58 protein-coding genes and 3 pseudogenes (2 of these 61 only partly in view) are annotated in these 56,952 nt (G+C 38.9%); 33 read left to right on the top strand and 28 right to left on the bottom strand.

The features are described 5' to 3' along the window. From CFPU101_RS00840 to aroB, 3 genes are all read right to left on the bottom strand, one after another. Positions 1 to 368, bottom strand: partial view of a ribonuclease HII gene (locus tag CFPU101_RS00840; protein ID WP_206813446.1) — the 5' portion only. Its footprint begins 292 nt before the window's first position; only the first 368 of its 660 coding nucleotides appear in the window; it begins with the start codon at positions 366 to 368; its stop codon lies beyond the left edge, outside the window. Between the two features lie 86 nt (positions 369 to 454). Further along, entirely contained in the window at positions 455 to 691 is a 237-nt protein-coding gene (locus tag CFPU101_RS00845; RefSeq protein WP_206813447.1) for a hypothetical protein, read from the bottom strand. A gap of 39 nt (positions 692 to 730) precedes the next feature. Next, positions 731 to 1,831 (bottom strand): 3-dehydroquinate synthase, encoded by a 1,101-nt coding sequence (gene aroB, locus CFPU101_RS00850; protein WP_206813448.1) that lies wholly within the window; start codon positions 1,829 to 1,831, stop codon positions 731 to 733. Between the two features lie 82 nt (positions 1,832 to 1,913). Between aroB and petL the strand changes: the two genes are divergently transcribed. From petL to arsC, 4 genes and pseudogenes are all read left to right on the top strand, one after another. Further along, on the top strand, positions 1,914 to 2,015 hold the full coding sequence (petL, locus tag CFPU101_RS00855; protein ID WP_206813449.1) for a cytochrome b6-f complex subunit PetL: 102 nt from the start codon (positions 1,914 to 1,916) through the stop codon (positions 2,013 to 2,015). A 129-nt stretch (positions 2,016 to 2,144) separates the two neighbouring features. Then, a pseudogene (locus tag CFPU101_RS00860) lies at positions 2,145 to 2,453 on the top strand (ArsR/SmtB family transcription factor). A 68-nt stretch (positions 2,454 to 2,521) separates the two neighbouring features. Then, the gene (locus CFPU101_RS00865) at positions 2,522 to 3,220 is read left to right on the top strand and encodes an MIP/aquaporin family protein (protein ID WP_206813450.1); all 699 of its coding nucleotides are present in this window, start codon (positions 2,522 to 2,524) and stop codon (positions 3,218 to 3,220) included. A 2-nt stretch (positions 3,221 to 3,222) separates the two neighbouring features. Continuing rightward, entirely contained in the window at positions 3,223 to 3,624 is a 402-nt protein-coding gene (arsC, locus tag CFPU101_RS00870) for an arsenate reductase, glutathione/glutaredoxin type (protein WP_206813451.1), read from the top strand. Between the two features lie 51 nt (positions 3,625 to 3,675). Here arsC and CFPU101_RS00875 read toward each other — a convergent pair whose 3' ends face one another. Together CFPU101_RS00875 and queA are read right to left on the bottom strand one after the other, a co-directional pair. Next, positions 3,676 to 4,182, bottom strand: coding sequence for a DUF1499 domain-containing protein (locus CFPU101_RS00875; RefSeq protein ID WP_206813452.1), 507 nt, complete (start codon positions 4,180 to 4,182; stop codon positions 3,676 to 3,678). Between the two features lie 28 nt (positions 4,183 to 4,210). Beyond that, positions 4,211 to 5,308 carry a tRNA preQ1(34) S-adenosylmethionine ribosyltransferase-isomerase QueA gene (gene queA, locus CFPU101_RS00880; RefSeq protein WP_206813453.1) on the bottom strand — a complete coding sequence of 366 codons (1,098 nt, stop codon included), beginning with the start codon at positions 5,306 to 5,308 and terminating at the stop codon, positions 4,211 to 4,213. 155 nt (positions 5,309 to 5,463) lie between these two features. Between queA and CFPU101_RS00885 the strand changes: the two genes are divergently transcribed. Next, positions 5,464 to 5,853: a hypothetical protein gene (locus CFPU101_RS00885; RefSeq protein ID WP_206813454.1), complete on the top strand. Its 390-nt coding sequence runs from the start codon at positions 5,464 to 5,466 to the stop codon at positions 5,851 to 5,853. On the opposite strand, the gene CFPU101_RS00890 is transcribed toward CFPU101_RS00885, so the two are convergent. The 3 genes from CFPU101_RS00890 to CFPU101_RS00900 all read right to left on the bottom strand — a co-directional run bounded on the left by CFPU101_RS00890 (position 5,850) and on the right by CFPU101_RS00900 (position 9,461). Continuing rightward, positions 5,850 to 6,161, bottom strand: a complete 312-nt coding sequence (locus tag CFPU101_RS00890) for a TMEM14 family protein (RefSeq protein ID WP_206813455.1) — start codon at positions 6,159 to 6,161, stop codon at positions 5,850 to 5,852. The genes CFPU101_RS00885 and CFPU101_RS00890 overlap by 4 nt on opposite strands. Positions 6,162 to 6,291: 130 nt before the next feature. Continuing rightward, positions 6,292 to 7,458 carry an FAD-dependent urate hydroxylase HpxO gene (gene hpxO, locus CFPU101_RS00895; RefSeq protein ID WP_206813456.1) on the bottom strand — a complete coding sequence of 389 codons (1,167 nt, stop codon included), beginning with the start codon at positions 7,456 to 7,458 and terminating at the stop codon, positions 6,292 to 6,294. Positions 7,459 to 7,919: 461 nt separating this feature from the next. After that, the gene (locus CFPU101_RS00900) at positions 7,920 to 9,461 is read right to left on the bottom strand and encodes a hypothetical protein (RefSeq protein ID WP_206813457.1); all 1,542 of its coding nucleotides are present in this window, start codon (positions 9,459 to 9,461) and stop codon (positions 7,920 to 7,922) included. 150 nt (positions 9,462 to 9,611) lie between these two features. Between CFPU101_RS00900 and CFPU101_RS00905 the strand changes: the two genes are divergently transcribed. The 5 genes from CFPU101_RS00905 (at position 9,612) to CFPU101_RS00925 (ending at position 15,923) form a co-directional block, all read left to right on the top strand. Then, a complete protein-coding gene (locus CFPU101_RS00905) occupies positions 9,612 to 11,231 on the top strand; it encodes a hypothetical protein (RefSeq protein ID WP_206813458.1) in 1,620 nt (539 codons plus the stop codon). A 62-nt stretch (positions 11,232 to 11,293) separates the two neighbouring features. Further along, positions 11,294 to 12,574, top strand: coding sequence for an MFS transporter (locus CFPU101_RS00910; RefSeq protein ID WP_206813459.1), 1,281 nt, complete (start codon positions 11,294 to 11,296; stop codon positions 12,572 to 12,574). Between the two features lie 158 nt (positions 12,575 to 12,732). Beyond that, on the top strand, positions 12,733 to 13,506 hold the full coding sequence (locus CFPU101_RS00915; protein WP_206813460.1) for an ABC transporter ATP-binding protein: 774 nt from the start codon (positions 12,733 to 12,735) through the stop codon (positions 13,504 to 13,506). A gap of 42 nt (positions 13,507 to 13,548) precedes the next feature. After that, on the top strand, positions 13,549 to 14,913 hold the full coding sequence (locus CFPU101_RS00920) for an MlaD family protein (RefSeq protein ID WP_206813461.1): 1,365 nt from the start codon (positions 13,549 to 13,551) through the stop codon (positions 14,911 to 14,913). Further along, on the top strand, positions 14,910 to 15,923 hold the full coding sequence (locus CFPU101_RS00925; protein ID WP_206813462.1) for a WD40 repeat domain-containing protein: 1,014 nt from the start codon (positions 14,910 to 14,912) through the stop codon (positions 15,921 to 15,923). Before CFPU101_RS00920 ends, CFPU101_RS00925 begins: the two co-directional genes overlap by 4 nt. On the opposite strand, the gene CFPU101_RS00930 is transcribed toward CFPU101_RS00925, so the two are convergent. From CFPU101_RS00930 to CFPU101_RS00945, 4 genes are all read right to left on the bottom strand, one after another. Further along, a complete protein-coding gene (locus tag CFPU101_RS00930; protein ID WP_206813463.1) occupies positions 15,920 to 16,726 on the bottom strand; it encodes an MlaE family lipid ABC transporter permease subunit in 807 nt (268 codons plus the stop codon). The genes CFPU101_RS00925 and CFPU101_RS00930 overlap by 4 nt on opposite strands. An 822-nt stretch (positions 16,727 to 17,548) precedes the next feature. Then, on the bottom strand, positions 17,549 to 18,034 hold the full coding sequence (locus CFPU101_RS00935) for a hypothetical protein (RefSeq protein WP_206813464.1): 486 nt from the start codon (positions 18,032 to 18,034) through the stop codon (positions 17,549 to 17,551). A 105-nt stretch (positions 18,035 to 18,139) separates the two neighbouring features. Then, on the bottom strand, positions 18,140 to 18,937 hold the full coding sequence (locus CFPU101_RS00940; protein ID WP_206813465.1) for a YoaK family protein: 798 nt from the start codon (positions 18,935 to 18,937) through the stop codon (positions 18,140 to 18,142). Between the two features lie 142 nt (positions 18,938 to 19,079). Continuing rightward, positions 19,080 to 19,865 carry a hypothetical protein gene (locus tag CFPU101_RS00945; protein WP_206813466.1) on the bottom strand — a complete coding sequence of 262 codons (786 nt, stop codon included), beginning with the start codon at positions 19,863 to 19,865 and terminating at the stop codon, positions 19,080 to 19,082. A gap of 382 nt (positions 19,866 to 20,247) precedes the next feature. Here CFPU101_RS00945 and CFPU101_RS00950 point away from each other — a divergent pair, with 382 nt between their 5' ends. Continuing rightward, positions 20,248 to 21,651 (top strand): uracil-xanthine permease family protein, encoded by a 1,404-nt coding sequence (locus tag CFPU101_RS00950; RefSeq protein ID WP_206813467.1) that lies wholly within the window; start codon positions 20,248 to 20,250, stop codon positions 21,649 to 21,651. Positions 21,652 to 21,870: 219 nt separating this feature from the next. After that, entirely contained in the window at positions 21,871 to 23,511 is a 1,641-nt protein-coding gene (locus tag CFPU101_RS00955) for an iron uptake porin (protein ID WP_374191921.1), read from the top strand. Positions 23,512 to 23,563: 52 nt separating this feature from the next. Here CFPU101_RS00955 and ilvB read toward each other — a convergent pair whose 3' ends face one another. Further along, on the bottom strand, positions 23,564 to 25,423 hold the full coding sequence (gene ilvB, locus CFPU101_RS00960) for a biosynthetic-type acetolactate synthase large subunit (RefSeq protein ID WP_206813469.1): 1,860 nt from the start codon (positions 25,421 to 25,423) through the stop codon (positions 23,564 to 23,566). A 278-nt stretch (positions 25,424 to 25,701) separates the two neighbouring features. Further along, on the bottom strand, positions 25,702 to 26,181 hold the full coding sequence (locus tag CFPU101_RS00965) for a hypothetical protein (protein WP_206813470.1): 480 nt from the start codon (positions 26,179 to 26,181) through the stop codon (positions 25,702 to 25,704). A 161-nt stretch (positions 26,182 to 26,342) separates the two neighbouring features. On the opposite strand from CFPU101_RS00965, the gene CFPU101_RS00970 reads away from it, so the two are divergent. Then, complete coding sequence (locus CFPU101_RS00970; protein ID WP_206813471.1) at positions 26,343 to 26,939, top strand: DedA family protein; 597 nt, start codon at positions 26,343 to 26,345, stop codon at positions 26,937 to 26,939. 65 nt (positions 26,940 to 27,004) lie between these two features. Beyond that, complete coding sequence (locus CFPU101_RS00975; protein WP_206813472.1) at positions 27,005 to 28,273, top strand: MFS transporter; 1,269 nt, start codon at positions 27,005 to 27,007, stop codon at positions 28,271 to 28,273. A gap of 1 nt (position 28,274) precedes the next feature. Here the strand turns inward: CFPU101_RS00975 and cutA are convergent, their stop codons facing one another. The 3 genes from cutA to CFPU101_RS00990 all read right to left on the bottom strand — a co-directional run bounded on the left by cutA (position 28,275) and on the right by CFPU101_RS00990 (position 30,772). After that, positions 28,275 to 28,601 carry a divalent-cation tolerance protein CutA gene (gene cutA, locus CFPU101_RS00980; RefSeq protein WP_206813473.1) on the bottom strand — a complete coding sequence of 109 codons (327 nt, stop codon included), beginning with the start codon at positions 28,599 to 28,601 and terminating at the stop codon, positions 28,275 to 28,277. Position 28,602: 1 nt separating this feature from the next. Continuing rightward, positions 28,603 to 29,430, bottom strand: coding sequence for a pentapeptide repeat-containing protein (locus tag CFPU101_RS00985; protein ID WP_206813474.1), 828 nt, complete (start codon positions 29,428 to 29,430; stop codon positions 28,603 to 28,605). Between the two features lie 442 nt (positions 29,431 to 29,872). Beyond that, complete coding sequence (locus CFPU101_RS00990; protein ID WP_206813475.1) at positions 29,873 to 30,772, bottom strand: helix-turn-helix domain-containing protein; 900 nt, start codon at positions 30,770 to 30,772, stop codon at positions 29,873 to 29,875. Between the two features lie 226 nt (positions 30,773 to 30,998). Between CFPU101_RS00990 and carA the strand changes: the two are divergent. The 7 genes and pseudogenes from carA (at position 30,999) to CFPU101_RS01025 (ending at position 36,493) form a co-directional block, all read left to right on the top strand. After that, a pseudogene (gene carA, locus CFPU101_RS00995) lies at positions 30,999 to 32,140 on the top strand (glutamine-hydrolyzing carbamoyl-phosphate synthase small subunit). A 100-nt stretch (positions 32,141 to 32,240) separates the two neighbouring features. Continuing rightward, the gene (locus CFPU101_RS01000) at positions 32,241 to 32,591 is read left to right on the top strand and encodes an STAS domain-containing protein (protein ID WP_206813476.1); all 351 of its coding nucleotides are present in this window, start codon (positions 32,241 to 32,243) and stop codon (positions 32,589 to 32,591) included. A 132-nt stretch (positions 32,592 to 32,723) separates the two neighbouring features. Then, a complete protein-coding gene (locus CFPU101_RS01005; protein WP_242577704.1) occupies positions 32,724 to 33,149 on the top strand; it encodes a Mini-ribonuclease 3 in 426 nt (141 codons plus the stop codon). Between the two features lie 83 nt (positions 33,150 to 33,232). Then, positions 33,233 to 34,150 (top strand): 23S rRNA (guanosine(2251)-2'-O)-methyltransferase RlmB, encoded by a 918-nt coding sequence (gene rlmB / locus CFPU101_RS01010; protein WP_206813477.1) that lies wholly within the window; start codon positions 33,233 to 33,235, stop codon positions 34,148 to 34,150. A gap of 85 nt (positions 34,151 to 34,235) precedes the next feature. After that, a complete protein-coding gene (locus tag CFPU101_RS01015) occupies positions 34,236 to 34,520 on the top strand; it encodes a DUF1816 domain-containing protein (protein WP_206813478.1) in 285 nt (94 codons plus the stop codon). 125 nt (positions 34,521 to 34,645) lie between these two features. Then, positions 34,646 to 35,155: a hypothetical protein gene (locus tag CFPU101_RS01020; protein WP_206813479.1), complete on the top strand. Its 510-nt coding sequence runs from the start codon at positions 34,646 to 34,648 to the stop codon at positions 35,153 to 35,155. A 135-nt stretch (positions 35,156 to 35,290) separates the two neighbouring features. Beyond that, positions 35,291 to 36,493, top strand: a complete 1,203-nt coding sequence (locus CFPU101_RS01025) for a glycosyltransferase family 4 protein (RefSeq protein ID WP_206813480.1) — start codon at positions 35,291 to 35,293, stop codon at positions 36,491 to 36,493. 73 nt (positions 36,494 to 36,566) lie between these two features. Here the strand turns inward: CFPU101_RS01025 and CFPU101_RS01030 are convergent, their stop codons facing one another. After that, positions 36,567 to 37,439 (bottom strand): zinc metalloprotease HtpX, encoded by an 873-nt coding sequence (locus CFPU101_RS01030; RefSeq protein WP_206813481.1) that lies wholly within the window; start codon positions 37,437 to 37,439, stop codon positions 36,567 to 36,569. Positions 37,440 to 37,584: 145 nt separating this feature from the next. On the opposite strand from CFPU101_RS01030, the gene CFPU101_RS01035 reads away from it, so the two are divergent. Further along, positions 37,585 to 38,664 carry a CIA30 family protein gene (locus CFPU101_RS01035; protein ID WP_206813482.1) on the top strand — a complete coding sequence of 360 codons (1,080 nt, stop codon included), beginning with the start codon at positions 37,585 to 37,587 and terminating at the stop codon, positions 38,662 to 38,664. Between the two features lie 3 nt (positions 38,665 to 38,667). Here the strand turns inward: CFPU101_RS01035 and CFPU101_RS01040 are convergent, their stop codons facing one another. The 4 genes from CFPU101_RS01040 to CFPU101_RS01055 form a co-directional block, all read right to left on the bottom strand. Further along, positions 38,668 to 39,192: a cytochrome gene (locus CFPU101_RS01040; protein WP_206813483.1), complete on the bottom strand. Its 525-nt coding sequence runs from the start codon at positions 39,190 to 39,192 to the stop codon at positions 38,668 to 38,670. 63 nt (positions 39,193 to 39,255) lie between these two features. Next, complete coding sequence (locus CFPU101_RS01045; RefSeq protein ID WP_206813484.1) at positions 39,256 to 40,176, bottom strand: MoxR family ATPase; 921 nt, start codon at positions 40,174 to 40,176, stop codon at positions 39,256 to 39,258. A 39-nt stretch (positions 40,177 to 40,215) separates the two neighbouring features. Beyond that, positions 40,216 to 41,139: a bifunctional riboflavin kinase/FAD synthetase gene (locus tag CFPU101_RS01050; protein WP_206813485.1), complete on the bottom strand. Its 924-nt coding sequence runs from the start codon at positions 41,137 to 41,139 to the stop codon at positions 40,216 to 40,218. Between the two features lie 39 nt (positions 41,140 to 41,178). After that, positions 41,179 to 42,024 (bottom strand): MBL fold metallo-hydrolase, encoded by an 846-nt coding sequence (locus CFPU101_RS01055; RefSeq protein WP_206813486.1) that lies wholly within the window; start codon positions 42,022 to 42,024, stop codon positions 41,179 to 41,181. Positions 42,025 to 42,328: 304 nt separating this feature from the next. Here CFPU101_RS01055 and acsF point away from each other — a divergent pair, with 304 nt between their 5' ends. Then, positions 42,329 to 43,405, top strand: coding sequence for a magnesium-protoporphyrin IX monomethyl ester (oxidative) cyclase (acsF, locus tag CFPU101_RS01060; protein ID WP_206813487.1), 1,077 nt, complete (start codon positions 42,329 to 42,331; stop codon positions 43,403 to 43,405). A gap of 80 nt (positions 43,406 to 43,485) precedes the next feature. Further along, positions 43,486 to 43,677: a CPXCG motif-containing cysteine-rich protein gene (locus CFPU101_RS01065; RefSeq protein WP_206813488.1), complete on the top strand. Its 192-nt coding sequence runs from the start codon at positions 43,486 to 43,488 to the stop codon at positions 43,675 to 43,677. A gap of 206 nt (positions 43,678 to 43,883) precedes the next feature. On the opposite strand, the gene CFPU101_RS01070 is transcribed toward CFPU101_RS01065, so the two are convergent. The 3 genes from CFPU101_RS01070 to CFPU101_RS01080 form a co-directional block, all read right to left on the bottom strand. Continuing rightward, positions 43,884 to 44,066 carry a hypothetical protein gene (locus tag CFPU101_RS01070; protein ID WP_206813489.1) on the bottom strand — a complete coding sequence of 61 codons (183 nt, stop codon included), beginning with the start codon at positions 44,064 to 44,066 and terminating at the stop codon, positions 43,884 to 43,886. Positions 44,067 to 44,585: 519 nt separating this feature from the next. Next, on the bottom strand, positions 44,586 to 44,870 hold the full coding sequence (locus tag CFPU101_RS01075) for a hypothetical protein (protein ID WP_206813490.1): 285 nt from the start codon (positions 44,868 to 44,870) through the stop codon (positions 44,586 to 44,588). Beyond that, positions 44,860 to 45,087: a BrnT family toxin gene (locus tag CFPU101_RS01080; RefSeq protein WP_242577728.1), complete on the bottom strand. Its 228-nt coding sequence runs from the start codon at positions 45,085 to 45,087 to the stop codon at positions 44,860 to 44,862. Before CFPU101_RS01080 ends, CFPU101_RS01075 begins: the two co-directional genes overlap by 11 nt. A 209-nt stretch (positions 45,088 to 45,296) precedes the next feature. Between CFPU101_RS01080 and CFPU101_RS01085 the strand changes: the two genes are divergently transcribed. From CFPU101_RS01085 to CFPU101_RS01105, 5 genes are all read left to right on the top strand, one after another. Next, positions 45,297 to 47,138, top strand: coding sequence for a fatty acyl-AMP ligase (locus tag CFPU101_RS01085; RefSeq protein WP_206813491.1), 1,842 nt, complete (start codon positions 45,297 to 45,299; stop codon positions 47,136 to 47,138). Continuing rightward, complete coding sequence (locus tag CFPU101_RS01090; RefSeq protein ID WP_206813492.1) at positions 47,135 to 48,358, top strand: glycosyltransferase; 1,224 nt, start codon at positions 47,135 to 47,137, stop codon at positions 48,356 to 48,358. Before CFPU101_RS01085 ends, CFPU101_RS01090 begins: the two co-directional genes overlap by 4 nt. Before the next feature lie 459 nt (positions 48,359 to 48,817). Then, entirely contained in the window at positions 48,818 to 49,846 is a 1,029-nt protein-coding gene (locus CFPU101_RS01095) for a DUF389 domain-containing protein (protein WP_206813493.1), read from the top strand. A 133-nt stretch (positions 49,847 to 49,979) separates the two neighbouring features. Next, positions 49,980 to 50,687 carry a Crp/Fnr family transcriptional regulator gene (locus tag CFPU101_RS01100; protein ID WP_206813494.1) on the top strand — a complete coding sequence of 236 codons (708 nt, stop codon included), beginning with the start codon at positions 49,980 to 49,982 and terminating at the stop codon, positions 50,685 to 50,687. 139 nt (positions 50,688 to 50,826) lie between these two features. Then, the gene (locus tag CFPU101_RS01105; protein WP_374191922.1) at positions 50,827 to 51,492 is read left to right on the top strand and encodes a DUF2232 domain-containing protein; all 666 of its coding nucleotides are present in this window, start codon (positions 50,827 to 50,829) and stop codon (positions 51,490 to 51,492) included. 174 nt (positions 51,493 to 51,666) lie between these two features. Here CFPU101_RS01105 and CFPU101_RS01110 read toward each other — a convergent pair. Further along, positions 51,667 to 52,098 (bottom strand): annotated as a pseudogene (locus CFPU101_RS01110) (helix-turn-helix domain-containing protein); the annotation flags it as partial. Between the two features lie 179 nt (positions 52,099 to 52,277). Between CFPU101_RS01110 and cobT the strand changes: the two are divergent. The 4 genes from cobT to CFPU101_RS01130 all read left to right on the top strand — a co-directional run bounded on the left by cobT (position 52,278) and on the right by CFPU101_RS01130 (position 55,909). After that, a complete protein-coding gene (gene cobT, locus CFPU101_RS01115; RefSeq protein WP_206813496.1) occupies positions 52,278 to 53,363 on the top strand; it encodes a nicotinate mononucleotide-dependent phosphoribosyltransferase CobT in 1,086 nt (361 codons plus the stop codon). A gap of 84 nt (positions 53,364 to 53,447) precedes the next feature. Beyond that, positions 53,448 to 54,407, top strand: coding sequence for an orange carotenoid-binding protein (locus CFPU101_RS01120; RefSeq protein ID WP_206813497.1), 960 nt, complete (start codon positions 53,448 to 53,450; stop codon positions 54,405 to 54,407). A 160-nt stretch (positions 54,408 to 54,567) separates the two neighbouring features. Next, complete coding sequence (locus CFPU101_RS01125; protein WP_206813498.1) at positions 54,568 to 54,894, top strand: hypothetical protein; 327 nt, start codon at positions 54,568 to 54,570, stop codon at positions 54,892 to 54,894. Positions 54,895 to 55,015: 121 nt separating this feature from the next. Beyond that, positions 55,016 to 55,909: a sulfotransferase gene (locus tag CFPU101_RS01130; RefSeq protein WP_206813499.1), complete on the top strand. Its 894-nt coding sequence runs from the start codon at positions 55,016 to 55,018 to the stop codon at positions 55,907 to 55,909. Between the two features lie 32 nt (positions 55,910 to 55,941). On the opposite strand, the gene CFPU101_RS01135 is transcribed toward CFPU101_RS01130, so the two are convergent. Both CFPU101_RS01135 and CFPU101_RS01140 read right to left on the bottom strand, forming a co-directional pair. Further along, the gene (locus CFPU101_RS01135; protein ID WP_206813500.1) at positions 55,942 to 56,133 is read right to left on the bottom strand and encodes a DUF2949 domain-containing protein; all 192 of its coding nucleotides are present in this window, start codon (positions 56,131 to 56,133) and stop codon (positions 55,942 to 55,944) included. Positions 56,134 to 56,402: 269 nt separating this feature from the next. Further along, positions 56,403 to 56,952 carry the 3' portion of a M23 family metallopeptidase gene (locus CFPU101_RS01140; protein ID WP_242577705.1) on the bottom strand. The gene runs 341 nt beyond the window's last position, so the window shows 550 of its 891 coding nt (coding positions 342–891); the start codon falls outside the window, past its right edge; the stop codon is at positions 56,403 to 56,405.

The raw sequence follows: 56,952 nt of genomic DNA on the forward strand, positions 1-56,952 counted from the left end.
CAAATTGTTGGTTGATGTTTAAGTTTTTTAATTGAACGCAGCATTGCCAATAAAGATGCTTGTAGAATATTAAACTGATCAATCTCTTGAACTTTAGCGTAACCAATACGATATTGTAAAACTATTTTAGAAATTTTGTGAAAAAGTTCTGTTCTTTTTTTAATTGAAAGTAGCTTACTATCTTTAACTCCAATTTCAATTAGTCTTGGAATATCACAAACGGGTAAAACCACGACAGCAGCAACCACAGGGCCAAATAAACAACCTCTACCCACTTCATCAACTCCTGCAATTAATGTATTTTGCTCTGTGATTTCTGGTAGCAGGATTGATAAATCGATAAAGTCGAGTTTATTTAAGGTTTTCATGATTTGTTTAGACAATGAGTTGACTAAGTTTTTGAGGTCTTTTATTAGAGTTTTTGGGTAATATTTTTAATTTTTTTTTAGGGTGGTTAAACTTCTGGAAAAATATCTTTAAATAGTACAAGAATAACTTGCTCGAAATCTTCTAGGTCTTGTTTCGCATCATAAAGATTTCTATAATCATCCCAAAAACTTTTAAAAAAATAAACTAACTTAGCCACAACACTTTTACCTTGTGCTTGTGGCCCAATAGGGATATTTATTTTTCCTATCTCTAATTCTATGTGTTTAATATTCAAAAAATTAGTGACGATTAATTTTTCCATAAAACCTCTGTATGGATTTTGTTACTAAACCCAAATTAATTACAATGCTTTAAGTTCTTCCACTACTTCAAAAATCAATTCAGACGGAACCTCATCAGTAATAATAACTGTACCTATTTGAGTCGGTAAAATAAAACGAACTTTACCTGATTTTACTTTTTTATCAATCTTCAGCGCGTCTACAATTTCTGATGAATTGACACTTGCTGGAATAGTTGTCGGTAAACCTGCTTTTTTAATTAAATCGTTTTGTTTAATTTCTGCTTCAGATGACCAAAGATTTAAATGAGTGGCTATTTTTCCTGCAGCAACCATCCCAATAGCAACCGCTTCACCATGATTAATTACACTATAACCCGTTAAACTTTCAATGGCATGACCGATCGTATGTCCATAGTTTAAGATCGCTCTTAAATTCGATTCTTTTTCATCTTTGCTCACGACATCGGCTTTTGCTTGACAAGAACGAGTGATGATAGTTAGTAGTAAATCTTCACTAATATTGGAAAAATCGGCTAATTTTTCTGCTGCTTCTAACTGAGAAAATAGATCCGCATCCCATATAATGCCATATTTAATCACTTCAGCCATTCCGGCGCGAAATTCTCTGACTGGGAGAGTTTTTAAGACCAAAGGATCGATTAATACTAGACGAGGTTGATAAAATGCACCAATAAGGTTTTTACCTTGCGGATGGTTAACCCCAGTTTTTCCACCAATAGACGCATCTACCATCGCGAGTAGGGTTGTAGGAACTTGTACGAAGTTTACCCCTCTTAACCAAGTTGCTGCGGCAAAACCTGTCATATCCCCAATAACACCCCCACCTAACGCGATGAAGGTAGACGATCGTTCTAAGCGTTGAGTAACAGCCGTATCATAGATTTTGGCAATAGAATCGAGGTTTTTGTAGGTTTCTCCTGCGGGTATAAAATGAGTCGTTACTTCAAACCCCTTATCAGATAAAGATTTTAATGCTGTTTCTCCGTAAATCTCAAAAATTTCGGGACTGGAAACAAGAAGAACTTTTTTTCCGAGATCGAGTGAGCTAATTTGTGCGCCGAGTTGGGCTAAACTATTGGAGATAATCGCAATGTTATAGGGATTTTGGGGAAGCTTAACAGGAATAATTGAAGACATAGCCGACATTGATGAAGTGGTGTTCTCTAACAGTACAATAACAAAGAATGAATTACATTATTTCAGGAGTCGTTGCCAAAAAATGTCTATCTTTGCTATTGTCTCTTTTATCGCTTACATTCTAGTATTCACCGTTATTGCAGCAGGTCTCTATCTTGGTTTCCGCGCTGCTAAACTAATCTAGTTGGTGTTTATAAAAATTCTATATTTCGCTAAGAGTCGTCAGAAAAATGATCTTTCTGGCGATTTCTACATTAATCACAAAAGTTTCAAGTAAAATTGATCTAGTCTTACTGCATTTCAATTTTTTTTGATGAACGCTACAACCTCTGACGTATCTACTGGATTTCATGCCCTCTCAGATCCACTTCGTTTACGAGTATTAGATTTACTACGTGTGCAAGAATTATGTGTGTGCGAACTGTGAGAAAAACTAGAAATTAACCAATCTAAACTATCTTTTCACCTAAAAATACTCAAAGAAGCCAATTTAGTTCGTAGCCGACAACAGGGACGCTGGATCTACTACAGCCTTAATCTATCAGGATTTTTAGCCCTCGAAGAATATCTAGCAGAGTATCGGAGACTTACTCAACTGTTTCCAGTACGACAATGTGATTAGCTGCCTCTTGACAAATCAATTTTTTTTGAAATGATAAGAAAGGGTTTATTTATTTCATCGACTGCGTTATGCGTCTAGCTAAAACCGTTCCCAAAAAGTCCCTCAAAATACGACCAGAAGTTCTCGCCGAAGGAATTGGTACATTTATTCTCGTTTTTGCGGGTACTGGTGCAGTAATGGTGAATAGTATCAGTGATGGTGCATTGACTCATTTAGGGATTAGTTTTGTTTTTGGTGCGGTTGTAGCGGCTTTAATCTATACTCTAGGTCACATCAGTCAAGCACATTTTAATCCTGCGGTAACACTGGCTTTTTGGGTGAGTGGTTTTTTCCCAAAAAAATCGGTTTTGTCCTACATTATTGCTCAATGTGCGGGGGCGGTTGTCGCGTCTGGAGTGTTGTTAATAAGCTTGGGAAAAGTCGCTAATTTAGGTGCAACGCTGCCGTTAGAGGGAAATTGGCTACAATCCTTGGTTTTAGAGACGATTTTAACCTTTATCTTGATGTTTGTCATTTTAGGCTCAGGTTTAGATCGTCGTTCACCAGTAGGTTTTGCGGGTATAGCAATAGGATTAACTGTAGCATTAGAAGCAGCATTTATGGGGCCGATTACAGGTGCGAGTATGAACCCTGCGCGATCGTTTGGTCCTGCAATGGTAGGAATGCTGTGGCAACATCACTGGTTGTACTGGGTTGCCCCCATTTTTGGCGCACAACTAGCAGTTATTGTCTATCGACATTTATCCAATGGATTTCAGGATTTTTAGTCATGAAAAGTATTATGTATGTGTGTAAAAAAAATTCGCGCCGTTCTCAAATGGCTGAAGGATTTACAAAAGTATTAGGGAAAGATAAAGTTAAGGTGACAAGTTCGGGTCTAGCGTCTTCTGAAGTTGATCCGATTACAATTCAAGTCATGTTGGAAATTGGGATTGATATTCGTGAGCAAACGTCTAAATCTTTGAGTGATTTTAATCCAGATGATTATGATGCGGTCATTTCTTTGTGTGGCTGTGGCGTGAATTTATCGCAAGAATGGCTATTACAAGAAGTTTTTGAAGATTGGCAACTCGATGATCCTGAAGCAGAATCAATTGATACGTTTCGACGTGTTCGAGATCAGATTAAAGAAAGAGTGGTGAAATTAATCGCTCAATTAAGTGAAGAATGATAAAAAAGGGTTTGACGACCAAACCCTTGACAAAATCAAGTTAATATGCAGTTAGAACAATTTTCTAATCTGTTCAATGCGTTGACGATTTACCCCTAAGTCAGATTCGCCTAAACGAGAAGCAGAACGAACATCGATCACTTTTTCGTTGGAATTGACTAAAAATTCGACATCATCAACATAGCCCATCCAACGACTTGCAAATTCAGCATAAAGATAATTACTTTCTTCAGCAATGATTTTAGTCCGTTCTTGGGAATTTATCAGACTGGTTAAAGCAGCGATCGCGGTTTGCGATTCACCTTGATAAGCGATCGGTTCGATATAATGTTCTTTGTCTAGACTCTGACTACTGACACAGTTTGGACTACTGGGGCATGGTGCGAGTCTACCCGCAACGACACCTAAGTTATCGGGGCGCATTCCCGAAAAAGGTGTGGGGAGAGTCGGAAAAGCGACGCGGATACCCATCGTAATCAAAATAATCAACACTGGGGCAATGAGAAAGAAAACACCACGATTTTTTGATTTGAATGATGACGATTTAGCTTGAGACATAAAAAAACTGTTAATTAAAAGCTAATCTTTAAATTACAGCACTAGGGAGAATCAACATAGCATCCCCGAAAGAATAAAACCGATATTCTTTTTGAATTGCTTCTGCATACAAGGCTAACAACCGTTCTCGTCCAATTAAAGCACTAACTAACATCAGTAAACTCGATTTAGGTAAATGAAAGTTTGTGATTAACCCATCAACCACTTGCCACTGATAACTGGGATAAATAAACAAGTTCGTTTTCCCGCGAAAAGCCGCTAATTCATCTCCTCCCGCTTCTTTAATTTCTTTCATTGCCCCTTCTAAAGTGCGTGTAGCAGTGGTTCCGACAGCAATGACTCTCGATCCTTTAGCTTTGGTTTCTCGAATTAAATCAACCGTCTCTTGAGGTAATTCAATCCATTCTTGGTGCATGATATGTTGAGTAATATCTTCAACTTCAACAGGGCGAAAAGTTCCCACCCCGACATGAAGCGTTACATAAGCCAAATTAACCCCCATTGCTTTGAGTCGCCCTAAAAGTTCCTCCGTGAAATGAAGTCCCGCCGTTGGTGCTGCAACAGAACCTGGTTCATGAGCGTAAACCGTCTGATATTGCGAGGGGAGAGCTTCAGAATGATTAACATAAGGAGGGAAGGGAATTTGACCAAACTTTTCTAAAACTCCTAAAAAAGATTGATCATCAGGAACGTGAAATTGTAATAATCTGCCTCCAGTCGCCGCATCCCGATCAATTACTTTAGCTTTAAGAATATTGTGGGGGGAGTTTGGAGCAGCATCAAAAGGATAAAACCAGATTTCTGAGCCTAATTTAAAACGTTTGCCCGGTTTAACTAACGCTAACCAACAATTATGATCTTTTTCTTCTAAAAGCAAAATTTCAACGGGTGCGCCAGTTGCTTTTCGTCCATAGAGACGGGCAGGAATCACCTGAGTATTATTAAGAATAAGTAAATCGCCAGGTAATAACCAATTGGTTAAATCATAAAAAAAGCTATGTACATGAGTATTTAAAGAGTCAATAATCAAAAGCCGTGAATGATCTCTAGGGGTCACAGGATTTTGCGCGATTAACTCTGATGGGAGAGTATAGTCATAGCCAGACAATAACTGATCTGAAGTCATGTTGTTATTGTATTAACAAAAGAACATTGATTTTTGGGTGATCTTACCCAGAAGAACATCACTAAATCGCGGGTTTTTCCCCTAGAAGTAACAATACTATTTTTGCCAGAATAATCTTATAGCAATTCTTGGGATCATTTGCGCCTTACGCTACTATGGATTATTTATATTTTTTAGCTACTGCAAGTTTAACGCTACGAGTCACTCAATATCTTCATGGTATGACTCATCTACCGCCCGCTTGCATGACAGTGATTCATCAGATCAACGGTTGGATCGTTAAAGTAAAATTTAGCCAGTCGCTTACTCCTGAACAGCATGGCGACTTTCAAGCTTTTATGTTAGAGCTAGGCATTCCTTACCCGCCAGAAATTCGCTTACAGATGGTGTTTTGGAGTTTGGAAACAGGACAGTCTGCTACTGAGGTGATGCGTCGTTATCAAGTTGCGATCGTTTCTCATGGAATGCCCGATGCCAATGATATCGAAGCCTTTCGTCAACAGTTTACCAGAGGGTTAGGCTACTGTCCAGAAACCTTGGCTTAAACACGCGCTGTCAGCATCATTGCAAGTGTCACTAAACCTGCGAGTAACATTAAACCAGAAGGCATAAACTTTCGTGTTTTGGCGAGTCGTAAGCTAAAAACGACGATTAGAGTGATCGTGATGATTAAAGACAAATTAAAACCCCAAGTAATTCCTTGGAGTTGTAAAAAGGCCCCCAGTAACAAGATGAGTCCGCTAATCGTTCCAGAAATTAAAGATGCTTTACTTTTAACGGTTTGATAGGCTGCGATCCCACCGATGAGCGCGAGTAAACCGTAGGCTAGGGTTGCAATAATTGGCAGTTCCATTTTTATAATCATTCCTCAATGCAATTTTTCTATCTCATATAAGAAAAGCGCAGTTCAGGTACCTGTGGCCAGTCTTGAAAAAAAATGTTACTTATTGATCCATTAACACTAACTCCTAGCCTCACGTTAATTAACGCAATGGCCCAGCTATAATAACCTTTTTCAGCGCGTCGGTAACATCAGAAGGTTTTTCAGTGGCGAGTTGTTGATACCATTGTTGGGTAATTGCTGGATCTTTGCCGTGAATCTGTTCAGCCCGTTTACGTGCTTTTTGAACGATCGCATTAGCGCGGATCATTCGTTCTGTTTCGTAGCGTTTCAGGGCGCGTTCAACCCCCGCATGAGTATTAACCAAGTGATCGGCAATAACTAAGGCATCTTCTAGGGCTAAACAACCACCTTGACCCATATCTGGGCAAGTCGCATGAGCAGAATCACCTAATAACGCCACACGACCCCGTACATAGCGGTTAAAGGGGCCAGCATCATGAATTTCAATACGAGCAACGTCTGAAGGGTTAAAACGGTCGATGAGCATTTGTACTGGTTCAGCCCAACCTTTAAAGTGTTCTCTAAGTTCTGTTTTAAAATAATCGGGGTTACAAGGAGTACCTAAGCGAAGTGGTACATCAAAGAAGAAATAAAAGCGATCCCCACCGATGGGCATCATTGAAGCGCGTTGATGATCACCAACATAAATGACCCAAGTATTTGCGGGGGCTAGATCTGTACTTGCTGTTACTAAACCATTCCAATTGACATAACCTGCATACTTCGGTTCTAGATCAGCCTCATTACCTAAAACATACCTGCGAATAGTTGAACGAATACCATCTGCTGCAATAAGTACATCACCTTTAGCTTGATGCCCATTTTCAAAAAATACGGTAACACCTGTTTCGTCTTCTTCCACACCCACACATTTATGATCTAGTTTAATCTCATCGCTATAAGCCTTTAACAACATATTCTGTAAATCACGACGGGCTACGGGATAGGGACGCTGATGTACTGCATCGATCAAGGGTAATAAACTGATTTGATTAAGCGGTGTACCTGTTTTGTGGTGATAGGCCATTTGATTCATCGTACCGCCGATCGCACTAAGTTGCTCACCTAAGCCTAAATAGGTTAATACTTTTGCACCATTTGACCACAATGAGATCCCTGCACCAATTGGACGTAATTCTTTAACCCGATCATAGATTTCCACTTCACAACCAGCACGTCGCAGGGCAATTCCTGCCGTTAGTCCGCCAATTCCTGCACCCGTTATGATTACTTTCGGTTTTTCCATGATCTTGTCCTGCAATAGTTAATTGCTTATAAGCTTGCTTTTGCGTCCGCTCGGTTTGAGTTCACCGATTGGTCAAGAAATTTATATATTTAAGTTTTATTTACCAGATTGTATACAATCTTATTTTGCTAAAAGAGTATCTAAATATACCTAAAGCTAGAATTTTAGCTTCAAAAAACTTTTTAAATTGCAAAATTACTTTACAGGTTGCAACCCAAGTCATTAAATTTCGAACACCATTAAAGTATCTTTTTGTCAATATTTTGATTGAACAAAAAATTGTCTAATGAGACTTAATTTGTGTTGGTGAAAACATCCAGTTAACTTAGAGCAATTGTGTTCGCAGTAACTCTAGCCAATTTCATCGGGTTTAGTGGGTTCTCAACTTGGCTAGATGGGTCTTTATTGTTTGCGACTTATGCGGTATTGGCCTTGGCGTTTTACGAGCATCTGGCTTGATGTTAGGTGTTCATGCGTTCATAAATTGCCGATGCCGCAGGTGAAAAACGAGTCAGATAGTTAAAGATCCAGAATTTAATCCAAGAATCGATTAAAACGGGAACCGTCGCAATAAAACCATAGATTATAATTCTGCTTTCAGGAAGTCCGAAACGATGGCTTAATCCTTCTAAAATAATTTCCCATCCTTCGGCTGAATGGAAGCCAACAAACATATCTGTAATGAGAATAAACAGAAAGACTTTACTGGGATCATTAAGATTCAAGAAAGCTCTATTTGAGAAACTTCTGACAATGGCTAAACGTTGACGACCAAAATAAACAAGAGCGATAAAAGCAAGAAGGGCAACACAATCTGCTAACACATTTTTAATTCCTTCAAGCTGTTCTTGCCTAGCTTCTCGCCATAAATCAAGAACTTTTTCTTGGAGGGCTTTTTCTTCGAGTTCTTGTTCGACTTCCGTCCATCCTGTTGTTAGCAAAAGACTTTTAAATTGACCTGGTTGCTGATTGACTAAATCTTCAACCAGTTCGGGTGGGATTTCACCAAACAAAGCAGAGGCTAATTCTGCTTCTTCTTGAGGGGTGTTGATATAAGTTTTATGACCTTCTTTTTCTTCTTCGATGATCGCTTTAGCAATAAATCGTTTAATTTCTAGCGTTTCCCTAAATTTTCTAAATTCATTGATAAATTCTTCTTGAATTTCTTTACTCAATTCTACTTTAGTAGGATTTTCGTCAAAGTAGTTACCCAATAGTGGATTAAGAAGAAGATTTTTAGTTAGAATTTGCGTGACTATGGGAATAACTAACAATAAGATGAGCCAACGGACGGCGGTTCGATTCTGCGATCGGATCACGCGCAATTCTTGAATAACTTCTTGTTCATATTTGGGGCTAAACTCTTTGCCAATTTTCGCCGCCCCCCCAAACAAACGAAGTGCATAAGGAGATTGATTATTTTTAGTTGTTTTTCCTTTAGTTTGAACTATTCTAGGAGGTGTAGCAGGACGAATAATTCCCGCGTCTTCATCAGCTAAAGGGGGTTCTTCTTTAGGCGAATCGATGTCTTCTGTGCTTAGGACTTCTGGGGTAACGGTTGGCACTGGATCAGAGAAAATGTTGGAAAATAATTTATTAAAAGATTGCTTGGAGTTTCGGTATTTTCCGACAACCGATTCAATAAATGCCAGCTTTTCTAGAATAATCGCCTCGTTGGTTTGATCGCTGATGGTAATTTCAAAACGATTATCTTGCTGTTCGATGCGAGTTGGTGTAGTACTTGATGGACGAGGGGTTAAAAAGCTAGTTGCTCGGAAACGCAGTAGACTAGAACGAATTCTGAGAAGTTGACGATCTAATTGAGTCTGAAAGTAGTCAGATACCGTTTTTCCTTTATCGGGTTGGTTAATAATTGCCTTCCCCTCAAAATGTGTGTCTTCAATTTTCTTGATGGCGAGTGCGCCTTGATATGCGTCTTCTAAAGCCTTTAAAGATGATCGGTTGACCCACCTATTCAGTCCAGACAGATTCCAGGAGTTCATTATGATCTATTCGGCGACAAAGAATTATGTTTATCGTTTTTATTTATCAATGTAAACACAGGTTGTCCCTCAGGGAAGTATTTTTTTATTCATTTTTTGGAATGTTGCTTGTCTTTAAACGTTTTTTTGTTTGTCGATAGGAGCGAAAATATGTCTTTTTTGGTAGAGTTTAGATGTCCGTCAGCGACATCGCTCTTTCAGGTCAGTATGAATCGTTATCTAAAGCTTTTATCCATTCGAGCCCTTCCCCTCATCGTTTGTTTTCTGTTTTGTTTTTTAAGTTTGACTGATGCTGCTTTAGCGAACAACTTTTTTGATAGTAGCAACTCACTCAAGAAAGAATTTACAGAAAAGATAATCGCTGAAACACCCCAACAAACAGGGGGTTTTCGAGGTCTTCTCAAACAACTAACAGTAACCACGACGGCAGATGATGGTACTGGTTCGCTGCGTTGGGCAATCAATCAAGCTAATGAATCCCCTGAAGATGATTTAATCGATTTATCTCAAGTCAGTGGCACGATTAAACTTAAAAAAAGTTTGCCGAAGATTGACAGTAATATGACCATTGTTGGCAACGGTGATGATATGATTAGTGGCGACAATGCACATCAAGTGTTATATGTCAATAGTGGAGAAGTAACAATTAAAAATTTGACGATCGCGGATGGTCAGGCAATTGGAAATGATGGAGATAACGGCGCGGGCGGTGCGGCGGGTATGGGTGGCGGTTTGTTTATGAATGGCGGAACGGTTACTCTTAGTAGTGTTAGATTTATTAATAATCATGCCCTTGGTGGACAAGGAACCGCGAGAATTCCACGACAAGCAACCAAGCTACAGACCCAGATTTTAGCCGATAAAAATAAATTTAATGTCAATCGTGGTGGGATTGTCGGGGTTAATGGGATCAGTTTACCGAATCTAGATGGGATCGATCTAGATAAAGAAGGCATTCGCATCAGTGGCGGTAATGAAAAGTTTAAAGCGAATCGAGGGGCGATCGCAGGGATGAACGGCATCGGGATCGGTGGCATCGGTAGTATCGCTTTTGGTGGTGGCGGTGGTTTTGGCGGTTTTGGTAATGGTGGCAATGGTGGTAATGGAGGTAAAGGGGGTAAAGATGGCGGTAATGGGGGTAATGGAGGCGATGGTGGAAACGGTGGTACTGGTGTATTTGCAAGTTTTGATGTGTGGGGACAACAGGGGATCGGATCGGCGGCATTTAGTGGGGGTGCGGGTTTCGGCGGTTTAGGAAATGCAGGTAAAGGCGGTGAAGGGGGACAGGCTAAAGCACCTGTAGCAGATGGCGGAAAGGGTGGTAATGGTGGCAACGGTGGTAACGGCGGCTTTGGTGGCGGTGGCGGAAGTGCAGGTTTTGGCGGACAAGCGGGAAATATTGAGATAGAAGGGGCCAATGGTATTCCAGGTAGCGGCGGTTTTGGTGGTGGTAATGGGCAATTAGGATTTGGTGGCGGTGGCGGTGGTTTTGGTGGTGCGATTTTCGTCCGCGCTGGCAATCTAATTTTAAATAAAACAGCGTTTGAAAATAATACAGCGAGTGGGGGAATAGGAGAAAATTCGGGTCAGGGTAAAGGAGGAGCTATTTTTATTGTGACGGAGGATTTGAAACAACAAGCAGAGATTAATCAGGCTCCGAAAGTATCGTCATTTGGTCGCTTACCCGTTTTTATCAGTAATATGGCAACTCAAGCCGAAAGTACACCAACCGATAACCCTGATGTGTTCGGCACCATTCAAGTACGGTAGACGACAAATTCATCTAAAAAATTGTTATACCGTTTTGGGTAAAGTGTCTAGGTATTTTAGATATGAGCGAACTTTCATCAACTCTTTTATTATCAAATCGTCAGGTTTGGGTACAGGCGATGGGGCGAATGCTGTTTCAATTAGCCTTTGGTTTAATTAGCTTTTATCTGCCGATTTTATTTGTTAATGAAGTGGGTTTCTCGGCGACTTTGGTGGGTTTCAGTATTAGTTTAAGTTCAATTTCAGAAATCGCTGGACACTTATTTAGTGGTACTGTCTCCGATATGCCGAAGTTTGGGCGTAAATTTGCTCTCTCCTGTGCAGCCGTCCTTGGAATGATCGTCGCCCTCATTTTGACCTTTGCCCAACAACTTTGGTTACTGATGGTCGCTTGTATATTTCTGGGTTTGGCTTTGGGGAGTTATTGGACTCCTGCAAGTGCGGCGGTGATGGATTTTACGGAACCCGATGAACGTCCTCAAGCCTTTGCTATTTTGGGGGTGGCTGAATATTTAGGACTGGGAACAGGAATTTTAGGCGGTGGTATTCTCTTTAATTTACTCAGAGAAACGCCACAATTAATTTTTGTTAATTCTGCCGTAATTTTCCTCGCTTTTCTGCTACTGATTACACGTGCAATGGCACCTAGAAAACATCCCGCCTCGGATAATAATACAAAACAAGGAATTTTAGTAGCTCTCAAAGATAAAAAATTACTGGTTTTTATTTTAGCTAATATTCTCTTTTCAACGTATGTGACTTTTATTACCAGTGTTCTACCTTTGTATTTTACTAACTTTGTCGATGTCACTGGCGATACTGCTAAGAGTTCAATTACAAGTACGGCTAATCTTTTTACTTGGTCTTATATTTTAATAGGTGTTTTGTTACAAATTCCTCTAACTCGCTTCTTTAAATCGTTTCGACGTGTTCAAGTTTTAATGATTGCCTTTGTCATTTGGGCTAGTGGATTTTTCTTAGTTTGGTTGGCTGGAACTTTTGCCGAAACAAGCGGAACTTTTGCTTATCCTGTGAGTCTTGCGGGTCTTGCTGTTCTTTTGATTGCGAATGTTTCTTATAAACCTTATTCAGTTTCGATTATCTCTGATTTAGCACCTCCTAGTTTGCGAGGTGCTTATCTGGCGGTGGGTTCTCAGAGTTGGGCGATCGCATATTTGATCGGGCCACTTTTAGGTGGTTGGGCGTTAGATCAAAAAGAAACGATCGCTGATACTTTCTGGTTATTTGTTGCCGCGACGACTATTTTAGGTTTAATCATTCTAGCGGTTTTTGAGTCCATGACTTCGACTGTCATTGACCAAGTTCAACCTTTAAAGTCATAATAATTTAGTCTTTATTGTTTAGGTAAAATTTTATGTCAATCTAGTTCAATTTAGAAAATAAACTGATCTCACTTCGGTGAGCAAAAACCTAAACGATAAAATAATTTAAAATTTTATAGTTATCAATATATGGCGAACATTAATCAGGTTGGTCAACGATGGAAGAGCCGTTAATAGAATGGAGAAAAGTGAGCAAAGCTTTTGGCTCAAAAGTCATTTTAGATCAGGTCGATTTAAAAGTTTTCCCTGGTGAGGCAGTAGGGGTGATCGGCCCATCAGGTACGGGGAAATCAACAATTTTACGCCTCCTTGCGGGCTTAATGACACCCGATACAGGGGAAATTTATGTACATGGTCGAAAACGAGAGCTAACGATCGAGCAAGGGCAAGAACCCGAAGGAATTGGTTTAGTGTTTCAACAGTCCGCTTTATTTGACTCCCTAACGGTTGGTGAAAATGTCGGATTTAGCCTAATTCGTCATAGTAAGCTCTCTAAAGAGAAAATACGAGAATTAACGGCTGAAAAATTGGCTTTAGTCGGGATGCCAGATACTCAAGATCTCTATCCAGCAGAAATATCTGGGGGGATGCGTAAACGGGTGAGTTTGGCGCGGGCTATTATTAGCGATCCTGAAGTGGCTAAGGATCAATTGAATATTTTACTGTATGATGAACCGACAGCAGGGCTAGATCCTGTAGGTTCGACCCGCATTGAAACCGTGATCCGAGAACTTCTGACCGTACAGAAGGCTTGTAGTGCTTATCTCATGGTTACTCATGTCCATACGACGATCAAAAATACAACTGATCGTATTGTCTTCCTCTATCAAGGGAAATTTCAATGGGAAGGTACAACCGATGATGCTTATCGTTCTGAAATTCCTTTACTTAAACAGTTTTTTACTGGGAGTATAGAAGGGCCGATTAAATAACGTGTCAATATTCTATGTGGTTAATCAATAGGAGTGTAAAAGATGCAAGTTTCGCCCACAATACGACAGAGTGCAGTCGGTTTAATGCTTTTAGTGTCTGGGGCTGCCTTAATTAGTTTAATTGCTTGGCTGGCTGATTTTACTTTAGGGGGTCGTAGTTATCGGGCGACGGTTCTTTTTCCCAATGTAGGTAGCATGACTGTCGGAACCGCAGTCGGCTATCGGGGTGTGACAGTCGGACGAGTTACGGAAATTACCCCACAACCTGAAGGAGTCGCCGTAGAAGTGAGAATTTCTCCCGCGAGTCAAATTATTCCCAGTAATTCAGTTGTTGAGGCAGTACAGTCGGGTTTAGTGGGAGAAACACGCATCGATATTACTCCGCTTCAAGCTTTACCACAGGGCAATATTACGGGAAAACCCCTAAGTTCTGATTGTGATCCCACCGTCATTATCTGTAATGGTTCTAGACTTCAAGGACAAGCGGCTCTTGATGTTAATAGTTTAATCCGTTCTTTACTTAGAATTTCTAATCTGCTAACTGATCCAGAATTAGTCGCGTCTTTTCGTTCTCTTTCTCAGAGAACATCCACCACACTCGGTAGACTCAATCAAGTCAGTGGAGAAGCAACAGCAGTTTTGCAAGATGTCCAACGTAAAGGAACCCTTCAGGAACTTAATACAGGTTTAAGATCTCTTAGAAGTATCGATCAATTGTCAGGGAATCTTGATTCAGTGTCTGGAAATATCAATACACTGACAGGTGAACTCGAAGGAGTGGGGCCATTAAGTCGAGAAGCTAAGGTATTAATTAGAGATCTTCAAAGCAATGGCAGACTCAGAAATTTAGATTCTACTTTGGTCGAAGCTCGAAAAACCCTCATTTCTGTCGGAGAAACAGCCGATCAAATTCGACTTTTTCTGAATTCCAATCAAACTCGAATTGTTGGAACACTCGATAGTATTCAAAAAACCAGCGATAGTCTACAAACGACGATTAATCGGTTAGATCCAGTATTAAGTCAGGTTGAACAATCACAATTAATCGCTAATTTAGATGAAGTTGCGGCTAATGCAGCGATTTTAAGCAAAAATTTAAAACAATTTTCGACTTATTTATCCGATCCTGAAGCTGTCGTCACCCTACAAAAGCTTCTTGATTCAGCAAGAGTCACTTTTGAAAATCTGCAAAAAATTACGTCAGATGTTGATGAAATAACGGGAAATCCTCAACTACGACAAGAATTGATCCGTTTGATTCAAGGGTTATCAAATTTGGTTTCATCAACCCAACAATTACAACAAGATGCTCTTTATGCTCAAACTTTAACCCAAGTGGCTGCCGAAATTGCGACCTTTGCACCTCCTCAACAACCGACTCAGCCCTTACCTGCTAAAAAACCATGATTAACTCGTTTTTTGCTCGATTCATTCCAGTGGCGATCGCCGTAGTTGGGTTGGTTAGTTGTTCTTTTCAAGCGAATACTTCTAAGGACGTTAATACGGTGTCGTCTCCATCTCCTGCTTTTGTCCCCTGGCAAGGATTGAAAAGGCTGTATTTGTTAGGGGGTAATGCAAATCCGATCTTCTCGATAGCGATTAGCCCTGATAATAAAACTGTACTGACGGGTAGTTTCGATGGCATCTTGAAAAAATGGAGTATAGAAGAACGAAAAACAATTCAGCAACCCGACTTAGAAGAAACTGTAACAGCTATTGAATATAGTCCCAATGGTCAAACTTTTGTGACAGGAGATGTAGACGGTCGGGTCAGTTTGTGGAATGCTCAAACAGGGGAAATCATCTGGAGTTATATCCGTCATCGTTTTGTTGTGACTTCGGTAGCAATTTCTCCTGATGGAAAACTACTGGCTACAGGGAGTTGGGATCGTACTGTTAAACTCTGGGATCTCGCAACAGGTAGTTATATTAAGACGATCGCCCTTCATCCTAGTCAAGTTCAGTCGATCGCTTTTAGTCCCGATGGCAAAGCAATTGTTAGTGCGGACTATGATGGCGCGGTTAAAATGTGGCAAATTAGCAACGGTAAGTTAATTAGACCTTTTGCGGGTAATACCTTTCCCGTTTCTCAAATTATTTTTAGTGCTGATGGAAAAACCTTAGCTAGTGGCAGCCATGACGGTAGTATTCGATTTTGGGATGTTGAAACAGGATTACTCAAAAATACCTTGCAAGCTCATTCTCTGGCTGTAACCGATATTGCTTTTAGTCCCGATGGTACGATCTTAGCGAGTACTTCTCAAGACGGAACGATTAAAATTTGGGAGCTTAAAAATTTTAGACGATTAAATACACTGTCTGGAAACATCATTCTAAGAATAGCTATTAGCAATAACAACCGTTGGTTAGTTACAGGTGATGAAAAAGGCTATGTTACCATTTGGGAAGTAATCTAAGAGCCGATGACGCTTGCACCTTGTCCCGTACCTTGAAACATGAGCCAAGTTAAAAGAAAGTTAGCGACAAAAATCGCAAGCAGCATCGTCACAACGGCGGCTGTGGTCGATTGGCCAACCCCTTTTGCCCCGCCACTGGTGGTTAACCCCCAATTACAGCCAATAATCGCAATTAACGCCCCAAAAACAATCCCTTTAATTGGGCCAGCGATTAGATCCCAAATAGCGAGAAAGTTTTTAATTGAATCAAGAAAAACTGATACAGCAATTCCATAAGCGGCTTGACCAAGAATTAATCCACCCAATAAGCCCGTTACTAAAGCTAAGATAGTGAGGGCGGGTACCATAATACAACAGGCGATCAAACGCGGCATCACTAAGTATTCTACTGGATCTGTTTTGAGCATATACAAAGCGTCAATTTGTTCCGTGACCTTCATTGTGCCAAGTTCAGCCGCAAACGCAGAACCGACGCGACCCGCAACAACGATCGCCATCATAATTGGACACAGTTCTCGACTGAGGGTAAGGGCTAAAATTCCCCCAACCAGACTACTTGCACCCAGTGCTTGAAACTCACGTGCTACTTGAACGGTAAAAATCATGCCAATGACAAAGGCCGTAAATAACGCAAGGATCAAAGAAGCTGGCCCAGTTTCCATTAATTGATCGAGTGTCAGACGAGGATCAGGTTTGCGTGTAAATAAAAAATAAAACACCCGTCCAGTCAGAAGAACGGCCGCCCAAGTTCGCTGTAACCATGAGCCTAATGATGTACTCAGAAACTTAATAATAGAATTCATATTTTTAAAAGAATAATGTTATAAAATTATACCGTTAGGGATTAAAATTCTTGTCTCATAGCTTAAGTCAGTTTTAACTGACTAATTTATGAGGTTTTAGTCCATTTTAATGGACTAGCGCTTTGAGCCGTGAAATAAATTTCACGGTGGATTTAAGAACTAGCATTATAATCAGATTAATTTTTTATCTTTATTTCACAGTACTTTATGGTAATCAAATAATAATCCAATTAATTATTTAACTTAACATTAAAGAAACTTCTTTAAGGGTCAAACGCTTTTTGCGTAATTGAGGGTAGTTGATTTTTGCTCATTCCTGATTTAACTCAGTTCGTATAAATTTCTGTTTTTATTGCTAGTAATTTTTCTCAATATTGTTGGAGAGTCAGTAATTATAGTTGCGGATAAGACTTCCTTTGGGCTAACCAATTAGTTAAAGCACTAAAACCATAGACCGAAATAGCGCGAGAAATCATGACAGTAAAAAAGACGACTAAGGTGGTGTTTAGGTTTTCAAAAAACTTAGAAATCAATATTTAATTACTAAAAAATAAAAATAAAATAGAATTGACAAAAAAGACAATAAAATCCTAAAAATCAAGCATTTTTGAGTGTTCGTGTCTATCGATTTGGATATGTTAAGTACTTAACTTAACAGGCTTATAGTCTGAGAAGAGAATAAATTAATTTATTTTTAAATTATTAAATAGAGAGTGTTTAACTACACAATATTGTCAATTTCAATACGCAATTAAAGAATTAACCCAAAACCAATATTTTTAAAAATACTGTTTTTGAGTTAATGAATTTTTAATTATTCTCTTATTTTGTGGCTGTTTCACTACCTAAGAATTTTTCGGAGATTTTTTCGGTAATTTCTTCAAGTGTGGGTCTGAATAATTCTTTCTTTTTCTGGAAAAGATGTTTTCTTTGAGCAGGCGTTAAAGTTGCTAGAAATTCTTCTTTGGGCATTGCCTTAATGGTCTGACTTAATTGCATTTTTTGTTCAGGAGTCAAAGGGACTGTCTTAAAAGCTTTACGAATATTGCCTTTTTCTTCCAATGCTTGTCTAAAGAGCCTGCGTTGTTCGGGGGTAAGAATTTTTTCAACTGCTGGAAAAAAATTGTTTTTTAGTTTTTCATAAAGTGCTTCTTCGTCTTCGGGTGTAATCATATTTTCGCCAATCCCAAAGATAGCGATGATCGGTTGTTTGCTAATTTGAAGGGGCTGTGCTTGAGCAAAACTACTCGGAATTAAACTCCAAAAAAGCGTCAGACAAAGAAAAATAGAGATTAAAAAACGTTTCATGATTAATTGCCTCAATACTAGAATGATAAATTATGATTTTTATCGAGCTTCAATAACAATGACTCGGTTCTATATCAATAAAACCGAGCCTTTAACAGTTTAGCTTTAAGCTTTTTCAACTGATGCGGATTTGTGAGCGTAATCTGCATAGGAAGCCAAAGTTAGAATAGCCATTGCGATGAGGGGAAAAATTAAGCAATTAAATTCCATTGTACCAACTGTATAAGCGGCAGCCCCTGCTCCTAAAAAGAATCCTGCAATAATCGGTGCAACACGACCAATACGGGCTAATGCTTCTTGAGTTTCAACACTTGGTATTTTATTAGAAAGGGGCAACACTGGAGCAATGATTAATAGAACTAAATCTAGGGTCAACTGTGTGGTATTCCCTGTCATGACGGTTGTCGGAAAATAACCTGTAAATGAGGTGATAGCTTCTTTCATCAAAGCATTTTGAATCGCCATTGCTACAACACCTGCCGCACCAATGGGGAAAATAATGTCTTCTTGAACATCTAACATTAAAGAAGGTGAAAGCGTAGAAGCAACGAACAGAAAAACACCAATTCCAATCGTTTCGGCAGTTAGAAGGACGGGTAAAACAGGCCAATTTTTATACCGACAAAAGCGGGCAACAACTGAAGTTACCGCTACAGCCACCATAAAAATTGGAATCATCATTAAATGAGTTAAAGTATCTTTTTCATCTGAGGCAGCAGAAGCTCCAGCTAAGGCAATGTTTCCAGTAACGTGTGCCGTAAATAGGGCAAATAAGACAATAAAAGAAGCAGTATCAACAAATCCTGCAACCCAGCTAAGAATAAAGCGTGCTGGGCCATCGCTCATCAAAAAACCACTGATACTGAATGGCTCTTTTTCGCTGTTTGGTAGGGTAATGGTCATTGTTTTTTAAGAATCAAAGATGCAGTAGAGTTAGAAAAAAGGTAACAAATTTTACGGATTGGGTTTGTAGCAAATGTGACTAGCTTTATGCTTGCTCTGAAGCTTCACTTTAAAAGTCGCAAAGCTATTTTAGCTTGCTGTTTCAAAGTTCAGGTGGTGGCGGGGGAATAATTTTTAAAACTTCGTAAAGATGTTGCTCATTATCGGCGGCGGCGACTAAATCTTGTGGTAGTTCGGCAAAGCTAGGGGGTGTCTCTAATCCATCAAAGTCTGCGCTACAACTCCAACTCGCTAGTAAGGCTACTTCTTTATTATCACTACTTTTTAGTAAAATAACGGTACGTGGTGCAGGAACCATATCACTCGCGGTTGGGATGAGTTTTTCAACAAAATCAAGCACTTCTGATTCTGTCTCATTATCTTTGATGGTATACTGACTCAACTGGACAACTGATTCTTTACGAAGTGCCGCTACGAGACTATTAGGCTGGGTTTCTTCTAGTTCAAAGATAATAGTTTTTGATGGCTCTATCGGTGCTGCTTCTTTGGATTTTTGAGCGGCATATTTGCTTTTGTAGTCTTCTGCTGATTCGCTATATTTGCTTTTGTAATCAGCATATTTTGTCTTATAGTCTTCTACAGGCTGTTCGGTATAAGCTTGATAGCTTTTCTTATCTTTCCACTGGGATAAGACAATGATTTTGTTGCCGTCTTTGCTACCTAAAACCGCAAAACCATCAAAGCCTGGATTTTTTTTGTATAAAGTTTTGCTGGTTTTGGCTATGCTGGACATCGCCCCTTTTTGAGATTCCGCAGTTGTCTCGTAAATGGTCGCTACGTCAATTTCTGATGGATTGAATAAAATCGGCTGTACTGGCTTTTTATCGGCCTTTGCTGTACTGGGATAGCTGACTAAAACAGCTAGCATTATTACCCATGAAAGGATTAAAAGGCGATTACGGTTAAAATACTTGACCATGAATCATTAATCTCCAAGTTTTTGTGAGAATACCGTGACTACATTGTTAATCATCAATAGTTCAAATTGGTTCAATATGTTTTTTCATCTAGTGTTGCTACTGGTGGCTTAATGGCGATTTGACTAAAGGCTTTCTTACCCCACAATCTTAAGGGTGAAAGCATAACAGCCAATAAAGATGATTTTTTAACATCAATCTATTTACCACAAAGTATTATCTCAAATCAGTTTTGCTAATGTGCCTTTGTATACAATGTCTTGTATGCAGAAAAGGTATTTATTGAATAATTTCTGAAATTATCTTGTTCAGCATCAATGAGGTTTATGTGACATGGGCCATATTGAATCTACTGCTCCCTCGAAACTGCTATATGGCTTAAATGACAAGCCACCTTTAGTAGATGGCTTATTCGTAGCCATGCAGCACGTGTGTGCTATTTTCATTCCGATTGTCACACCTGGGTTGCTGATTACCAGTGCTTTAGGATTAGATGTCAAACAATCTAGCTACATTCTAGGAATGTCCCTTTTTGTTTCTGGTATTGCCACTTTTATTCAAGCCAGAAGAGTTGGCCCAATTGGTTCAGGCTTACTAAGTATTCAGGGAACAAGTTTTGCCTTTGTTGCCCCGATTCTAGCAGTTATTGGAACTTCGCTAGAATCTGGAAAAACGCCAGAACAGACACTAGCCCTAGTTTTGGGGCTTTGTTTTTTTGGTTCATTTATCCCGATTATTTTGAGTCGTTTTCTGCATTTGACCCAAAAGATTTTTACACCTTTAGTTACTGGAACAGCCGTTACTTTAATTGGTTTGTGTCTGATTAAAGTCGGTATGTTTTATATGGCGGGTGGTGGTGCGGCTAAAGCCAATGGAACCTTTGGACATCTGGAAAATTGGGCTTTATCGGGTACAGTATTTGCTATTGTTGCCTTCTGTAGTGCCAGTTCTAACAAGTACCTCAAGATGGGTTCAATCATTATTGGTTTACTGGTTGGTTTTATGATGTCAATGGTGATGGGAATTATTGATTTTAGTAAGATTGGTAGCCTTCCCTTACTGAATATTCCTCATCCCTTTCGCTTTGGCTTAGATTTTGACCTTGGAACCTTCATCCCTTTTGCGATTATTTATATTGCTTTAACCTTAGAAGTTATTGGTGATATCACTGCAACTTCGATGGTGAGTGGTGAACCCATTGTTGGGACAACATTTTTTAAAAGAATGAAAGGCGGTATCTTAGGCGATGGTTTTAACTCTTTATTGGCTGCGATTTGTGCCACGTTTCCCGTAGTAACCCTAGCACAAAATAACGGTATTATTCAGCTAACGGGTGTCGGTAGTCGCTATGTTGGTTTCTATGTTGCAGCAATTCTCTCTTTTTTAGGGCTATTTCCCTTAGTAGGTGGTGTTTTACTCTCGATTCCGACTCCTGTCTTTGGTGGTGCCGTCATGCTGATGTTTGGCACTGTGGCAGTAGCGGGATTTAATATTCTTAAAACCGCACCGATGGATAATCGCTCTTTCGTTATTCTGGCAGTTTCTCTATCGGCAGGTTTAGGAGTGACTTTTATTCCCGAAGCTTTAGAAGAATTTCCCAAGCTGGCTCACAGTATCTTAGAATCTGGGATTGCAACTGGTTCTCTAAGTGCCTTGATGTTAAATCTCATCATGCCGCGAGATCAAAGAATTCCTGTTGAGGAGTTGGAAGAAATGGCAACAGCAAAAGTTGACTAAGCCGTTGCCCAATGTCATATATTTTAAAATAACAATTTAAGGGACGATGCACAAGCTTTAATATTTGTCTATCTATCTTAAGTTTGATTTTGTGGTGTAAGGAGTATCATGAGTAAAATTAAATTTTTTCAATCACTACTTTCGGTAGTGGGAGTTTTTGGCGCGGGTTTTTTGTCCTCAAGTGTTGCAAATGCAGATGAATTAGATACTAAAAATGAGATGTCTAATATAACCTCGGTTTCCCAATTGTTGGGTAAAGAGGCAATGTCGCAAATTTCGTCGGTTTCTGAACTCAAAGACGTGCAGCCCACGGATTGGGCATTTCAAGCATTACAGTCATTAGTAGAACAGTACGGATGTATTGTTGGTTATCCCGATCGCACTTATCGCGGAAATCGTGCTATTAGTCGTTGGGAGTTTGCGGCAGGGTTAAATGCTTGTTTAAATACAATTGAACGCCTCATCCAAGAAAATGTCGCAGTTCTTAAAGAAGATATCGATAAACTGACTCGACTGGCGAAAGAATTTGAAACTGAATTAGCGGTATTAGGTACCCGCATTGAGAATTTAGAAAATCGTGTTGCTTTTTTAGAAGATCATCAGTTTTCTACCACAACGAAACTCAGTGGGCAAACCTTCTTTAATTTAACAGGGGCTTATATTGATAAAGGTTCAGTCAGAGCAGAGCGGGGAGTTGCAGGTAGTCCTTTCGCACCTCCTAGACGAGATCCTGAAACGAATCGACCTTCTATTGTCAGACGCGACCAACCTCAAGAAACCTTAAGTTACTATACCATTCTCACTTTTACAACTTCTTTTACTGGTAAAGACGCACTTGTTACTCAATTAAACGCAGGAAATGGAAATTCACCTGCTAACGAACTGGTTTCGTCAGGATTTTATAACTCTTGGGGTGTACCTTATACAGACCAAACTGGCGCATCAACAGCTAATCAGGTGGTCATACGAGATTTATTCTATAGTTTTCGTCCCTTACCTCCGTTACAGGTCGTTATTGGGCCTCGAATTAATATCTATCGCCATTTTGACCAAAACCGCTTTACCTTTTATCTAACGGGTGCAGGTAGTTTTAACTCTAGTGGTAGTACTTTATTTAGTCCTATTGACCGAGGTTCTGGTGCTGTTGTTGCTTGGAATATCACTAAAAATTTGAAGTGGACTATTGCTTATCTAGCAGAAAGCAATGAATTTTTAAACCCTGCCTTTGGTTTTAATACGGCAAGCAATCCTAAAATAGGTGTCTTTAATCCCTCTAACATTGCTGCCACTCAGCTTGAATTTTCTCCATTTAATAATTTAAACCTGAAATTAATCTATACCCGAACAAATAACAGAGCCTATAACGGTTATGTTGGGGGTGCTGTGGGTGAACCGCTACCCTATGGCTATATTGATGATGGTTTTGGTGGACAAGTCAAAGATGCACCAGGAGATGCTGTTGTGTTTAACTTTGATTGGCTCATTACTAAGAATTTTGGGATTTTTGGTCGCTATTCCTATGGTGCGACCTATGTTTATCCCGTTGATAGAAGCCGTTCTAGTGGACAAGTTAATGTTCAGTCATTTCAAGCAGGTGTAGCGTTCCCAGATATGTTTAAAGAAGGGGCATTAGGGGTCATCTCGTTCCTCGTTCCCCATGATTATATTTCGGGTCGTCGGTATTTGTTATCAGGTGGTGGCAATGGCGGTACTCAGTATGAGTTAGAAGCTTCCTACTTTTTCCCAATTACCAAAAATATCGCAGTTGTTCCATCGTTCTATACGATTTTCAACCCGAACAACTTTGATAATAACCCGACAGTTTTTATCGGCAACCTCCGAACTCAGTTTACGTTCTAGTTTGACCTCACCCTAACCCTCTCCTGATAAGAGAGGGCGTGAGGTTTAATGATTACAACTTTGTACCGCACTCAGTACAGAATTTATGACTCATTAGACTTGTAGAACCGCAGTTATGACAAGTTACTGTATCAGTTACGTTTTGAGTGGGACTCGGTTTAGGTAAGCCAATCATTTGAGCATTACTCGCACCAGGAGCAACCATTGGGTAACAGTTTTCATCTTTGGTGACATGAATATTCAGCAAAACAGGCCCTTCATGCTCTAACATTTGAGCGATCGCATTTTCTAAATCCGCCCGATGTTCAATGGTCATCCCTTTAATGCCGTAAGCTTTGGCTAATAGCTCAAAATCTGGCATTCCGATTTCCATGTTTGAGCAGGAATAGCGTTCACCGTAAAAAGCCTGTTGCCACTGTCTCACCATGCCTTGCCAACCATTATTAACAATTACGGTCTTGACATTAATGCGATATTGTGCTAGTGTCGCAAGCTCTTGTAGATTCATCTGAAAACTTGAATCACCACTAATACAAATTACCTGTTCATCGGGGACAGCAACTTTAGCACCCATCGCCGCAGGTAAACCAAAGCCCATTGTTCCAAGCCCTGCACTAGAAATCCAACGACGTGGCCCATTTTTCAGGAATTGAGCCGCCCACATCTGATGTTGACCGACATCGGTTGTATAGTAGGCGTGAGGGGCTTGTCGATTTAATTCGGAAATGACTTCTTGGGGAGAAATACTATCAGCGTGTTGGGGAACCACTAACGGGTAATCATTTTTCCAACGTTCGATTCTTTCTAACCAAGCTTGGGTACGGTGGGCATCAATGGTATAGTCTAATCTGGCTTTAGAAAGCAGTTGTTCAAGAACTTGTCTGACATCTCCAACAATAGGAACTTCTGGGGCGCGGTTTTTGCCAACTTCAGCAGGGTCAATATCAATATGAATGACTTTAGCACGAGATGCAAATTCATCGAGTTTGCCAGTTACTCGGTCATCAAATCTCGCACCAACGGCAATCAATAAATCACAATCACTAACAGCAAAGTTAGCATAAGCGGTTCCGTGCATTCCCAGCATTCCCACCGATAGGGGATGATGTTCATCGAATGAACCAATTCCCATTAGGGTTGTTGTGACTGGAATCTTAAAGCGTTCGGCGAGTTCTTGAACTTGAGCATGGGCATTTGAAGCGATCGCACCACCACCAATATATAATAAGGGACGATGAGCATTTTCAATCAAAGTCAATGCAGCGTTAATTTGTCCTGAGTGTCCTTTAACCGTTGGACGATAACCAGGTATCTTCACATTCCCAGGCTCTACAGGCACATAATCACATTCTTCTAAACCTACATCTTTCGGGATATCGACTAACACAGGGCCAGGCCGTCCCGTACTCGCAATATGAAAAGCTTCAGCAATAATTCGAGGGATGTCGCTCGGCTGACGTGCTACATAGGAGTGTTTGACAATGGGTAAGGTAATCCCATAAATATCAGTTTCTTGGAAAGCATCACTTCCAATGGCAGGACGGGGAACTTGTCCAGTTATAATCACCATGGGAATCGAATCCATGTGAGCGTTAGCAATTCCCGTTACTAAGTTAGTTGCGCCGGGGCCAGATGTAGCAAAACAGACCCCCACTTTACCCGTCGCACGAGCATAACCATCGGCCGCATGAGCCGCCGCTTGTTCATGTCTGACTAGAATATGCTCAATATCGCCTCTTGCCTCAAACCGATAGAGTTCATCATAAATCGGAAGAATGGCTCCGCCAGGGTAGCCGAAAATATGCTTAACCCCATGACGTTTTAAACTATCGATGAGGGCATAAGCCCCAGTACAACGCACTTGAGCGTTAGATTGAGATGATGAATTTGTTTTAGGAAGTTGTGAAACCACGCTGATCAACCGTCCAATAGACTTAATATTTATTCTAGAGTTTGTGGCCTACGATGCAATTTGGCCGATAAAATAACTGCTATCTTTTGATATTTAGTGTATTCTATCTAACCCCATAAGTGACAGGGGTTGATAGTTCGATTTTAGTTAGACTAAGCTGTCTATATGCCTATCTTTACCTGAGCAATCAATACTTACCGAACCAAATCTAGGTATTCTATATTCTTATGACTTCCTGACACAAGTGATACATTTGTTACAAAACTTTACAATTTTTCTCAAGCTGCAGCTAGTTCAAGGGTACCAGTAAACTGCTTTAAAACTTCGGGCTGCATGAAGGACAGATATCGAGCGGTGAATTCAGGGGGTAATAACTCGATGAGCAATTGATTTTCGATCCAAAACTCAATAACTTCAAAATAGCCACCGCGATCGCATCGTACCACACGCCAGCCCTCACGTTCACCAATTTCCTTAATTTTTGCTTCACTGGTCGGAACAGAAATCGCCGCATGAGTCGCCGTATAATGAGATGCTGTAGGGTTTAACATAAATTGAATTTCCTCATCACCCTGACCTGGAATTAGTTCAGTTCCATGAGGACAGACTTCAATCATTGTGCCATAAACATCGAAAGGTATAACCATATAACTATCTTCATGTACAGGAAAGGGCATCATTTGGCCTTGCCAGACTTCTGCTAAAACAAGAGCGACGTGTTTCGGGTTATTGGCAGCGACAGAAATATGATGAATCATGGGTTTATTACCTCAAAGTTGTTTGATATTTTTAAGGTAAAAAACAATCGAGAAGAACTAGAGAAGATTATATTTTTGGGTCTAACAATTTTTTATTGACGGTGATGGATAAAAAAAGTAAAGTGTCAGAAATCGATTGAACATTTGGACATTTCAACTTTATGCACCTTGATTTACCAGAACTGATTAAATCCATTGGTTATTTTGGCGTTTGGGCGATTATTTTTGCCGAATCTGGATTATTAATCGGTTTTTTTCTGCCAGGTGATAGCTTGCTATTTACGGCGGGTTTTCTCGCTTCACAAGGGTATCTCAATATTGGGCTGTTAATTGTGGGGTCTTTTATTTGTGCTGTTGCGGGTGATAATGTGGGTTATGCAACGGGAGCGCGTTTTGGTCGTCGCTTGTTTAGTAAAGAGGATTCTTGGTTATTTCATAAAAAACATATTGTCAAAACCGAGAAATTTTATCAAAAGTATGGCAAAAAAACGATTGTTCTAGCGCGATTTTTACCCATTGTCAGAACTTTTGCCCCAATTGTCGCAGGAATTGGACGGATGCACTATCGAACTTTTATGACTTATAACTTAACTGGTGGATTGATTTGGACAGTTGGTGTAACCTCCCTAGGATATTTCTTAGGACAAATGATCCCCGATGTGGATAAATATTTATTACCGATTATTGTCGTGATTATTGTCATTTCGATCGTTCCTTCTATTGTCCACCTGATTCAAGAAAATCGCTCACAAGATTGAAACCGTCAATAAATCCAATGCGTCTAATCTAAAAAACAATAAATCATTCTAAAATTGATGCAGACATGGAATCGACTCAAAAAAAAGTAAGCACTCGTCATCCTTGGTTTTTTATTCCTACTCTTTATTTTGCTCAAGGAATTCCTTATATTCTCATTAATAGCGTATCTGTTATTATTTATAAGAATTTAGGGGTAGATAATGCAACAATCGCTTTTTGGACAAGCCTTCTTTATCTACCTTGGGTAATTAAAATGTTTTGGAGTCCATTCGTTGAATTGTACGCCACTAAAAGAAAATGGATTTTAGTCACACAGTTAGCGATGATGGCTTGTTTATTATTAGCTGCATTGTCTTTTAATTTAGAAAATTTCTTTTTTCCATCTTTAATCATTTTTACATTAGGTGCATTTATTTCAGCCACTTATGATATTGCGGCAGATGGCTTTTATTTAATTGCCTTAAATCCAGAACAGCAAGCGGTATTTGCAGGAATTCGTACTGTTTTTTATCGAGGGGCGGTCATTTTTGGTTCTGGTTTTCTAGTATTTTTTGCGGGAACTTTAGCCGAAAAACTGGGAAATATTGCCTTAAGTTGGACGCTCTCACTCGGTTTAGCTGCTGTAATTTTTGGTGTGATTTATCTGTATCATCAGTTTAGTTTACCCTATCCAATAGAAGCTCATACTTTTAAAAAAGCTCAATCAAAAATTCCTTTTGTAGAAATTATTACTTCTTATTTCCAACAACCTAAAATAGCTTCTATTATTGCTTTTATTTTGCTCTATCGCTTTGGTGAAGCAATGCTACTTAAATTAGTTTCGCCATTTTTATTAGATAAACCCGAAGCAGGGGGATTAGGTTTAAGTACAGCAGAAGTGGGTTTAGTCTATGGTACTTTTGGTGTTTTGGCTTTAATTATTGGTGGAATTTTAGGCGGAATTATTGTTGCTAAATATGGCTTAAGAAAAACGATATTACCTCTAGCTTTAGCCCTGCACTTACCTAACCTTTTCTATGTTTATATGGCTGCAACACAACCCCCTTTGTCAGTGGTTCTTTTATTAGTAGCTCTCGAACAATTTGGCTATGGTATGGGTTTAACTGCTTTTATGGTTTATTTAATGAAAATTGCTAAAGAACCTTATCAAACTTCTTTTTATGCAATTTCGACTGGAATTATGGCTTTAGGAATGATGATACCTGGTTTAATTAGTGGTTATCTACAACAAGAGATAGGATATAAAGCCTTTTTTATCGTTGTTTGTGGTTTAGCTGTTGTTGGCATCGCTACCATCTTTTTCTTGCCTTGGGATGAAGAAATTAAAGCTTAATTTATCTAATATTTGCCTTAATCCAATTTAGATAAGACTGAGAACCTGCAACAATGGGTAAAGCGATAATTTCTGGAACATCATATGAGTGTAATTCTTGAATCTTTTGGGTTATAGTCTGGAAATGAGTTAAATCAGTTTTAATAATTAATTGCCATTCGGGTTCAGAATGAATTTGTTCTTGCCATGTGTAGATAGATTGAATGGGAACAAGGTTAACGCAAGCAGCTAATTTAGAAGATACTAAAGTAGAGGCTAACATTTTTGCTTCGTCTTCAGAACTAGCCGTTACTAAAATAATTCCATAACCCGTTAACTGTTGTTCCATACTAGGTAGCAAATCCAGTTTGAATATTAGAAAAGGAAGTCATATAATTAGACAAAGCGGCTTGAACTTGACTGATTTGCTCATCTAAGAAAGATGTATGAACAAAAATAGCATCGGTTAAATCAGCCCCTTCTAAATTAGCTTTTTCTAGATTAACTCCAGTTAAATTAGCTCCTCTTAGATTAACAGAGCGCAAATTAGCCCCTTCTAAATTAGCACCTGTCAAGTTGGCTCCCGCTAAATTGCTTCCACTCAAACGAGCTTCTTGTAAATTGGCATTTTCTAAATTGGCATTACTAAAATTGACTTCTTTAAGAAAAGCAGAATTGAAATTAGCATGATGTAAACTAACATCCGTTAAATTTGCTCCAGAGAGTCGAGCTTCTTGTAAATTTGCCCAATTGAGATTAACACTTTTTAGATTTGCTTCTCGTAAATTCACCCGAAATAGATTAGCACCGCACAAATTAGCCCCTTCTAAATCAGAAGCTCTTAAATTAGCGTGAGATAAATCAGCCCCACTCATTAAAGCGCGTGTTAGCGTCGATTTGACCAAAAAAGCACCACTCAAACTGGCTTTGGTTAAATCAGCTTCAGCTAATTGTGCTTGACTCATTTTGGCAAAGCTTAAATTAGCCCAATTTAAACACGCTCTAGATAATTTAGATTTAGTCAGAAAAGCACGACTTAAATTAGTTCCCATTAAATTAGCTTCTGTCAGGTTGACTCCAATTAACATGATGCGAGTCAAATCGGCACTTTTAAGTTCTATCCCCGTAAATTCTCGTTCACCTTGTTCATAGGATCTCAGTAGATGACGTAGTTTCATAGGCTTAACCGTTCCTGGTTGGTTGTAGAATTAATTCGCGGTATACCAACAAAAAGGCAAGTTAAAAATATGTATTTATAAAGGTTTTTAATTTATTCTTATTTTGTTTTTCTCGCTTTTAGCTGTTTTTGTCTGTATCCTATTTTACGCTATGGCTATTCCAATCAATAATAACTAAATTGTTTTTGTAAGAAATCTTAGCCTTTAAGTCAAAGCTAATCGTAGAAATATGTACGGGGATAACTGAGCTTTTCTAAAAGCCAGTAATAATACTTATTTAGTATCTAAATTGACTAAATCTTCTCAACTACTAATTTCAAAAAATCATAAATAAGAACTTCTTTTATGAGTCCTTATCTTTAAATTAGTTCCACAATTAGCTAAAATAAATTGATCTTTAGATAGAAGTTGACTCAATCAAAAATCGCTCTTTTTACTCAACCTAATTAGAAGTAACAGAATAAATCCGCCCATCTAGCAAAATTCGAGTAATTCCTTTTGCTTCAAGATAAGAATGAGTTTTAGCAATCACTTGAGCATCTGGAACTTTAATCACCCGTTCGCGTCTTCTTGAAAAACGTTTAGCCACACGATGACTGTCAAAAATTGGAAGCGTGCGTCTTTGATTTTCATCACTAGGAACCTTTCCTAAATCAGCAAAATCTTTTAGAGGACGAGTAATTAATTCTGAGGCTCGATCAATCACCAGATAACAGGTTTTTGGAAAACTCGCACTCGATAAGGGTAATATTTTTAGCTGGACAGTTTTGGCTAAAGGTTGCGTAAACCGAATTTCCTCTTCTTCATCCCAATCATCATCCTCATCGTCATCCTCATCGTCATCATCCTCATCAAGATCCGACAAATCTTCCCCTAATAACTCTTCAAGTACCATCACTTCCATTGGGGAAACATCTTCCTCGTCATCATCCTCGTCTTCGGGTTCGGTGAAAACTTCTTTTTCCACCACTAAAGGAAGTTCAATTTGCTTAATCGGTTTTTCCGTCTGAATCTCTTCGACAGGTGTTTCTTTTTTCTTCGTCTTAATTGTTTTGTCTTTAATAACAGGTAGCTCAATTGGAACAAATGGTTTTTCCTCCACCACTTCTTCCACGGGGGCGGGTTTTTCGACTTCAAGATCTTTTCTAGGAGTACGAGCGAGACGTTTTTGCTGAATTAAGTCTTCGTATTCTGACTCAGACAGAAAACTTTTCAAGAAACGACTAATGGTTGAACTACTTACACCATAACGCTCGGCTAAGGTGGAAGTTGTTTCCTCCGTTTCACGATAAAGCTTAAGAATTTCTTGTTTTGTGTCTTCGGTCAGTTTTTTTGGACTCATATCCTTGTACGATGGCGATGGCTGTTTAATTGAAGATGTGCTTTATATTTTCGATCTGCTAGTATTAACAGGAGTTATTCGATACACTGCCGATAAGCGTCTAGCAGGGCGAATATCACGGGTCAATAGAGACTCAAAATTAACGGGTGAAATTAATCACTTGATCTAGTCTATCGCTCATCAACATTTTTGATCGCCACTAACCACTAAAAAGTTACTTACGATTATGTCGATTTTAAAAGGGAAACCCGCATTACTCGTTTTAGCTGATGGTACAGCCTACCGAGGATGGTCGTTTGGTGCCACTGGAACCACCGTCGGGGAAGTCGTATTTAATACGGGAATGACTGGATATCAAGAAGTTTTGACCGATCCGAGCTATGCTGGTCAAATTGTGACTTTTACTTATCCTGAACTCGGTAATACTGGAGTTAACCCCGACGATGAAGAATCACTACGTCCTCAAGTTCGGGGTGTGATTGCTCGCAATATTACCCATCGTCCCAGTAATTGGGTTCCACTCAATCATTAAGCGATTATCTAATTCAACACAAAATTATCGGGATTTATGGCATTGATACACGCGCACTAACTCGACAACTGCGATCGGTCGGTGCGATGAATGGAGGCATTTCAACCGAAATTCTTAACAGAAATGAGTTTGCACGTCAAATTCAAGCAACACCACCGATGGCGGGTTTAAACTTAGTTAAAGAAGTGACCACCCGCAAGATTTATGAATGGTCTACTCCGACTGATGCTGCTTGGGAATTCCGCCCCGAAAATGGAGAGCAAGGAGCATCTTTAACAGTAGTTGCGCTCGATTTTGGGGTCAAACGCAATATTCTACGCCGTCTAGCGAGTTATGGCTGTCGTGTGATTGTAGTACCCGCTAATACTCCCCCTGAAGAAATTCTAAAATATAATCCTGATGGGATTTTTCTCTCAAATGGACCGGGTGATCCCGCCGCCGTTATTGATGGAATCGAAACCACGAAAGCTTTACTAGAAGCACAAAAACCCACCTTTGGCATCTGTATGGGTCACCAAATTTTAGGGTTATCACTAGGGGCCGAAACCTTTAAATTAAAGTTTGGTCATCGAGGATTAAATCAACCAGCAGGACTCGAACAGCAACCCGTCGAAATTACCAGTCAAAATCATGGTTTTGCGGTTAGTCCCGACTCATTAGGGGCCGATGTTGAAATCACTCATTTAAACTTAAACGATCGCACTGTCGCAGGACTTCAACACAAAACTTTACCTTTCTTTTCTGTACAATACCATCCTGAAGCCAGTCCAGGCCCGCACGATGCCGATTATTTATTTGAAAAGTTTGTTAAATTAATGCGAGACAATCGTAAATAATCTGTAGGAGCGTTAATAAATCCAAAAAAACTACGCTATACTTAGCAATTGTTCGACTAGGGCAATTCTCAAGGAGGAAGCTATTCCTGAGCCACTCAACTTGACCGTTAGTTTAAGAGGAACTCGTGAGGTCAAGGATAACTATCAAATTTTTCGGCTAACGGGTTTACTAGATGCCTTTTCCGAACCGACTTTTCGGAAAGTGATCGGAACTCATATCGAAGAAGGGCCAGCTAATGTGATCCTGGTACTTTCTCAAATTGATTTCATCGATAGCTCTGGTTTAGGCGCGTTAGTTCAGTTGGTGAAAAAAGCGAATACGGAAGGCGGTTCTTTACAGATTGTAACTAATCCAAGAGTGACCCAAACCGTTAAGCTAGTTCGTCTTGAAAAGTTTCTCTCTCTGCAAAATTCTGTAGAAGAAGCGATTCTTAGGGTAGAAAAGAGTTAGAGAAATTGCTCAATTTGTCCAAACAATTTGTCAGTAGTGGTGCAAGCCCATCTCTTAAGTTAAAAAAATGGGTTGCATCATATTTTAGTTGGAAGAACAGAACTTTAAAATGAGAATAATGATTAATAATTAATGATGGATGATTCTGATGTAGTTCGTCTCCAGTTCATTTGTACAAGCCAAAATTCAGCAATACTGATTGAACAACTATCACCCACTTCTTTAGCATATATTGGAGATGCGGTATACGAACTGTATATCAGAACTCATTTTTTATGGCCACCGAAAAAAATTTCTCTGTATCATGATCAAGTAGTATCCAAAGTACGAGCCGAATTTCAAGCCGCCTGTTTAGGACAACTTAAACCCTATCTGACGGAAACTGAACAGGAAATCCTTAGACGCGGCAGAAATGGTGTTAAAAGAGAACCTTCACGACTTTCCCCAAAACTTTATCAGGAAGCAAGTAGCCTAGAAACATTAATTGGTTATCTATATTTATCAAATCCTCAGCGTTTAAATCAACTATTAGAAAAACTGAAGCTTGATGAATTCTAATTAAATGTTTTTAATTGGTGATTAATAGGTTTCACTAATCTAGGAACAGACACAATTTTCTTTTTCTTATTGGTAATAAAGCAATGGTTGAACAATTTTCCAAACCCAAACGCATTCTGGATCGTAAACCCAAAGCGTCTTTAAAACGATCTCCAAAAATCATTTCACCGAGAATTACGTCATCGGTTGAAGAAACAGAAACCGATCACGATCTAATTTATGGTCGTCATCCCGTTTTAACGGCCTTAGAGAGCGATCGTCAACTGAACCGTATTTGGATTATTCCCCGTCTACGTTATGATCCCCGATTTCTTCCTTTATTAAATGATGCAAAAGCTAAAGGAAGCGTCATTGATGAAGTTGAACCACCGCGTTTAAGTCAAATTACTCAAGGTGGCAATCATCAGGGGATCGCAGCGCAAGTATCACCTTATACCTACACCGAATTATCGGATTTAATCACAGAAGCTAAAGTTAAAACACTATCACCTGTGATTGTCATTGCCGATGGGATCACTGATCCCCATAACTTAGGCGCAATCATTCGGACTACTGAAGCAGTTGGCGCACAAGGCCTCATTATTCCACAACGACGCGCATCGGGGATCACATCCACCGTCCTTAAAGTTGCAGCAGGAGCCTTAGAACATATACAAGTGGCTAGAGTCATTAACCTGCATCGTGCCTTAGAAGAACTTAAAGAAGCGGGTTTTTGGATTTATGGCACTGCCGCTAGTAGTGGTAAGCAAATACACACAATCGACTTAAAGGGCGCGATAGGATTGGTTGTAGGTTCAGAGGGGGAAGGATTAAGCTTACTGACTCAACGTTGTTGTGATGAGTTAATTTCGATTCCGTTAGCTGGAAAAACCCCTAGTCTAAATGCGTCAGTGGCTACAGCAATGGCTTTGTATGAAATTTATCGTCAACGATATTCAGATCCAATTTATCTTGAATCTGTATCTCTTAGCACTTCCCAAAAGTCGCATTACAAAGTATAACTAAGATGACGAAAAGTCAAAAATTGTAAATTAATGTTAACTGCCTCTGACTTTAACAAAAAACCTTAGACAGGAAAAATTGAGGATGAAAGAACTACTGCTTAAGCTATTGGATGCCGTTGGATTAGCCTATTGGGTAGAAATTACCACCGAAAATCCTCGGTGTACCTACTACTTTGGCCCTTTTCTCAGTAAATCGGAAGCGGCAGACGCCCAGGCTGGATATGTCGAAGACTTACAAGGAGAAGGAGCGAACAATATTGCTGTTTCTTTAAAGCGTTGTAAACCTGCTAATTTAACAATTTTTGATGATCGAGAAGATTTTAAAAAATTTAATGGTGTTCCAACCTTTAGCGGACAATCTTTCTAAAAAGATTTTTCAATTGTAAAGGTTTGCTAACTTAATCAAGAGGGTGAATCAAATGGATAACACCCTTTAAACTATTTGCTTGTAAAATAAAAAGTAGGACGGTATAGAAATGAGGAATTATGCCGATGAATACTACTTCTGAACGGATTGGAAAAAACATAGACTGGCCGACTCTAGTCATGTTTACCTTGGGTTTTTGGTTAAGTGCAAGTCTCGTTCTAGACCTAGTAATTATGCCTAGCTTATCGGCATCTGGAATGATGGGTCAAAACGGATTTGCTAGTGCGGGTTATACACTTTTTGGTCTATTTAATCGTATTGAATTGGTTTGTGCGGCTCTCGTTTTGAGTGGCTTTTTAATTTTTAATCGCAATCATACTTTCAATCATCAGAATCAAACTTGGGCGATCGCATTTTCTAGTTTATTATTTGCCATTCCCCTTATTTATACCTATGTTCTCACTCCTCAAATGAGTGGCTTAGGACTTAGCTTAAATGTGTTTGAAACCGTTCAAACCATGCCAACTGATATGATCTATCTGCACGAGGGATATTGGTTACTAGAAGCCATTAAATTTATGGCTGGTTTAACGCTGTTACGTTGGTGTTATCAAAATAGTTGCCGAATTTCCTAATTTTTTAGCATAAAAGTCATCGGTACATCGCCTTTCAAAGGCGATGCCTGCGATGACAGCCTTCCGCAGTTCATGTAAACCATAATGATTAAGGGTAGGTAAGTTCCTACCCTAATTTTTTTGAGAATTTAGCAAATGCGTATACTATTTTTACATCCCAATTTTCCCGCTCAATTTCGTCATTTAGCGACTGTATTGGCGCAAGACCCCAAAAATCAAATCGTTTTTGGGACAATGAGCAAACAAGGAAATATCCAAGGTGTGAGCAAAGCTATTTATGAACCGAACCGTGAACCCTCTCCTCAAACTCATCCCTATGTCCGTAATTTAGAAAGTGCTGTCCTTCAAGGCCAAGCTGTGTATCGCGTCGCTCAACAGTTGAAAGCACAAAACTTTGATCCCGATATTGTCTATGCTCATTCTGGGTGGGGGCCAGGATTATTTATTAAAGATGTTTTTCCTAAAACAAAATATTATGCTTATTTTGAATGGTTTTATCATGCTCATGGCTCCGATGCTGATTTCAATCCAGATGATCCCCTTGATGCCGATGGCGAAGCAAGAATACGAGTCAAAAATGCAGCAATTTTGTTAGATTTAGTGAGTTGCGATCGCGCTCTTTCCCCGACACAGTGGCAAAGACAACAATTTCCAAAAGAACTACAAACTAAAATCAAAGTCCTTCATGATGGCGTTGATACAAACTTTTTTCACCCCATACCTAATAGCAAACTCGTTTTACCATCCATTAATTTAGACTTATCGGGTGTCGATGAAATTATTACCTATGTAGCACGGGGGATGGAACCCTATCGAGGCTTTCCCCAATTTATGCAGGCTGTTTTAGAGATCCAGAAGCGTCGTCCTAAGAGTCATGTTGTCGTTGTCGGTAACGATCGAGTTGCTTACGGTAAAACACTTCTGGGCGGCAAAACTTATAAACAATTGATGCTAGAAACCTTACCCTTAGATCTCTCTCGTTTACACTTTACAGGATTATTACCCTATACAGATTACCTGAAAGTTTTACAAGCGTCATCGATTCATATTTATTTAACCTATCCTTTTGTATTATCTTGGTCAATGCTCGAAGCAATGGCGACAGGCTGTTTAATATTAGGATCAAATACACCACCTGTCACAGAACTTATTGAAGAAGGAAAAAATGGTTTATTAGTTGACTTTTATTCACCGTCCCAAATTGCCGACAGAGTAGATGAAATTTTTAATCACCCAACTCGGATGGCAGAAATTCGAGAAAGAGCCAGACAGACCATTGTTGAGAATTACCATTTAGATGATTTACTTGCTCAACATCTAAAATGGTTACTGAGTTAATTTAATTTTTTAAGATACAAGGGGTTTGGTCGCTTTTGTGTTAGGTTTTGGAAACCAAATCCCTACAGAATTTTTAAGTTAAAAATGTAGAATTCAGTTCAGCTTCGAGTTTCATTAAATTCTCGATTCGTGCTTCAGTTGTTGGATGGGTAGCAAATAAATTTGCTAAAAATTGACCCGAAAAAGGATTAATAATCAGTAAAGGCTCAAAAGAGGGATTAGCTCGTAGTGGAATTTGTCGGCCAATGGTTTCTAGACGTTGTAAGGCTCTGGCTAAAGCTCTGGGATTACCTGTCAGTCTTGCTGAACCTGCGTCGGCTTCAAACTCACGAGTTCTTGAAATTGACATTTGAATGACACTCGCGGCTAAGGGAGCTAAAAAGATGGTTAACAGTAAACCTATCGGATTTGGCCCGCCTTCTCGTTGAGAGCGCGAATTCCCCATATACATCATGCTATAGCTGACGGTTTGAGCCAAAAAGGAAATCGCACCCGCGATCGTTGCTGCTACTGCTTGTGTCAGCGTGTCACGGTTACGGACATGGCTTAATTCATGGGCTATGACCGCTTCTAACTCATCTGCGGGTAATAAATTTAAAATCCCTTGGGTGACAGCCACCGCCGCGTGTTGGGGATCTCGACCTGTTGCGAAGGCGTTGGGGGCATCAGTTGGCACGATAAACAGGGTAGGCATCGGTAAACCTGCTTTTTGGGTCAGATTTTGTACCATTTGGTAGAGTTCGGGAGCATCTTGTGGGCTAAGAGGTTGTGCTTGATAGGCGGCTAAGGCAATGCGATCGGAAAAATACCATGAGCTAAGATTGGTCACTGCTGCAATGACAACCCCTGTAATTGCGCCCGTCCACCCACCAATCAACCAATAACTCACAGTGATCAATAAGGCACTTAAGAAACCTAATAAAGCGACTGTTCTAAGTTGATTCACGTTTGATATTCTCCTTTGATTAAACACACTGAAAAATTAATTAATATCTTTTATAATTATATTAATAGCTAATGATTAAAATTCATTTATTGTCAATAAAAATTAATCTTTGGTAGTACGCTATTTTGAGGAGAATCAAAAAAGAATGAAAAATAAAGAGCGAACACGATGGGATCTAAATCGTTTTGTTCAAACCTTAAATTATTTTGAAATTATTCCTTTTATTGGTCGTTTACCAAACTGGTTAAGTTCAGGAAATGCCGTTCAAAAAGTCAAGGATCAGCTAATGGGTGTTATTTTAGTTTTAGGAAAAAGTTCAGCAGTAAAAACAGAAGTTATTAACCAACTTTTAGCTAAAAATTATCAAGTCCAAGAAACAATAGAACAAAAACCCATTCAACAAATATCAGGAATCATTTGTTGTGTTGAGTCTGAAGTTGATGAACAAGAAATAAGCCAAATTATAGAATTGACGAAAAAAGAGGTTATGACTGGAGAAAAAATCCTTTTTGATTTTACTAATCCTAACGAAAATATTAGAGAAATTTGGGGCGCGGTGGATGATGTTGTGATGGGGGGTGTTAGTGAAAGTAATATTCGTTTAGTGAGAGAAAAAGCCGTTTTTTCAGGTAATGTAAAAATCGAAAATAATGGCGGTTTTGCCTCAGTCAGAACCCGTAATTTTAATCCTCCTTTGGATTTATCGAATTATGAAGGAATTGAATTACGCGTCGAAGGAGATGGCAAACGTTATAAGTTTATTACTCGTTGTGAGGGAAAATGGGATGGCTTAAGTTATTGCTATTCTTTTGATACGATTTATAATTTTCCGCAAACGATCCAAATTCCTTTTAAAGATTTGATTCCTGTTTTTCGGGCTAAAACGGTTAGAGAAGCGGAGGAATTTGATTCTAGTCGCGTTTATTCATTTCAATTAATGCAAAGTAAATTTGAATATGATGGGGCTTTGAATCCTCGTTTCTCACCTGGTTTATTTGGTTTGGAGATAGAATCTATTAAAGCTTATGGAGCAAAACAAAACACCTCACAATTAATTTTAGTCACCGAAAATTTGAATACCAATATTGAGTCAATCATTAAAAATAGTGGTGTGTTTTATACCATTGTTCATTATTCTCCTAATTCATCAACTTCACAAATTACTAAAACTTGTCTTCAAGCTTTAGAAAAACCTGAACTTTGCCAGCAAACCGTAGAACTATAATTTTTACGGTGCATCTTTCCATTGTGGGGTTAACGTTTGATAATCATATTGTTGCGCCCCAGGATGACAGAGAATGCAGCTTCTATGACTGGCGGGTTTAGGTAGATCAACACGAGGATGAAGGGCTTTAAAATATCGAGATTGTGTTACATATAATGGCATCGGTTCATCGATATTTAAAGGCCGTGAATAGGCATTCAAATAATTCCAAATCATCAATTGAGTCACACTGATGATGTCATTGAGAGATACCCCGTAATGAACGTCTGGTTTTTCTAGGAGTCTACGCCAAGTTTGTGTCGGTAAAACTTCTGCGGGTAATGGCACATGACAACCTGAACAAGTCTCTACATATAAAGCTTGTGCTTCCTGAAAGCGTCCAGTAGCGGGATCAACAGGCCTGTAACCATTTTCAGGAGAATTAACGGCATTTGCGGTTACACACCCTAAAATGATGGTAAAGCAGATGATCGCTCCTAAAAGAAAGACAAATTGAAGACGATTAAAGAATCTTGAAAAATAGGACATTACTTACCGTCTACTGAATAGTCACTTTTTTTACTTTAGACGGTAGAAAGCCGATTTGTCTGCCTAAGCTGCCACTTTTTCGATAGGAATCGATTCTAAAAGTTTGCGTACAATTGTATTAGTTTGACGACCACTCATCGGGAGAAGACGATGGGAAAAGACATAAGGCACTAGGTATTTAACATCATCAGGAATCACATAATCTCGGTGTTCGAGGAACGCATAAGCTTGAGCCGCTTTTTGTAATACAATTGTTCCTCTAGGGCTAATCCCTAAACGAATCTCATCATGATGGCGCGATGCTCTAACTAAATCTAAAATATATTGTTGTAGAGTGGCGGTTACTTTAACTTGATTGACTTGCCGTTGTAATTCTCGCACATCTTCTAAAGACAGACAGGGTTTTAATTCCTCTAAGTTGGTTTGTCCTTGATGCTTTTGTAACATCATTAATTCTTCTTTTTCGGTGGGATAGCCTAAACTCAATGACACCGTAAAGCGATCCATTTGGGCTTCGGGTAGTGCAAATGTTCCCTGATGTTCGATGGGGTTTTGAGTGGCAATGACAAAAAACGGGGGTAAGATTGATCGAGTTTCCCCATCAATGGTGACTTGTTTTTCTTCCATCACTTCCAGCAAAGCGGACTGAGTACGAGGAGTAGCGCGATTAATTTCATCGGCAAGTAAAATATTGCTAAAAATTGGGCCAGGTAAAAACTCAAATTCTCGTTTATTAGGGTTCCAAATATTCGTACCCGTAATATCAGTAGGCAGTAGATCGGGTGTACACTGGATTCGTTGAAACCGTCCATTAATCGAACGTGCGAGAGATTTGGCTAACAGCGTTTTGCCGACTCCAGGAACATCTTCTAGTAACGCATGACCTCCACTGAGTAAAGCAACCAACACTAAACGAACGGTATCCGTTTTTCCTACAAAAGAATAGCTGAGGTTATCAATTAAATCGTCAATCTTGTGTCTCATAGATTTGTTTGAGTGTAAATCTATTGTTAGATTGCCCAATTATGCGCGTAAAATCTCTCTTGCTTGGTTACAGTCTTGTTCAATTTGTGTTTTTAAAGCTTCTAGAGAGGAAAATTTTTGTTCTGGACGCAAAAACTTTTCTAAACTAACGGTGAGGGTTTGTCCGTATAGATCCCCTTTCCAGTCAAGTAGATGAACTTCGATCGTTGGTTTTTCTCCTGCTACGGTGGGACGACAACCAATATTCATGACACCTGCCAAGATTTGGTCATCTTCTAAAATTACTTTGACACAATACACGCCAAAACGGGGTAATAATTTTTCTTCTGGTACTGATAGATTAGCCGTTGGAAAACCGATCGTTCTGCCAATTTGTTGACCTTGTACGACCGTTCCCACAAGACTATAAGAACGTCCTAACATTTGCTTCACTTGTTCTGTATCACCATCGGCTAACGCTTGACGAATGCGAGAACTACTGATGCGACTGTCTAGACAGGTTTTAAGAGAATGGATCATCACTTCTGTACCGAGAGGTTCGGCGATCATTTTTAATTCCTCTGCGGTTCCAGAACGTTGATAACCAAAGCGAAAATCTTGTCCGACACTGATTTGTTTTGCTTGGAATAAATCGAGTAAAATGTCTTTAACAAACTGTTGCGGACTTAAAGCAGCTAATTCTTGATTAAAGGGAATCAAAATCAGTTGTTCGATGCCTAAACGGTCTAAAATTTTGACTTTTTCGGGAATTGGGGTTAAAAGTTGCCGTTTTTGACCCCTAAAAAATTCTTGCGGATGAGGACAAAAGGTAACAACCGTTGAATGAAGGGAAGTCGAAGTGAGATTAGCCGACAAAATGGGTTCAAAAACGCACTGATGACCGAGGTGTATGCCATCAAAGTTACCTAAAGCGATGGCATTGGGGGTCAAAATCGGATCAGTTAAAGAAGTTACGATGTACACGTTTACATTTTTACACAATTTTGTTCTAGTTTAGTCGGCTTAGGGATAAAGTTCGATCGCTAAACCTTCTCTAGCTAAAATCGTTTGGGGAAAAGCGAGAGACGCTTGTTTACCAATTTGGTCTAAACAGAGATCATCATGAGAAGGATCATGATGAAATAACACTAACTGTTTAACATGGGCCGCTTTAGCAATTTTTACCGCTTCTTCCCAAGTCGAATGACCCCAACCGACTTTAGTTGAACGTGGATCATAATATTCTTCGTTTGTATAAGTCGCGTCTATAATTAACACATCGGCTTGATGGGACAACCGTAGGACATTTTCATCGAGTTGATCAGGATAATGCTCTGTATCAGTGACATAAACGGCACTTAAACCATTCCAATTAATACGATATCCGATCGCTTCACCAGGATGATTTAAACTAGCTGTATCGATTGATACTTCGCCAATTTGAAACGTTTCCCCTGCTTCTAAATCATAAAATTGTAAATCGGCTTGCATGATCTGAAGCGGTACTGGGAAATTTGGATGTAACATCTGATCATGAAGACGTTGTCTAATTGTCGCCTGATTGGGTGCTGGTGCGCCATAAATTTTAAACTCATTCCCTTTAACAAAAGCGGGGATAAAAAAAGGAAAACCTTGAATATGATCCCAATGAGAATGAGTAAACAATAAATGTCCTTTCACGGGCATTTCGGACAATAAAGACTGTCCCAACATCCGTAACCCCGTTCCTCCATCAAAAATCAGTCTTTCGCCACCTACTTGCATTTCGATACAAGATGTGTTACCGCCGTAGCGCACGGTGTCTGATCCAGGACAAGGAATACTCCCTCTGACTCCCCAAAATTTAATGTGGAATCGGTTGTGTAGCATAGGCGAAGCATCACAAAATGGCAAAACTGATTCTATTTAAAGTAGTCGCAAATAATTCCATTAAAGCATCAAATTTTCGGAAACGCTTGATAGATTTACTTAAATAGTCTGTCAATTTTGGAGCCATAAGTGCCAAAATTTACAAATCTCAGAATTTTGTTGTAACTTTTTACAAACAATCGACTAACTCTGGTCATAGACCTTGGTAGACTAAAACCTAGCCAAAAAATGGCTTTGTAATTATGTCTTTTCACTATACGATCCATAAAGGTCGCACAATCAACCTAAAAATCCTTTTAAAAATATGGTAAACACACTCAAAAAACCAGAATTTGAGGAACTTCGCCCCGGTATCAAAGTCCCATCTAAAGAAACCATTCTAACCCCTCGCTTTTACACTACAGACTTTGAAGCGATGGCTAAGATGGATATTTCCGTCAATGAAGACGAATTAAAAGCCATTTTAGAAGAGTTTCGGATTGATTATAACCGTCATCATTTTGTACGGGATGAGGAATTTAATCAATCTTGGGATCATATCGACGGGGAAACTCGCGCTTTATTTGTCGAATTTCTGGAAAGATCCTGTACAGCCGAATTTTCTGGATTTTTACTCTACAAAGAATTAGGAAGACGGTTAAAGGATAAAAGTCCTCTTTTGGCTGAGTGTTTTAACCTGATGTCTCGTGATGAAGCGCGTCATGCTGGTTTTCTCAATAAAGCACTGTCTGACTTTAATTTATCTTTGGATTTAGGATTTTTAACCAAGAGTCGTAAATATACGTTCTTTAAACCTAAATTTATCTTCTACGCGACTTATTTATCTGAAAAGATTGGTTATTGGCGTTATATCACGATTTACCGTCATTTAGAAAAACATCCCGAAGATCGAATCTATCCGATTTTCCGCTTCTTTGAAAATTGGTGTCAAGATGAAAACCGTCACGGTGACTTCTTTGACGCTGTGATGAAAGCGCAACCCGATATTCTCAATGATTGGAAAGCTAGACTTTGGTGTCGTTTCTTCCTCTTATCGGTTTTTGCGACGATGTATCTCAATGATTTACAACGTTCTGACTTTTATAAATCTTTAGGTTTAGATGCGCGTGAATATGATAAACACGTCATCGAGAAAACCAACGAAACCGCAGCACGAGTTTTTCCTGTAATGATAGATGTTAAGCATCCTAAGTTCTACAAATCTTTAGAAACTTGTGTCACCAATAATGAGCAATTACGGGCGATCGATGCTTCTTCTAGCCCGAAACCTGTGAAATTCCTCCGTAAGCTTCCTTTATATGTTTCTAACGCTGTAAATCTAATTGGTTTGTATTTTATCAAACCGATTCGGATGGATCATTTACATGGACAAGCTCGTTAATTTCTCTAAGTTAAAATTGAAGTTCTACAATAAGGATTCCGCCTGATCGCGGGATCTTTTTTCACTCTTAAATAACAATTATGCAAACAACATCCGATTATTCTTGCGCTTTTTGTGGCGAAATCAATACAACTTTTGTCGATATTAGTGGGGGATACGAACAATCTTATATCGAAGATTGTCAAGTGTGTTGTCGTCCCAATATTCTGTATATTCGAGTTGATGAAGATACTTTAGATATCGAAATTGATAGTGATTATGAAGAAGGTTAACTGGATTAAATTATCGATCTTGTTCTATCATCAATTTTAGTTTTTTTTAAATCAACGATCACACTTCATGAACCCACCATACGCTCACTCTTCCAATTTAGTCGATCTTCTTTGCTACAGGGCGCAAGAACAAGCAGAACAAATAGTGAACAATCTCACTCAACGCTTCTTCAATGATTTTTTCACTGACTTCTTGAGTAAGAAGTTTATTCATTGGTTAATTGCGTAGTCGGATTATGTAGCTCAATACCCTGTTTTTGAGCTTTTTCTGCCATGCGACGGATATATATTCTTCTGGCCTCTACACCATCTGGGGTATCTCGATGAGACACGATATAATGCGCTAACTCATCACGACTCATCTGCTCGAAATTCGATTCACTCATCATTAATTGCCTCCCGAAAAATCGTCCTCATCTAAAAAAGAACATCAGGGTAAATGTAATAAGCCTTCGTCAGTTGCCAATCTGATGAATTAAGTGGAGTACCGAAAATAGCCAAGTAACATCCAGAGTAAAAACTATTGGGGTCTGGAGCAAAATCCTAGAGCAGTCCACTTTGTTGCCAATTGGCTTGTATCAGTTCGTAAAGTTGCCTCAGTTGATTTTCTGTTGGTTCCATCCAACCTCAAAAAACTCTAATTATAGATTATCAAGAATTTCACTTGATCGGTTCAAGCAGTTCGACCTATAACTGATAAAGTCCAGATATAAGTTAATTGCTAAATGTCTTAATGCGTTTGTAAAAAGTTTGAAGGCTGAAAAATCTTGAAAAAAGCGATGTATCTTATTTGATAATAAACCTTAGTTTTGATAAATCGAAGCGATCGCATTTCATGAACCAATCCTTAGCTCACTATTCCAATTTAGTCGATCTTCTTTGCTACAGGGCGCAAGAACAGGCTCAAGCTAATTGTGAACAATCTCACTCAACGCTTCTTCAATGATTTCCTCACTGACCCCTCGTCGTTTTAAATTAGCAATTAAAGCGGTTACTGTTTGGCTTTCCATTCGTTCTAAATCTTTACGCAATCCTTGACCAATATAAGCACGAATTAAGGGTTGATATCCAGAAAAACCGAGTAATGGTGCAAGTTGCTTAAGGTCTTCTAACACATCTTCAGGAATACGAATTGTGATACTCGTCATTGGACGGTTTTTATCTAATCTCTTTTTCAGTGTTTCATATTTCATAATCTTCTCGCTCATTCGTCGTTGCTTTACGGGCTGAAATAATTCGGATTGTCTCATCTTCACGCTCAATGTGAACTACATAAAGCAGATTCCATCGACTATCTATACCAATTACTGCATCTCTTGTTTCACTATTGCGACTAGCATCAACGACAACTAGAAAGGGATCAAAAAATGCTTCCGTCGCTTGTTGAAATGTTACTCCATCATGTTTGATCGGATTAACTCTTGCTTTTTCTTCATTTCAGACAAAAGTAATACTGTTTAGCACGAAATACACGTCCATACTTCGTAAGTATAAAAGAAATGTATTTACATTGTCAATACGTTTGTGAAAAGTTTGAAGGCTGAAAAATCTTGAAAAAAGCGACGTATCTTATTTAATAATAAATCTTAGTTTTGACGAATCAATCGCGATCGCATTTCATGAACCAATCCATAACTCACTATTCTAATTTAGTTAATTTGTTACGCTACAGGGCGCTCTCCCAAGCCGAACAAATAGCTTATCGTTTTCTACAAGATGGGGAAACCGAAAAAGCAGCAATTACATATCATGAATTGGATCGAAAAGCAAGAGCGATCGCTGTTCAACTTAAATCATTGACTCATTCTGGTTCAACAGCCGTTATTATCTATCCCTATGAATCAGGTTTAGAATTTATTGGCGCATTTATGGGGTGTTTGTATGCGGGAATTATTGCAGTTCCCTGTCATCCTCCCATGAACCGTCATGCTTATTATGACCTACAACTCCGTCTCGCTTCTTCGGGGGCCAAGGTTATCCTCACTGAAAAAAGTTTACTATCTAAATTACAAAATCAACTCACTACACCTGATCTTAACTGGTTCGTAACCGATGATTTATCTCTAGAAACTGCTTCAAACTGGACACATCCCGATATTAGTCCTGATACGCTGGCTTTTTTACAATATACTTCGGGTTCAACGGGACAGCCGAAAGGTGTCATGATTACCCATGATTGTATTATGCACAATCAACAGATGCTTAAACTCGCTTTTGGTCACAATGAAACATCGGTGGGTGTGGGATGGCTACCTTTATTCCATGATATGGGACTCATTGGCAAAGTGATTCAAGCGTTGTATGTGGGTCGTCCTTCAATTTTCATGTCACCTGTTGCTTTTATTCAAAAACCGATTCGCTGGTTACAAGCTATTTCTCAGTACAAAGCTACTACCAGTGGCGCACCGAATTTCGCGTTTGACTTGTTGTGTCGTCATGTCACACCAGAACAACGAGATGATCTTGATCTTAGCAGTTGGGATGTGGCTTTCTCTGGTGCCGAACCGATACGAGTGGAGACGATGAATCGATTTTACGAATTTTTTTCGCCTTGTGGGTTCCGTCGAGAGGCTTTTTATCCGTGTTATGGAATGGCCGAAGCAACGTTATTGATATCGGGGGGACAAAAGACGGAGTTACCTATTATTAAATACGTCAATGAAGCTGCTTTAGAAGAAAACAAAGTTATCACGACAAACCAAGAAAAGAAAGGTTATCGCGTGATGGTCGGATGTGGACAAGCTTGGTTAGATGAACAGATTATTATTGTAGATCCAGATACATTAAATCGTAGAACAGAAAATCAAGTTGGAGAAATTTGGGTATCGGGTTTAGGTTTAGGAAAAGGTTACTGGAATGACCCCGAAAAAACTGCCAATACGTTCCATGCTTACACCAAAGATACAGCCGAAGGGCCATTTTTACGGACAGGTGATTTAGGCTTTTTACAGGGGGGTGAGTTATTTATTACAGGTCGTCTTTATGATGTATTGTTATTTTGGGGTTTTAATCACTATCCCCAACATATCGAGGAGACTGTAGAAAACTCTCATCCTGCATTTAGAAAAAATTGTAGCGCGGCTATAGGTGTGGAAATCGAGGGAGAAAATAAACTCGTTATTGTACAAGAAGTAGAACGAACCTATCGACAGTCTATTGTGATTGATGATTTGATTGAGTTGGTTCGATGGGCTGTTTTTGATAAACATTTTGTCAATCTTTATGCTTTTGTTTTAATCAAAACGGGAAGTATCCCCAAAACGTCTAGTGGAAAAATTCAGCGTCATTTGTGTAAAACCAAGTATCTCGATGGTAGTTTAGATATGATTAGTGAGTGGCATTCTCCCCAAAATGCAGCAACGGATCTGACTTCAATTCTCAAACGCTATTTTAATCCGAAAACACATCTTAGAAGATATTTTACGCTGGCTAGAGGAAAAATACGGCGGTTATTTTTATGAAAATTGCAATCATTAGTTCTGGTTTTCTTCCTGTAGTTGATGGGGTGACCGTGACTCAACTTTATCGACTACAAAAATTGAGCGAATATAATCATCAGGTTTTATTATTCTGTCCCGACTATCAACCTTTAGCTCAAGTTTATCCAAATTGGCAAGATTATACAGGCGAAATTTACTCAAATGTTAAAGTTATTAATCTTCCAAGTACATCATTTGTTGGTTTAGATTTTGAACAAAATGTCAGTCAGTCATCCTATCAAATTATTTTACAAGAATTAGAAAAATTTCAACCCGATATTATTCATGTCGATGAACCTGAACGTTTATGGTTAGGATTTTTCAAAGTTTCTGGAATTGATTATTCTAAACGAGTTGGTATTCCATGTGTTAGCTTTTTCCATACCAATTTTGTTGAATATATGGATGATTATTTACCAATTCCATCTATTTTAATCAAGGGTTTGCAATTGGTGATGAAACGTCATCGAAAAGGAATTTATAATGCTTATGATGCTACTTTAGTTTCTAGTCGAATTACGGCTGATGATTTAGCTAAAACAGGAGTCAACAATATTATTTATGGTCAGTTTTTAGGAATAGATACTCGTCGATTTGCTTCAGTTGTTCGAGATAAGAAATTTTGGCAGAATAAATATAATATTTCAGATATTGAAAATAAAGTTAAACTGATTTTCTTGGGACGTTTATCTCCCGATAAAAATTGGAGGTTTACACTAAATGCTTTAACAAAGTTAGATTGTTCTAATTTGGCTTTAATTATTGCTGGTGATGGAGAGATGCGAGAAGAAATTACGTCTAAATTCAAACAAATTACTTCAAATGCTTACTTATTAGGTCGAATCTCTCCTGATCATGTTCCAGAACTTTTAGTTAATAGTGATCTTCATGTAACAACTTCAGAAAAAGAAACGACTGGACTAACCGTATTAGAATCGTTTGCTGCTGGAATTCCCGTTATTGCACCTCGTGCAGGTGGTTTTATCAATAGTTTTAAAGATGGTGAAAACGGATTTTTATACAATTCAAGTGATGCTGATGATTTTATTGAGAAACTAAAGTTATTGATAGATAATTCTGATTTACGTCACACAATGGGAATTAAAAGTAAAGAAAGTATAATTAATTATAGTTGGGAACAAGCTGTCAAAAATTTATTAAAAGTTTGGCAACAGGAAATAGAGAAGAAATCTAATCAATAAAATAATGTAAGTTCAGGCAGATATGAATTGTATTTTATGCCTTATTTAGTTTTTTGGATGCGTCCGACTTTAATTGTTCCTCAAATTATTTAATCTGTTGTCACAATTATTAGTATTATTACTTGTCAATCTAATTTAGCCAGTGCAATTCTTTGTATTTCTTATTTGACGGGTGCTGATAAGTTTGTTATTGCTTCAATGCTAATGATTTGTTTTGCTTTAGGACAGACGGTTATCAGTCTCAATTTTAGTGAATCAGGACAAGAAAAATTAGCCACAAGTCTAGATTTGTGGATGCAGTTTCTTTATTTTATTTTTTTATTATATTAATATTTTATTCTTTTAACTTAGATTAAAAATTCTAGCGAAACAATTCTTTAAAATAAAAGCTCTTAAAATTTGATGAGCGAAGTTAGAATATAAATAATCAGTCTTTTGTTTAATATTATAATATGTAACATGATCGAACAGACACAAAAAATAAACAATCAACTTTTATCTGCTGGTGAATTAGCTCATGTTTTAGAAGAAAACTCATTAGCTTCAGTAAGTTTTTATTCTCTATTAGCTTTAGCTACTACTATTGCAACTTTTGGGCTTTTGGGAAATAATGCAGCTACGATCATTGGTGCAATGATTGTTGCACCTTTAATGAATCCTATTGTTAGTTTAGCCTATGGGATTATTACAGGTAAGAAAAATTTACTTAAACAGTCTCTCTTTACACTTTCGACTGGAATAGTTGTCGTTATTTTGCTCGCTTATTTACTGAGTGAATTAGTCGGATCAAAAGTAGTTGGTTCAGAAATTGTTGGACGAACTGCCCCTAACCTAATCGACTTAGGAGTTGCTATTGCTTCAGGCTCGGCAGCAGGATTAGCCCTTTCTAATCGTAACATTTCTAATGCTTTACCTGGTGTTGCGATCGCAGTAGCTTTAGTACCACCTTTGTGTGTTGTTGGGATTGGTTTAGCATTAGGAAATAATGCAATTGTTGATATTACTTTAAATCGCCGCTTAAATGATAGTTTAGATATTCCAACAGGAGCTTTTTTACTTTTTTTAACTAACTTAGCGGGCATTATTCTCTCTGCTGGTACTATTTTTGTTTTAGAAAAATATGGTGTTTTACGCAAATCTCTTCTGGGATTGTTGATTACCTTAATTACCGCTATCCTTGTATCTCTACCTTTAAACTATCGCTTGCAGGAATTTTTATTAACTAACAAAGTTTTTCAACAAATCAATCAATTTGCTACAGTTTACGCTCAGGAGAAAGTTTGGGTGACTCAAATTGATGCTCAAGATATTTATGTAGATCAACAAAAAGACAATATTTCAGTTTCCTTAAGCGTTACTGCTCCAAAAGATGCTATCTCTAAAGGAGATGTGACGCAATTAGAAAAATTTTTAACGGAACAAAACAAGAAACCTGTTACTCTTGAAATGCGAGTATTGCCCTTTGAGGTTTTTAAAACTAAACCCTAGCGTCTTTAATTCGTGAATTTGCGTAAATTTCTCTAGAGCTTTATGTTAATTTTCCTCGGCTAACTGTGTATTCTAACGATAGAGATGGTCTTAATTATCCTAGCCAAAGCATCCCCCATCTCTTGCTAAGTTTATGAAACATTTGTACGAATCCCACAATAAAGAACAAGAAATACAAGAGTTAATTGACGCTACGCCTTTGTTTAAAGGCTTATCTGAAGAAATTTTAAGTCAAGTTACTACTAATGCGGTCTCTCGTTCTCATCCCGCTAACCGAGTCATCCTACTCGAAAATGACTGGGGTGGTTCAGTATATTTTATTGTTGAAGGATGGGTCAAAATTCGGACTCATAATGTTGATGGAAAAGAAGTAACCCTAAATATTGTCGGTAAAGGGGAAATTATCGGCGAAATGGCCGCACTTGAAGAAGTTCCTCGTTCAACCGATGCTATTACTCTAACTACAACGACAATTAGTAGTATTCCTGCACAAGATTTTGTCAATTTTTTAAATATCGAACCTCTAGCGGGTATCCGTTTGGCACAACTGATGGCTAAACGGTTACGTCAGTTAAACCGTCGCTTACGTTTACGAGAAGCAGACAGTTTATCAAGGGTGGTAGACACTTTGTTATTCTTAGCAGAGGGACAAGGCAAAAAAGGAATCAAAGGTCTAGAAATTCCGAACTTACCCCATCGAGAACTTAGTAGTATTAGTGGGTTAGCGCGAGAAACCGTTACAAGGTCATTGACTAAACTGGAACGAAAAGAATTGATTAGTCGAACTCAAGATATTCTTTGTATCCCAGATATGATTGCTCTAGAGCGCGTTATTGTCTAGAGAACTACAAAAAACTGTTAAGATCAAACTTTCTGATTTTTGAACAAATCTTTTGATGAATGACCCTATTGATGCTCGCTCTTTCTCTAAAGATGATTCTAATTGGGTTGATGCAGGAGAAGATGAAACATCCTCCCCAATGACTTCTATCTCTCCTAAACAACCTCCACAAAAAGTTTCACCACGAAGAACAACAACCCTCGTGATGGTCGAAACGGCTTTTTTAGCGAGTACGGCTAGTCTTATTTGGTTAATTAATTATTATTTTCCTATTGGGCCACTATTGCGGATTTTCTTTCCGATACCCATTGCTTTAGTATATCTACGTTGGGGAAATCGTGCATCTTGGATGAGTGCGATCGTTTCTGGACTGTTATTATCTGTATTAATGGGGCCGACTCGTAGCATTGTTTTTTTGATGCCCTATGGTTTAATGGGTGTTCAATTAGGGGTATGTTGGCGACGGGGCGCACCTTGGTTATTTTCGATTCTTACAGGGGCTATCTTAGGTGCTTTTGGCTTATTCTTCCGATTTTGGTTATTTTCCATCCTTTTAGGCGAGGATCTCTGGACATTCGTGATTACACAAATCACAGAATTAGCGGAATGGATTTTTCTAAAGTTAGGTTTGCTGGCTATACCAAGTTTTGAACTGATTCAAGTGTTAGCGGTTAGTACGATTTTCTTAAATAGTTTATTGTATTTATTTACCGTTCACTTGGTGGCATTATTGGTACTAGACCGTTTAGGAAATCCGATACCTCGCCCTCCTCAATGGGTACAAGCTTTGTTAGATTATGATTGACATCCTCCCGCCGCTAAACACTCGTTACCTTGCGCTATAGCGGGGGATTCCCAAACATCACTATTTGGGTTTCTGTTTCCTTCCCTTACGGGTTTTTTGCAACTGCCCTTTAGAGCTATGTCTATCAGGTCTTATGTTCGCTCCACAGACTGTCACCGCAAGCCCTACGGCCAAAATCTTACGGCTGGCATTGATATCTCGGTCGTGGATTGTCCTGCATTCTGGACATTCCCACTCTCTGATATTCAATTTAAAAGCCGAACGGGTAAACTCAGCATTTCCCCCATTTCTTTTCTTTTTAAAATTGGGATATTTAGCTCGTTTAGCCCAGAAGTTTTCAAACGCTTTGCTCAAATGGCGCAACGTTTGCTGAAGTGGCACACAACTAACCTCGTTCAAAAAAGAAAGCTCAGGCTCTTTTTTCCAAAGAGTCAACATCGAGGAGGTTTCGCTATACCCTACTCTCTCTTATCGCTGATACCACCCCTCGGTACGAGCCGCCAAAGCCTTGTTGTAAACCAAACGAACACACCCCATTGTCCTTGTCAAGAGTTCTTCTTGTTCGGGCGTTGGGTAAAACCTGTGTTTATAGGCGCGTTCAGTCATTTACAACACTTGATTCAACAACTCTCACATTCTAGTAAATTCAACCTGAAAAATATGTTTCAAAAGTTAAAATTGTTCGCAAGGGTAGCACTCTTGCACGCTCGACTCACTCCCATTCCTCCCACCGCTTCTCTTCCTTGTAAGCGGGCGTCTCTTGGGGTTTTAGATGAATTTAATTCATGATTGAAGTTTATACGCAGTTTCCAACTGGACAAGCTTGGTTAAAACGATATCAAGGGTGTTTACCGATATTTGCTTGTATTTTGGGCTTTACGGAAACGGGTTTGATTGCTGGTATTTCGGCTGCGGGTGCTACACCAGACGATCGCAAGTATACTGCATTAGCTGATGCAGAATTCCTAATTAATGGTACCCAACCTCACCCAACTTACCCATTACCTCCTCTGACGGTGGGTGCATCTCCTGTTTATATTTCTCGTGCAGTTATTGAATCATTCAATATTCCTGTATATTTATTTAATTCTGGTTTATTTATCCCTCCTGCTGTTCCCCATATCGATTTACAGGGAATAGCGGCGCGTTGCTTATCGACAGGGCAAGCTTTACCTTTAAATATCGTCGAACATCTTTTTAGTCAGGGAAAGGAATGGGGTGAAAAATTAGCCCAAAATGCAAAAAACAGTTATTTAATCATTGGTGAATGTGTGGTTGGGGGAACGACGACTGCTTTAAGTCTCCTCACGGGGTTAGGAATTGCAGCACACGGAAAAGTCAATAGTAGTCATCCACAATGTAATCATCAGCAAAAATGGTTAATTGTCCAAAAAGGGTTACAGAAAGCAAAATTTTCTCATCCTCTCGAATTAGTAGCATCTGTCGGTGATCCGATGCAAGTTGTCGCGGCTGGAATGGCTATGACAGCAAGTCAGTCAGTCGGTGTTCTCTTAGCGGGTGGTACCCAAATGCTCGCTGTTTATGCGTTGATACAAGCTCTTAATTATCCTGTGAACTGGGAAAATATTGTAGTAGGCACAACACGATGGGTCGCAGAAGACCCCACTGGTGATACAGTCGGTTTAGCCGAACAACTGAAAACAGTTCCTTTACTCGCTACACAACTGAATTTTGCTCAATCAAATTACCCTCAGCTATTAGCATATGAGCGCGGATTTGTAAAGGAAGGGGTAGGAGCAGGGGGATGCGCGATCGCAGCCTATCTTTACGCAAATTGGACAAATGAAAAACTTGTCAAAGCCATTGAGAATAGGCTATCTAAAAATTCTCATTTAAAAAAATTATACTAGAAGTGCAAAAACAAAATCTTTCAGCATATCCCATTTCTTTACAAAACATGATATTCTGTAACTAAAGTTTACAAAGGTTCATTTATGCCATTTACGATTGATTCGGCTCGTAACATCTTTCCGAATACATTATCCGCAGATGCCGTGCCTGCAACCATCGCCCGTTTCAGTCAGCTTAGTGCAGAAGACCAATTGGCCTTAATTTGGTTTGCCTATCTAGAAATGGGTAAAACGATTACGATCGCGGCTCCTGGTGCTGCTAGTATGGTATTTGCAGAACAAACCATGAATGAAGTCCGTGCCATGACACCTCTGCAACAATCGCAGGTGATGTGTGATCTCACCAACCGTGCAGATACCCCCATCTGTAGAACCTATGCTACTTGGTCAGCGAATATTAAACTGGGTTTTTGGTATCAGCTAGGACAATGGATGGAAGATGGTAGCGTTGCCCCTATTCCTAAAGGTTATCAGCTTTCCGCTAATGCTTCTGCCGTTCTTGAAGCGATTAAAAAACTTGAATCAGGTCAGCAAATCACTGTTCTACGCAATTGTGTCGTTGATATGGGCTTTGATACAAGTAAAATGGGTAACTACACCAGAGTCGCCGAGCCTGTTGCACCTCCCCAAGATATGTCACAGCGTACCAAAGTCACGATCGAAGGTCTTACTAATCCTACCATTTTAAGTTATATGGATAACTTAAACGCTAACGACTTTGACGCACTCATTAATCTATTTACACCCGATGGAGCGTTACAACCTCCCTTCCAAAGACCGATTGTTGGGAAAGATGCTGTAATGCGCTTTTTTAAAGAAGAATGTCAAAATCTTAAATTATTGCCAGAGAAAGGAGTTTCTGAACCCGCACAAGATGGCTTTACTCAAATCAAAGTCACGGGTAAAGTCCAAACGCCTTGGTTTGGTGCAGGTGTTGGAATGAATATGGCTTGGAGATTTTTACTCAATCCCGAAGGTAAAATTTTCTTTGTCGCCATCGATTTACTGGCTTCTCCTAAAGAATTATTAAACTTTGTTCGTTAAAAACTGGTAGGGGTTTGATTGCCAAACCCTTAATCATTGATTTGCCAGTAGGGGTTTGGTTTCCAAACCCTTCATTATTTATGATGAGAAAAATTATGAGTAATTTGTTAAGTTATGCTAAGATAAACAAAGTTTAAGCTTAATATAACTATTTATAACCATGCAAGTGAGCGAACTAATCTGGTCAGAAACGGAAAAAGAAATAGCACATCAAGCTTTTAATAGAGCTTATGAGCGTGAACTAATGACTTTAATCGAATATGTTCAAGTACAAAGCCATGCCATCAAAAAAATTGATGATGTCTGGAATTTACACGACTTCTTAAGCGCGAGAAGACATCAAATCGATGGTAAATATGATTTTCGCTATTCTGTGCTTCTTTTCGTTTTCGCTGACTTACTCAAAGAAGGATGGTTGCATCAAGAGGATTTAGAGGGATTAGAAAAAGATAAACTTGCAAAAATAACTGCTTTATCACGAATCTAATTTTTTTGATTTTAAAAACATTTTTAAATGTATTTAAATTTGATTTGAATCACCAATCAATTTTAGAAAGCATTATGTTAACATTCATGGCTAGTCGTCTTCATCTATAAAATCGATAGCAATGAAACTCCCAAATTTTCTAATTATTGGTGTTCAAAAAGCTGGAACAAGTTCTATTTATGGCTATCTTAGACAGCATCCTCAAGTTTATATGAGTCCAATTAAAGAAACAAACTTTTGGACAAATATATCGAAGGATAGTCAATTGAATGAAACTTCAAGCCAGCATAAAAGAATAACCACTTTTGAGCAGTATACCCAATTGTTTGAAGGTGTTCAGGATGAAATTGCCATTGGTGAAGCTTCTCCTAATTACCTATTTCATTATCAAAGTTCTTTGGAGTTAATTCACCAACATTTACCTAATGCCAAATTAATAGCAATTATTCGAGATCCATCAGAAAGAGCATATTCTGATTATCTGATGCACATCCGAGATGCTAAATATGGTGGTAAAACTTTAGTAGAACAGCTTAAAACTAGCTCCCAGACATCTTATACTCTTTTAAAAGGTCTATATTACCAACCTCTAAAACACTTTATTGACAAATTTGGCTCAGAACAAGTTAAAGTTTACTTATATGAAGATTTATGTCAGGCTCCGATTCAATTTATGCAAGGTATGTATGAATTTTTAGGGGTAGATCCTACCTTCTATCCTGATATGTCTTACAAAGCGCAACAAGGTAAACTTCCTAAAAATCAAGCTGTTAATAATCTATTGCGAACTGATAATCCAATTAGAACAGCCGCAGCGAATACCCTAAAAATGTTTTTACCACTTGAAATCAGACAAAATATTCGGAATCAGCTACTAGAAGTTAATTCCATAGATAAAAAGCAAGTTCCTTTAAGTGCTGAAGACCGAAAACTTTTAGTAAATTACTATCGAGATGATATTTTAAAATTACAAGATTTGATTAATCGAGATTTATCAGCTTGGTTAAAATATTAAGAAAATAAGCAGAGCTTTTTCAATAATTGCTGCTAGTTGGTTTCTAGCCACTCAAAAACCTGCTGTAACTGATGAATATTAATAAATCCATACTGCCACAAGATGATCGGTAATGAACCTGCCGCCGCATCACATTGACGTACAGCGCGTTCTAGAGACGGGGAAGGGATATCCATCTCACGGTTTAGAAATTGCAGCAGTAATTGTTCTTGTTGAGCCTCCATGTGATCTTCCTGACAAATTGTCTAACTTGACGATGTGAATTTTAATCTAAAGTAATTCGGTTGATTTACCTTCCTACTGTTAGGTGATTCCATAAAACATGGTATAAATTGATACCATTTTTCATGACCAGCATTATATCATACCAGACCTTGGCTTTTTTAGAGAAGTCAAATCGCTAATTAATCCGAAGGGCGGTGTACCGAATGAGTTTACATCATTTAATCAGATGCTTGTGACAATCCTATGAAATTCTGATGAAATTCTTGCTTTATTTTGATTTGGGTTGGGAAAGAAAATGAATTTCGGCATCTTGAGCAACCCAACCAACCGATAATTTAGTACGAACTTCAAAATGGAGATGAGGAGATGAAATATCAGGTTCACCTGTTGTTCCCACTGCACCAATTACATCGCCTGTTTGCACAAATTGACCCATTTTAACGTTGACTTTACTTAAATGAGCATAACGGGTTTGACGATCGCTTGGATGATTAATCACAATGAGAATACCATAAGCCCCTTCTTGCCCAACAAAGACCACCTCTCCGCCTTCAGCGGCTAGAACAGGTGTACCTACATCCGCTAATAAATCCACACCACTGTGAAATAAACGTTGTTGCCCAATTGGACTCGGTTGCCAACCGTATTTTAAGCCAATCGGTGCCACAAACGGCAAAGGATAGCCACTCAATCCCAAATAATCTTTTTTGCTGCTACTACTCCAATTTGTCCCTGGAATAAACACAATATTCGGTGTTTTAGCACAGCCATTCAGTTCAAACAATACATCTGAACTAATTCCATAGGCTTCTCCAATA

The organism is Chroococcus sp. FPU101, from assembly GCF_017312365.1.
Classification (GTDB): domain Bacteria; phylum Cyanobacteriota; class Cyanobacteriia; order Cyanobacteriales; family Microcystaceae; genus Chroococcus.

Bases quoted from the DNA above. Each gene is read 5' to 3' on its own strand.
- CFPU101_RS00970 (WP_206813471.1), top strand. From the start codon at position 26,343: ATGCACCTTGATTTACCAGAACTGATTAAATCCATTGGTTATTTTGGC.
- CFPU101_RS01105 (WP_374191922.1), top strand. From the start codon at position 50,827: ATGACTTCTATCTCTCCTAAACAACCTCCACAAAAAGTTTCACCACGA.
- cutA (WP_206813473.1), bottom strand. From the start codon at position 28,601: ATGGAACAACAGTTAACGGGTTATGGAATTATTTTAGTAACGGCTAGT.
- CFPU101_RS01125 (WP_206813498.1), top strand. From the start codon at position 54,568: ATGCAAGTGAGCGAACTAATCTGGTCAGAAACGGAAAAAGAAATAGCA.
- CFPU101_RS00885 (WP_206813454.1), top strand. From the start codon at position 5,464: ATGGATTATTTATATTTTTTAGCTACTGCAAGTTTAACGCTACGAGTC.
- CFPU101_RS00985 (WP_206813474.1), bottom strand. From the start codon at position 29,430: ATGAAACTACGTCATCTACTGAGATCCTATGAACAAGGTGAACGAGAA.
- CFPU101_RS00865 (WP_206813450.1), top strand. From the start codon at position 2,522: ATGCGTCTAGCTAAAACCGTTCCCAAAAAGTCCCTCAAAATACGACCA.
- CFPU101_RS00900 (WP_206813457.1), bottom strand. From the start codon at position 9,461: ATGAACTCCTGGAATCTGTCTGGACTGAATAGGTGGGTCAACCGATCA.
- CFPU101_RS01090 (WP_206813492.1), top strand. From the start codon at position 47,135: ATGAAAATTGCAATCATTAGTTCTGGTTTTCTTCCTGTAGTTGATGGG.
- CFPU101_RS01070 (WP_206813489.1), bottom strand. From the start codon at position 44,066: ATGATGAGTGAATCGAATTTCGAGCAGATGAGTCGTGATGAGTTAGCG.
- CFPU101_RS00910 (WP_206813459.1), top strand. From the start codon at position 11,294: ATGAGCGAACTTTCATCAACTCTTTTATTATCAAATCGTCAGGTTTGG.
- CFPU101_RS01055 (WP_206813486.1), bottom strand. From the start codon at position 42,024: ATGCTACACAACCGATTCCACATTAAATTTTGGGGAGTCAGAGGGAGT.
- CFPU101_RS01040 (WP_206813483.1), bottom strand. From the start codon at position 39,192: ATGTCCTATTTTTCAAGATTCTTTAATCGTCTTCAATTTGTCTTTCTT.
- CFPU101_RS00965 (WP_206813470.1), bottom strand. From the start codon at position 26,181: ATGATTCATCATATTTCTGTCGCTGCCAATAACCCGAAACACGTCGCT.
- rlmB (WP_206813477.1), top strand. From the start codon at position 33,233: ATGGTTGAACAATTTTCCAAACCCAAACGCATTCTGGATCGTAAACCC.
- CFPU101_RS00915 (WP_206813460.1), top strand. From the start codon at position 12,733: ATGGAAGAGCCGTTAATAGAATGGAGAAAAGTGAGCAAAGCTTTTGGC.
- CFPU101_RS00935 (WP_206813464.1), bottom strand. From the start codon at position 18,034: ATGAAACGTTTTTTAATCTCTATTTTTCTTTGTCTGACGCTTTTTTGG.
- acsF (WP_206813487.1), top strand. From the start codon at position 42,329: ATGGTAAACACACTCAAAAAACCAGAATTTGAGGAACTTCGCCCCGGT.
- CFPU101_RS00925 (WP_206813462.1), top strand. From the start codon at position 14,910: ATGATTAACTCGTTTTTTGCTCGATTCATTCCAGTGGCGATCGCCGTA.
- CFPU101_RS01130 (WP_206813499.1), top strand. From the start codon at position 55,016: ATGAAACTCCCAAATTTTCTAATTATTGGTGTTCAAAAAGCTGGAACA.
- CFPU101_RS00975 (WP_206813472.1), top strand. From the start codon at position 27,005: ATGGAATCGACTCAAAAAAAAGTAAGCACTCGTCATCCTTGGTTTTTT.
- CFPU101_RS01020 (WP_206813479.1), top strand. From the start codon at position 34,646: ATGAATACTACTTCTGAACGGATTGGAAAAAACATAGACTGGCCGACT.
- cobT (WP_206813496.1), top strand. From the start codon at position 52,278: ATGATTGAAGTTTATACGCAGTTTCCAACTGGACAAGCTTGGTTAAAA.
- CFPU101_RS01025 (WP_206813480.1), top strand. From the start codon at position 35,291: ATGCGTATACTATTTTTACATCCCAATTTTCCCGCTCAATTTCGTCAT.
- queA (WP_206813453.1), bottom strand. From the start codon at position 5,308: ATGACTTCAGATCAGTTATTGTCTGGCTATGACTATACTCTCCCATCA.
- CFPU101_RS01085 (WP_206813491.1), top strand. From the start codon at position 45,297: ATGAACCAATCCATAACTCACTATTCTAATTTAGTTAATTTGTTACGC.
- CFPU101_RS00920 (WP_206813461.1), top strand. From the start codon at position 13,549: ATGCAAGTTTCGCCCACAATACGACAGAGTGCAGTCGGTTTAATGCTT.
- arsC (WP_206813451.1), top strand. From the start codon at position 3,223: ATGAAAAGTATTATGTATGTGTGTAAAAAAAATTCGCGCCGTTCTCAA.
- CFPU101_RS00890 (WP_206813455.1), bottom strand. From the start codon at position 6,161: ATGGAACTGCCAATTATTGCAACCCTAGCCTACGGTTTACTCGCGCTC.
- hpxO (WP_206813456.1), bottom strand. From the start codon at position 7,458: ATGGAAAAACCGAAAGTAATCATAACGGGTGCAGGAATTGGCGGACTA.
- petL (WP_206813449.1), top strand. From the start codon at position 1,914: ATGTCTATCTTTGCTATTGTCTCTTTTATCGCTTACATTCTAGTATTC.
- CFPU101_RS01095 (WP_206813493.1), top strand. From the start codon at position 48,818: ATGATCGAACAGACACAAAAAATAAACAATCAACTTTTATCTGCTGGT.
- CFPU101_RS00950 (WP_206813467.1), top strand. From the start codon at position 20,248: ATGGGCCATATTGAATCTACTGCTCCCTCGAAACTGCTATATGGCTTA.
- CFPU101_RS01015 (WP_206813478.1), top strand. From the start codon at position 34,236: ATGAAAGAACTACTGCTTAAGCTATTGGATGCCGTTGGATTAGCCTAT.
- aroB (WP_206813448.1), bottom strand. From the start codon at position 1,831: ATGTCTTCAATTATTCCTGTTAAGCTTCCCCAAAATCCCTATAACATT.
- CFPU101_RS01100 (WP_206813494.1), top strand. From the start codon at position 49,980: ATGAAACATTTGTACGAATCCCACAATAAAGAACAAGAAATACAAGAG.
- CFPU101_RS00955 (WP_374191921.1), top strand. From the start codon at position 21,871: ATGTCTAATATAACCTCGGTTTCCCAATTGTTGGGTAAAGAGGCAATG.
- CFPU101_RS00940 (WP_206813465.1), bottom strand. From the start codon at position 18,937: ATGACCATTACCCTACCAAACAGCGAAAAAGAGCCATTCAGTATCAGT.
- CFPU101_RS00930 (WP_206813463.1), bottom strand. From the start codon at position 16,726: ATGAATTCTATTATTAAGTTTCTGAGTACATCATTAGGCTCATGGTTA.
- CFPU101_RS01075 (WP_206813490.1), bottom strand. From the start codon at position 44,870: ATGAAATATGAAACACTGAAAAAGAGATTAGATAAAAACCGTCCAATG.
- CFPU101_RS01035 (WP_206813482.1), top strand. From the start codon at position 37,585: ATGAAAAATAAAGAGCGAACACGATGGGATCTAAATCGTTTTGTTCAA.
- CFPU101_RS01005 (WP_242577704.1), top strand. From the start codon at position 32,724: ATGATGGATGATTCTGATGTAGTTCGTCTCCAGTTCATTTGTACAAGC.
- CFPU101_RS00845 (WP_206813447.1), bottom strand. From the start codon at position 691: ATGGAAAAATTAATCGTCACTAATTTTTTGAATATTAAACACATAGAA.
- CFPU101_RS00905 (WP_206813458.1), top strand. From the start codon at position 9,612: ATGTCTTTTTTGGTAGAGTTTAGATGTCCGTCAGCGACATCGCTCTTT.
- CFPU101_RS01135 (WP_206813500.1), bottom strand. From the start codon at position 56,133: ATGGAGGCTCAACAAGAACAATTACTGCTGCAATTTCTAAACCGTGAG.
- CFPU101_RS00945 (WP_206813466.1), bottom strand. From the start codon at position 19,865: ATGCTAGCTGTTTTAGTCAGCTATCCCAGTACAGCAAAGGCCGATAAA.
- CFPU101_RS01045 (WP_206813484.1), bottom strand. From the start codon at position 40,176: ATGAGACACAAGATTGACGATTTAATTGATAACCTCAGCTATTCTTTT.
- CFPU101_RS00875 (WP_206813452.1), bottom strand. From the start codon at position 4,182: ATGTCTCAAGCTAAATCGTCATCATTCAAATCAAAAAATCGTGGTGTT.
- CFPU101_RS00990 (WP_206813475.1), bottom strand. From the start codon at position 30,772: ATGAGTCCAAAAAAACTGACCGAAGACACAAAACAAGAAATTCTTAAG.
- CFPU101_RS01120 (WP_206813497.1), top strand. From the start codon at position 53,448: ATGCCATTTACGATTGATTCGGCTCGTAACATCTTTCCGAATACATTA.
- CFPU101_RS01065 (WP_206813488.1), top strand. From the start codon at position 43,486: ATGCAAACAACATCCGATTATTCTTGCGCTTTTTGTGGCGAAATCAAT.